General features: G+C 66.1%; 40 protein-coding genes, 1 tRNA gene and 2 pseudogenes (2 of these 43 only partly in view). 28 read left to right on the top strand and 15 right to left on the bottom strand.

The features are described 5' to 3' along the window. On the top strand, positions 1-480 hold the 3' portion of the coding sequence (pgsA, locus tag EL249_RS09870; RefSeq protein ID WP_005672728.1) for a CDP-diacylglycerol--glycerol-3-phosphate 3-phosphatidyltransferase. Its footprint begins 99 nt before the window's first position; 480 of the gene's 579 nt are visible here — the last part of the coding sequence; the start codon falls outside the window, past its left edge; the stop codon is at positions 478-480. A gap of 203 nt (positions 481-683) precedes the next feature. On the opposite strand, the gene EL249_RS09865 is transcribed toward pgsA, so the two are convergent. After that, positions 684-757: transfer RNA gene (locus EL249_RS09865), tRNA-Cys, on the bottom strand. 94 nt (positions 758-851) lie between these two features. Continuing rightward, the gene (locus EL249_RS09860; protein ID WP_005672730.1) at positions 852-2,096 is read right to left on the bottom strand and encodes a DNA polymerase Y family protein; all 1,245 of its coding nucleotides are present in this window, start codon (positions 2,094-2,096) and stop codon (positions 852-854) included. A 210-nt stretch (positions 2,097-2,306) separates the two neighbouring features. Between EL249_RS09860 and EL249_RS09855 the strand changes: the two genes are divergently transcribed. After that, positions 2,307-2,528 carry an HP1242/YdcH family protein gene (locus tag EL249_RS09855; RefSeq protein WP_005672732.1) on the top strand — a complete coding sequence of 74 codons (222 nt, stop codon included), beginning with the start codon at positions 2,307-2,309 and terminating at the stop codon, positions 2,526-2,528. A gap of 160 nt (positions 2,529-2,688) precedes the next feature. Here the strand turns inward: EL249_RS09855 and ppk2 are convergent, their stop codons facing one another. Beyond that, positions 2,689-3,972: a polyphosphate kinase 2 gene (ppk2, locus tag EL249_RS09850; RefSeq protein WP_005672734.1), complete on the bottom strand. Its 1,284-nt coding sequence runs from the start codon at positions 3,970-3,972 to the stop codon at positions 2,689-2,691. 116 nt (positions 3,973-4,088) lie between these two features. After that, positions 4,089-4,655, bottom strand: coding sequence for a c-type cytochrome (locus EL249_RS13865; RefSeq protein ID WP_419178806.1), 567 nt, complete (start codon positions 4,653-4,655; stop codon positions 4,089-4,091). A 602-nt stretch (positions 4,656-5,257) separates the two neighbouring features. On the opposite strand from EL249_RS13865, the gene EL249_RS09845 reads away from it, so the two are divergent. Further along, positions 5,258-7,510: a multicopper oxidase family protein gene (locus EL249_RS09845; RefSeq protein ID WP_005672736.1), complete on the top strand. Its 2,253-nt coding sequence runs from the start codon at positions 5,258-5,260 to the stop codon at positions 7,508-7,510. A gap of 260 nt (positions 7,511-7,770) precedes the next feature. Here EL249_RS09845 and EL249_RS09840 read toward each other — a convergent pair whose 3' ends face one another. Next, on the bottom strand, positions 7,771-8,724 hold the full coding sequence (locus EL249_RS09840) for an L-lactate dehydrogenase (RefSeq protein ID WP_040529681.1): 954 nt from the start codon (positions 8,722-8,724) through the stop codon (positions 7,771-7,773). Between the two features lie 268 nt (positions 8,725-8,992). Here EL249_RS09840 and EL249_RS09835 point away from each other — a divergent pair, with 268 nt between their 5' ends. From EL249_RS09835 to EL249_RS09815, 5 genes are all read left to right on the top strand, one after another. Beyond that, complete coding sequence (locus EL249_RS09835) at positions 8,993-11,011, top strand: DNA topoisomerase IV subunit B (protein ID WP_040530749.1); 2,019 nt, start codon at positions 8,993-8,995, stop codon at positions 11,009-11,011. A 46-nt stretch (positions 11,012-11,057) separates the two neighbouring features. Then, entirely contained in the window at positions 11,058-13,400 is a 2,343-nt protein-coding gene (gene parC, locus EL249_RS09830; protein WP_005672739.1) for a DNA topoisomerase IV subunit A, read from the top strand. Positions 13,401-13,512: 112 nt separating this feature from the next. Continuing rightward, a complete protein-coding gene (htpG, locus tag EL249_RS09825; RefSeq protein ID WP_005672741.1) occupies positions 13,513-15,567 on the top strand; it encodes a molecular chaperone HtpG in 2,055 nt (684 codons plus the stop codon). A gap of 112 nt (positions 15,568-15,679) precedes the next feature. Continuing rightward, entirely contained in the window at positions 15,680-16,030 is a 351-nt protein-coding gene (locus EL249_RS09820) for a VOC family protein (RefSeq protein WP_005672743.1), read from the top strand. 39 nt (positions 16,031-16,069) lie between these two features. Then, entirely contained in the window at positions 16,070-16,885 is an 816-nt protein-coding gene (locus EL249_RS09815; protein WP_005672746.1) for a class I SAM-dependent methyltransferase, read from the top strand. Between the two features lie 48 nt (positions 16,886-16,933). Here EL249_RS09815 and tehA read toward each other — a convergent pair whose 3' ends face one another. Both tehA and EL249_RS09805 read right to left on the bottom strand, forming a co-directional pair. Further along, a complete protein-coding gene (gene tehA, locus EL249_RS09810; protein ID WP_005672748.1) occupies positions 16,934-17,893 on the bottom strand; it encodes a dicarboxylate transporter/tellurite-resistance protein TehA in 960 nt (319 codons plus the stop codon). A 77-nt stretch (positions 17,894-17,970) separates the two neighbouring features. Then, complete coding sequence (locus EL249_RS09805; RefSeq protein ID WP_005672750.1) at positions 17,971-18,735, bottom strand: sulfite exporter TauE/SafE family protein; 765 nt, start codon at positions 18,733-18,735, stop codon at positions 17,971-17,973. 305 nt (positions 18,736-19,040) lie between these two features. On the opposite strand from EL249_RS09805, the gene EL249_RS09800 reads away from it, so the two are divergent. From EL249_RS09800 to EL249_RS09785, 4 genes are all read left to right on the top strand, one after another. Beyond that, positions 19,041-20,000 (top strand): ABC transporter substrate-binding protein, encoded by a 960-nt coding sequence (locus EL249_RS09800; RefSeq protein ID WP_005672753.1) that lies wholly within the window; start codon positions 19,041-19,043, stop codon positions 19,998-20,000. Between the two features lie 2 nt (positions 20,001-20,002). Further along, positions 20,003-20,902: an ABC transporter permease gene (locus EL249_RS09795; RefSeq protein ID WP_005672754.1), complete on the top strand. Its 900-nt coding sequence runs from the start codon at positions 20,003-20,005 to the stop codon at positions 20,900-20,902. A gap of 7 nt (positions 20,903-20,909) precedes the next feature. Next, entirely contained in the window at positions 20,910-21,704 is a 795-nt protein-coding gene (locus tag EL249_RS09790; RefSeq protein ID WP_005672756.1) for an ABC transporter ATP-binding protein, read from the top strand. 145 nt (positions 21,705-21,849) lie between these two features. After that, a complete protein-coding gene (locus EL249_RS09785) occupies positions 21,850-22,899 on the top strand; it encodes an ABC transporter substrate-binding protein (protein WP_005672758.1) in 1,050 nt (349 codons plus the stop codon). Between the two features lie 135 nt (positions 22,900-23,034). On the opposite strand, the gene EL249_RS09780 is transcribed toward EL249_RS09785, so the two are convergent. Together EL249_RS09780 and EL249_RS09775 are read right to left on the bottom strand one after the other, a co-directional pair. Continuing rightward, a complete protein-coding gene (locus EL249_RS09780) occupies positions 23,035-23,457 on the bottom strand; it encodes an HU family DNA-binding protein (RefSeq protein ID WP_040529684.1) in 423 nt (140 codons plus the stop codon). 451 nt (positions 23,458-23,908) lie between these two features. Continuing rightward, positions 23,909-25,411: a hypothetical protein gene (locus EL249_RS09775; protein WP_005672761.1), complete on the bottom strand. Its 1,503-nt coding sequence runs from the start codon at positions 25,409-25,411 to the stop codon at positions 23,909-23,911. Positions 25,412-25,484: 73 nt separating this feature from the next. Between EL249_RS09775 and serA the strand changes: the two genes are divergently transcribed. The 9 genes from serA (at position 25,485) to EL249_RS09725 (ending at position 44,138) form a co-directional block, all read left to right on the top strand. Continuing rightward, positions 25,485-26,768, top strand: a complete 1,284-nt coding sequence (serA, locus tag EL249_RS09770) for a phosphoglycerate dehydrogenase (RefSeq protein ID WP_005672765.1) — start codon at positions 25,485-25,487, stop codon at positions 26,766-26,768. A 259-nt stretch (positions 26,769-27,027) separates the two neighbouring features. Continuing rightward, positions 27,028-27,537 (top strand): CreA family protein, encoded by a 510-nt coding sequence (locus EL249_RS09765; protein ID WP_005672766.1) that lies wholly within the window; start codon positions 27,028-27,030, stop codon positions 27,535-27,537. A gap of 529 nt (positions 27,538-28,066) precedes the next feature. Next, positions 28,067-30,685 (top strand): DEAD/DEAH box helicase, encoded by a 2,619-nt coding sequence (locus tag EL249_RS13375; RefSeq protein ID WP_005672767.1) that lies wholly within the window; start codon positions 28,067-28,069, stop codon positions 30,683-30,685. Positions 30,686-31,026: 341 nt separating this feature from the next. Continuing rightward, entirely contained in the window at positions 31,027-31,758 is a 732-nt protein-coding gene (locus EL249_RS09750) for an alpha/beta fold hydrolase (protein ID WP_005672768.1), read from the top strand. 133 nt (positions 31,759-31,891) lie between these two features. After that, a complete protein-coding gene (recC, locus tag EL249_RS09745; protein ID WP_005672769.1) occupies positions 31,892-35,764 on the top strand; it encodes an exodeoxyribonuclease V subunit gamma in 3,873 nt (1,290 codons plus the stop codon). 37 nt (positions 35,765-35,801) lie between these two features. Beyond that, positions 35,802-40,226, top strand: a complete 4,425-nt coding sequence (locus EL249_RS13370) for a UvrD-helicase domain-containing protein (protein WP_232002009.1) — start codon at positions 35,802-35,804, stop codon at positions 40,224-40,226. Next, positions 40,223-42,493, top strand: coding sequence for an exodeoxyribonuclease V subunit alpha (gene recD / locus EL249_RS09735; RefSeq protein WP_232002008.1), 2,271 nt, complete (start codon positions 40,223-40,225; stop codon positions 42,491-42,493). The genes EL249_RS13370 and recD overlap by 4 nt, the downstream gene beginning before the upstream one ends. Before the next feature lie 141 nt (positions 42,494-42,634). Continuing rightward, entirely contained in the window at positions 42,635-43,765 is a 1,131-nt protein-coding gene (locus EL249_RS09730) for a glycosyltransferase family 2 protein (RefSeq protein WP_005672774.1), read from the top strand. A gap of 31 nt (positions 43,766-43,796) precedes the next feature. Continuing rightward, on the top strand, positions 43,797-44,138 hold the full coding sequence (locus tag EL249_RS09725; RefSeq protein ID WP_005672776.1) for an EamA family transporter: 342 nt from the start codon (positions 43,797-43,799) through the stop codon (positions 44,136-44,138). Between the two features lie 6 nt (positions 44,139-44,144). On the opposite strand, the pseudogene EL249_RS13595 reads toward EL249_RS09725, so the two are convergent. Then, positions 44,145-44,468: pseudogene (locus EL249_RS13595) on the bottom strand (MnmC family methyltransferase); the annotation flags it as partial. Between the two features lie 210 nt (positions 44,469-44,678). Beyond that, positions 44,679-44,870, bottom strand: a pseudogene (locus EL249_RS13590) (FAD-dependent cmnm(5)s(2)U34 oxidoreductase); the annotation flags it as partial. A gap of 300 nt (positions 44,871-45,170) precedes the next feature. Here EL249_RS13590 and EL249_RS09715 point away from each other — a divergent pair. The 5 genes from EL249_RS09715 to sstT all read left to right on the top strand — a co-directional run bounded on the left by EL249_RS09715 (position 45,171) and on the right by sstT (position 51,234). After that, the gene (locus EL249_RS09715; protein ID WP_083799451.1) at positions 45,171-46,595 is read left to right on the top strand and encodes a paraquat-inducible protein A; all 1,425 of its coding nucleotides are present in this window, start codon (positions 45,171-45,173) and stop codon (positions 46,593-46,595) included. A 57-nt stretch (positions 46,596-46,652) separates the two neighbouring features. Next, on the top strand, positions 46,653-48,407 hold the full coding sequence (locus tag EL249_RS09710) for a PqiB family protein (protein WP_005672783.1): 1,755 nt from the start codon (positions 46,653-46,655) through the stop codon (positions 48,405-48,407). 25 nt (positions 48,408-48,432) lie between these two features. Continuing rightward, positions 48,433-49,158: a PqiC family protein gene (locus EL249_RS09705; protein ID WP_170169606.1), complete on the top strand. Its 726-nt coding sequence runs from the start codon at positions 48,433-48,435 to the stop codon at positions 49,156-49,158. Continuing rightward, complete coding sequence (gene tadA / locus EL249_RS09700; RefSeq protein WP_411431045.1) at positions 49,131-49,775, top strand: tRNA adenosine(34) deaminase TadA; 645 nt, start codon at positions 49,131-49,133, stop codon at positions 49,773-49,775. The genes EL249_RS09705 and tadA overlap by 28 nt, the downstream gene beginning before the upstream one ends. Positions 49,776-49,944: 169 nt before the next feature. Continuing rightward, positions 49,945-51,234 carry a serine/threonine transporter SstT gene (sstT, locus tag EL249_RS09695; RefSeq protein WP_040529694.1) on the top strand — a complete coding sequence of 430 codons (1,290 nt, stop codon included), beginning with the start codon at positions 49,945-49,947 and terminating at the stop codon, positions 51,232-51,234. Positions 51,235-51,454: 220 nt separating this feature from the next. Here sstT and EL249_RS09690 read toward each other — a convergent pair whose 3' ends face one another. From EL249_RS09690 to EL249_RS09680, 3 genes are all read right to left on the bottom strand, one after another. Continuing rightward, the gene (locus tag EL249_RS09690; protein WP_005672792.1) at positions 51,455-52,270 is read right to left on the bottom strand and encodes a peptidylprolyl isomerase; all 816 of its coding nucleotides are present in this window, start codon (positions 52,268-52,270) and stop codon (positions 51,455-51,457) included. A 133-nt stretch (positions 52,271-52,403) separates the two neighbouring features. Then, positions 52,404-52,670 (bottom strand): BolA family protein, encoded by a 267-nt coding sequence (locus tag EL249_RS09685; protein ID WP_005672793.1) that lies wholly within the window; start codon positions 52,668-52,670, stop codon positions 52,404-52,406. Then, complete coding sequence (locus tag EL249_RS09680) at positions 52,654-53,208, bottom strand: septation protein A (protein ID WP_005672794.1); 555 nt, start codon at positions 53,206-53,208, stop codon at positions 52,654-52,656. The genes EL249_RS09685 and EL249_RS09680 overlap by 17 nt, the downstream gene beginning before the upstream one ends. A gap of 188 nt (positions 53,209-53,396) precedes the next feature. On the opposite strand from EL249_RS09680, the gene EL249_RS09675 reads away from it, so the two are divergent. After that, positions 53,397-55,232 carry an acyl-CoA dehydrogenase gene (locus EL249_RS09675; RefSeq protein ID WP_005672795.1) on the top strand — a complete coding sequence of 612 codons (1,836 nt, stop codon included), beginning with the start codon at positions 53,397-53,399 and terminating at the stop codon, positions 55,230-55,232. A 7-nt stretch (positions 55,233-55,239) separates the two neighbouring features. Here EL249_RS09675 and ygfZ read toward each other — a convergent pair whose 3' ends face one another. Next, on the bottom strand, positions 55,240-56,544 hold the full coding sequence (gene ygfZ / locus EL249_RS09670; protein WP_005672796.1) for a CAF17-like 4Fe-4S cluster assembly/insertion protein YgfZ: 1,305 nt from the start codon (positions 56,542-56,544) through the stop codon (positions 55,240-55,242). A gap of 132 nt (positions 56,545-56,676) precedes the next feature. Here ygfZ and mltG point away from each other — a divergent pair, with 132 nt between their 5' ends. After that, positions 56,677-57,671, top strand: partial view of an endolytic transglycosylase MltG gene (mltG, locus tag EL249_RS09665; RefSeq protein ID WP_126348181.1) — the 5' portion only. It continues 118 nt past the right edge of the window; 995 of the gene's 1,113 nt are visible here — the first part of the coding sequence; it begins with the start codon at positions 56,677-56,679; the stop codon falls past the right edge of the window.

The following is a 57,671-nucleotide window of genomic DNA, read 5'->3' as shown; positions in this document are numbered from 1 at the left end:
CACAGTCGCAACCTCGTCGCCACCATCCTGTTCATTCTGGCCTCCATCACCGACTGGCTGGACGGCTGGCTGGCACGACGCCTGGGGCAGCAGACCGAGCTGGGAGCCTTCCTCGACCCGGTGGCCGACAAGCTGCTGGTCTGCGTGGCGCTGGTCATGCTGCTGGATCTGGGCCGCATCAACGCCGGCATTGCCATCATCATCATCGGCCGCGAGATCACCATCTCGGCCCTGCGTGAATGGATGGCCAGCATCGGCGCGCGCAAGAGTGTGGCCGTCAACTGGATGGGCAAGGTCAAGACGGCCGTCCAGATGCTGGCCATTCCCATGCTGCTCTACCACGATCCCATCGGCAGCTTCGACTGCCAGTACTGGGGCAGCTGGATGATCACGCTGGCCGCCATCCAGACCTTCATCTCGATGGCCTACTACCTGAAGCAGGCCTGGCCGCAGCTGCGGGGCGACACGGGCGCCCACTGACAGTGGTTCTGCCGTGGGCCGGTTGCCGGCCCCGGCGTCCGTGCCCGTCGCTCCCGGGGCCCCAAGCAGGTTCCGGAAGCGGGAAGGGCCCGGAAAGCCGGAAGAGCCTGCAGGCCGGACAAGTCCAAGCCCATCAGAGGCCAATCCGGGCCTGGAAAAGAAAAAAGCCATTCATCGAAAACGATGAATGGCTTTTTTGAATCTGGAGGCGGAGGTCGGAATCGAACCGGCGTCCACGGCTTTGCAGGCCGCTGCATAACCACTCTGCCACCCCGCCAGAGAAAAAAGATTTTGGTGGAATTCCCCTGACCTGTCAAGGGTCTGGTGATATTTCCTGCCGCCATGGCGGTGTCTTTCAGCAGGAGCTTCCCTCAGAAGGGCAGTTCCCCCTGCCGGGGCGGCTGCGTGTGTGCATCGGGGGCGGCTTCATGGGCGGCATCGGCACGTTCCAGCGACGACACGCGGATGCCCAGCAGCCGAAAGCGCCGTTGCAGGTCCACCCGCTTCAGACAGCGGCCGGCCAGCCGTCGTATGTCGCCGGCGTCCTGTGTGGGGGACTCTGTCGTCAGCTCGCGCGTCACGGTGCGGAAATCCGCGTAGCGCAGCTTGATGCCCACCGTGCGGCCCCGATAGCCCTTACGCTGCAGATCCTGCGCCGTCTGCTCGGCCAGCCGCGTGAAGATGGCAGCCAGCTCGGCACGGTCGTGCACGGCATGCAGGTCACGCTCGAAGGTGGTCTCGCGGCTGATCGTCACCGGCTCTGCCCGATTGGCCACCGGGCGGTCATCGCGCCCCCAGGCAGCATCGTGCAGCCATTGGCCGGTTCGCGTGCCGAAGTGTTCCACCAGCCAGGCAGTGTCGCAGGCGGCCAGCTGGGCAATGGTCAGCACGCCCAGTTTCTGCAGTCGTTCGTCGGTCTTGGGGCCGATGCCGTTGATGCGGCGGCAGGGCAGGGGCCAGATCCGCGTCTGCAGATCCTCGGGGCGGATGATCGTGATGCCGTGCGGCTTGTCCAGATCGCTGGCCATCTTGGCGATCAGCTTGTTGGGGGCCACCCCGATCGAGCAGCTCAGCCCGGTTTCGGCCTGGATGCGCGCCTGCAGCCGCGTGGCCAGCGCACGTCCGCCGTCCTCCTGAACGCCTGCCACCTTCGTCAGGTCGATGAACACCTCGTCGATGCCCCGATCCTCCATCACCGGCGCTTCGGACAGGATGATCGCCTTGAAGGCCTGCGAGAAGCGGCGGTACCGATCGAAATCGGGTGGCAGCAGGATGGCCTGCGGGCACAGGTGGGCGCCCCTGGCCAGCCCCATGCCCGAACCCAGCCCGAACTGCCGGGCAGCATAGGTGGCGGTGGTGGCCACGCCTCGGCCCCGGTAGTCGCCCAGCCGGGGGAAATGGTCAGGGTTGATGGCCTGCAGTGCGTCCGCTCGCCATGGGCTGCCCGGATGGCGCTCGTTGATGTGGGCCACCAGTTCCTCGGGTGTCATTCGCCGGCCGCCGATCACCACCGGCAGGGACTGCAGCTGCGGATACTGCAGCAGCGTCACCGAGGCGAAGAAAGCATCCATGTCCAGATGGGCGATGCGTCGTGAGAGGGCGGTGCTCATGGCCATTTTCCGAGGGACGAGCCGTGTGGAATGCGGCGGATATTCGGGTTTTCCCTGAGTGAATATCCCGAGGTTGCCGCCTGTTTCGCCGGGGCCGTTGTCCGTGGCTGTCGAGCAGGGAAACACGGACACCTTGTGCTAGTATCGAACCAGTTGCTGGCCGAATTTCTTCGGCTGTGTTTTCTCTCTCCGTTCCAACTTTCGAGGTTGACTGGCATGTTTCCGGAATTTCGTGGACTGATCACCAAGCTTAAGACCGAAGACTCGCATTTTGCACGTCTGTTCGACAAGCACAACGAACTCGACCACAAGATCAAGGCCATGGAAGCCGGTGTCGAGCGCACGGCATCCGTCGAGATCGAGAATCTCAAGAAAGAGAAGCTGCGCCTGAAGGACGAGATGTACGAAATCCTGCGCAAGGCAGACGGCAAGGCCTGATCCGATTTTCGGATCACCATGAAAAAAGCGCCCTGCGGGGCGCTTTTTTCATGGGTGGATCCTTGTGCGAGGGGCCTTCGGGTTATCGTGGATGAAGAGAGCCCGTCAGCAGCAGGCCCCCACGCGAGGAGCCTGCGCCTGCGTTGATGACTCTCAGTGTTTACAGCAGGGCATCAGGGCGCTCGCCGCGCTCATACACCACATGGGCCCGGCCCACGATCAGCGGATCCAGCTTGCCGATCCGTTCGATGGACTTGTTGCTGTAGGGCAGCTTGTGAAGGATGTAGCGCATGGCGTTGAGGCGGGCGCGCTTCTTGCAGTCGCTCTTGATGACCGTCCAGGGGCTGTCGGCCGTGTCGGTCTCGAAGAACATCGCCTCCTTGGCGCGGGTGTACTCATCCCACTTGTCCAGCGACGCCTTGTCGATGGGGCTCAGCTTCCATTGCTTGAGCGGGTGGGCCTCGCGTTCGCGGAAGCGGCGGCGCTGTTCCTTCTGGCTGACGCTGAACCAGAACTTCACCAGGTGGATGCCGCTGCGAACCAGGTGGCGCTCGAACTCGGGCGCCTGCTTCATGAACTCCTGGTATTCCTCCGTGGTGCAGAAGCCCATCACGCGCTCCACGCCCGCCCGGTTGTACCAGCTGCGGTCAAAGAGCACGATCTCGCCGTGCGTGGGCAGATGCTCGATGTAGCGCTGGAAATACCACTGACCGCGTTCGGTGTCGGTGGGTTTCTCGAGTGCCACCACCCGGGCGCCCCGCGGGTTCAGGTGCTCCATGAAACGCTTGATGGTGCCGCCCTTGCCGGCCGCATCGCGTCCCTCGAACAGGATGACGATGCGCTGGCCGGTTTCCTTGGCCCAGGCCTGCAGCTTCAGCAGCTCCACCTGCAGACGGAATTTCTCCTTCTCGTAGGTGGCACGGCGCATCAGGTTCTTGTACGGATAGGCGCCGTCACGCCAGTCATCGGCCAGCTCCTCGTCGGGGTTGGCCAGCGAGTGCATCAGCTTCTTGGGCATCTTGCCCTTGAGGGCCTTGCGGATGACCTCCCGGTCGTCGGCTGCGGCACCCTCCAGGATGGCGCGCAGAGCCTTGGCGCGCTCCTGCACGGTCTTCTTGTCGACGTTGTCGAGGATGGAACCGACGGCCTCGACCTGTTTTTCCTGAGAGGCCTCGATCTTCTGGCTGGTCACGAATTTTTCCAGGGCCTCTTTCTTCAGGCTGGGCGGCGTATCGCCCTTGGCCACGCGGCGGACTTCGGTGGGCAGCGGCCCTGCCGGAGCCGCTTTGCGCCGGCGCGGGGCGGCCGTGGCGGCGGCTTTGGGGGGGCTGCGGCGCGCACGTGTCTCGGATGCGCTTTCGGCAGGTGTTGCGACGGCCGGGCTGTCCGAGGCCTTGGGGCCATCCGCGGTGGCAGATTGGGGGGGACGGGTAGCGTTCTGCATGCAGGAGGTTCCTTGATGGTTCAGAAAGAATAGATATGAATGAATATGCGCCGGTCCGGAAAACGTATCTTGATTCGAGTCAATGGCCGTTGTTTCCCGGGATTCAGCGCAGTGCTCTAGTGCTGCTGAAGGATCCAGTCGACGATGATTTTCAGGTCGCGATCGTTCACATGCGGCTGCGGCGGCATCGGCACCGGCCCCCAGTTCCTGCTGCTTCCCCCGAGGATGCTTGCAGCCAGCTGCCTGCCTGCATCGGGTTGCCCGGCATGACGCCGTCCGATGTCACGGAAGGCAGGCCCCACCACCTTGCGTTCCGGCTGGTGGCAGGATGCACAGTGGTTGGATTTCAGAACGCGCAGGGCCGTTGCGTCGTCGATGGCCTGGGGGGCAGATGCCTGCGCTTGTGCCTGCGTGCGGGGTGGCCCGGTATCAGGGGCTGCTGATGACGAAACGGGCGTGTCGGACGCGGGAGGATCCGATGGCAGGACCAGGGTGCCTTCGTCCGGCTTCCCGCCTTCCTCTGCCTGGCCCGTGGAGACTGAGCGCGTCTCCGACGTGGCGGACTGTGCCGTGGCGATTCGGGTGTCTGGCCTGACCACCTGTCCGGATCCCGGAGGCTTGCCTGTCCCGGCGGGTGGTGTAGGGGGCTGAGAGTCGCATCCGCCCAGCAGCACAACCGCCATCAGCCAGGGAAACAGCAGGTGGCGGCAGGGCAGGGGCAGGGGCTGGCGGGACATGATGAACCGGGTGGGGGTCTACATTGCCAGTATATCGACCCCTTCAGCAGGGCGGTCCGATCACACCATCGACTGCTCAAGTTGTATGGAATTCCAACATCACGCAAGGAATTCGGCGCATCAAGGCCAAGTCTTCGCAAAAGAATGACGACGCAATGGGAAAATCGCTGAAAAAACGTAGAGGCTTTGTAGATATATCGCCTTATATGTAACTACAGTAAGTGCTGTGAGTCATGAGAGGCTTGATGTTCATCAAGCAAGACATGGTAATTCATTGATTTCAAAGGAAAACATGTCGTGTATCCCTGTTTTTCAAATGGGCCGCCTGCCTGGCGCTCCGGGCGCGTGTAAGTAGGGTTTACGTTCATTGTGTTTCGTTAAGTTTGGAGAACAGGATTTTTTGGCCCCGCCCCTTAAGCTTCGCCTGTCTTTCAACACAAAGGCCTGAATGACGACGAATCTGGGCGAAATGTCGTATCAATCGACAGTATTTGCAGGTGTCGTGATGAGTCATTCAGTACCCCTCAATCAGGCGGAGAATAACCATCGTGTCTCATGCGACAACCCATCGGGCATCGTCCCGTCGAAAGGTCGTTTCGCGACCGGCCCTGCCGGCGCTGACGGCCCTGTCTGCTGCGCTGCTCGGGCTGACCTCGCTGTCGGCCCAGGCGCAGGACGCCACCCTCTTCAGCGTCGTGCGCAACCCACCCGTGTTTCAGGGTGAGGACAACGTGAACGCCGCGTCCGGCGGTCCTGGCATCCAGGCGCAGGGCAATGTGAGCGAGGCCACGCTGCCACCGGCTCGTCAGCGCAACGTGCGGCTGGATGTCGGTTATGTGGATTCCTACATCTGGGACCCGAACAACGACAAGTACGACCGTGTACGCCTGCGTAGCTACCACGGTGATTCCAGCCGCCCGCTGGTGGCGCCCACCATCGAGATCCAGCCCGGTACGCGGCTGAACGTGAAGCTGACCAACAACCTGGAGCCGGATCCTGATAAGACCTGCAAGGACGCGAAAGAGAATGACCCGCGTTGCTTCAACGTCACCAACCTGCACACGCACGGCCTGTGGGTCAGCCCCCGGGGCAATGCGGACAACATCTTCCTGAAGGTCGAGCCGGGCCAGTCGCAGCTCTACGAGATTGACGTGCCGAGCGACCACCCGGCAGGCACGTTCTGGTATCACAGCCACTTCCACGGTTCCACCGCGCTGCAGGTGTCCAGCGGCATGGCCGGTGCGCTCATCATCCGTGGCAATCGCCTTCCCAGTGGCAACACCAACGGTGACCTGGACACGCTGCTCAAATCCACGGCAGGCACCCGTGTGCAGGAACGGCTGCTGATGCTGCAGCAGATTTCGTATGGCTGCGTGGGGACCGATGGCAAGCTCAAGCGCATGCCGGCCAATGGGGGCGACAATCAGGGGCCGAATGCCCGCCTGCCGCCCCTGCGCTGTGATGACGGTGACGTGGGTAGCGTGGACAACTACGATGCCTTGCTGGGGCCGAACAGCTGGCGCGACAGCGGCCGCTTCACCACGGTCAACGGTGTGACGCTGCCGCGCTTTGTCGGTGCAGTCGCGGGCCGGCTCGAGCGCTGGCGGATCATCCACGGTGGTGTGCGCGATTCCGTCAACCTGGAATTCCGAAAGGCCGTCCTGAACAACATGCCGGTCAGCGACGTGCGCAACCTCAGTGGCAAGCCGCTGCAGCGCTTCATCAACAACAACTGCACGGGCGCACCGCTCACGCACTACCGGGTAGCGTCCGATGGCATGACCATGGACAGCATGCAGCCGGCCACGCAGACCACCTTCCAGCCCGGCTATCGCTGGGATCTGGTGACGGTCTTCCCGCAGTCCGGTTTCTACTGCGTGCTGGACAAGTCGGTACCGGCAGCCGGCGCCGTCAACAACGAGCCGCCGGCCACCACGCTGGTCGGTATCGTGGAAGTGGGCAATGGCGTGAACATGAACGTCACCGACATCCCCAGCTACGTCAAGCAGCAGATGCTGAACCTGGCCAACACCAATGTGCCTGAGTCCGTTCGGGCCAACGTGGTGGCTGACCTGAACGACGGGCTGAAGCTGTCGCGCTACACGCCGCACAAGACGCTGACCGAAGCGGACGTGACGGAATCGACACCGCAGACGGTGACCTATGCGATCCTTCCGCCGGCTCAGGGCGGTACAGGCCCCCGCTTCACGGTCGATGGCAAGGAGTTCAGCGAGACTGATGCCCCGCGCGAACTGAAGCTGGGCGCCGTGCAGGACTGGATCGTCAAGTCGACCAACGGTGGTCACCCGCACCACGTCCACGTCAACCCGTTCCAGGTCGTGTCGATCCTGGACCCGCAGGGCCGCGACGTGAGCGGCATGGACACGCCGGACACGGCCGGATCCACCGGTGGGGTGGCCGACACCCAGTACCGCGGCATGAAGGGGACGTGGCGTGACACGCTGTTCATCAAGTCGCTTCCGGGACAGGGCACGGCGGGCCAGTACACGGTCACCGTACGGACCCAGTACAACCGGTATTGGGGCGACTTCGTGCTGCACTGCCACATCCTTGACCACGAAGACGAGGGCATGATGCAGAAGGTGCGGATCTATGACCCGGCCAACCCGATCGCCACCCGCTTCGGCCCGGTGCCCGTCTGCGGCCTGGACGATGGCAAGACCAAGCCTTTCGCGACCAAGTTCAAGAGCCCCTATGGTGTGAGCAACCCGCTCCTGCTGCCCAACAGCAGCAAGAGCAAGATCCAGGCCAGCATCATGGCGACCCCGGTCGTGCAGTGATATCCCGCAGGCTTCCTGATCGCCCAGGCGACAGGAGCCCGTGACGGGAACCTCTGAAAAGCCCCGGAGGCAGGGAAACCTGTCCCGGGGCTTTTCCTGTCTTGAAGGCCAGGAGGCATTTCCGGGGATCGCCCGGATCGGTGGTGAACAGACGTGTCGGTGTGCGACCTGAGGGCATGAAAAAAGCCCCGGGAAACCGGGGCTTGCTGCTGGGGCCAATGCCGCCCCCGGAGGGGGGCAGCATCACGGCATGCCTCTTTTCAGAGCTCCTTCTCGACCAGCTTGAAGCTGTTCAGGATGGCGTCGGCCGAGGCGCGCAGCTTGGCCTTTTCATCCTCGCTCAGCGGGGTGTCGAGCACCTGCTCCACGCCGCTTGCACCCAGCACGCTGGGCAGCGACAGCGCCACGCCGTCAATGCCGTACTGGCCGTGCAGGATGCTGGAGACCGGCTGCACCGAATGCTCGTCACGCAGGATGGCTTCGCAGATCCGCGAGGCCGACAGGCCGATGGCGAAGTTGGTGGCTCCCTTGCCGGCGATCACCTTGTAGGCACTGGTCATCACCTGGTGGGCCAGGTCGTCCAGCACGTCCGGCGGGAACACCTGGTGGCCGTTCACGCGGTAGTCGGCGATGGGCACTGCGCCGATCCGGGCCACCGACCACATCGGGAACTCGCTGTCACCGTGCTCGCCGATGATCGAGGCGTGCACGCTGGCCGTGGAGATGCGGGCGCGGTCGGCGATCAGGCGGCGCAGCCGCGACGAATCGAGCACCGTGCCGCTGGAGATCACCCGGCTGGTGGGCAGGCCCGAGATGCGCTGTGCCACCATCGTGAGCACGTCGCACGGGTTGGTCACCAGGATGAAGATCGCGTCGGGCGAGGCTTCCACCAGTTTGGGGATCATCGCCTTCAGGATGCGGGCATTGTCCCTGACCAGCTCCAGGCGGCTCTGGCCCGGGTTCTGCTTGGCGCCGGCAGTGATCACCACGATGTCGCTGCCGCTGGTCACCGCGATGTCGCTGCTGCCGCTCACATGGGGCCAGCCCGTGAAGTGCGAACCATGCGCCAGGTCGGCGGCCTCGGCCTCGACCTTGGGCGTGTTGATGTCATACAGGGCGATCTCGTTGGCGACCTGACGGATCAGGGCTGCATAGGCCACGGCCGTGCCGACGGCACCGGCACCGACCACCGAAATCTTTCTTCCTTTTGCCATGTGACTCTCCTGGGGTTTCACAAGGGCCCGGGCCGCCCGGCAGGAGTGCCGTTGGCTTTCCGCGACCATACCCACCCCCGATCCGTCCATCGGACAGGCCTGCGGGGGCAGGGCTGTCCCCTATTGTAATTCCCGTTTAACCATGATTGACGATGCCGCATCCGCCATCCGGGTTTTCGGCGACGTCACGGGCCGAACTGTGGCAGTGTCAGCGACGCAAGGCGGCACCGTGGCCGCGTCGCCGGAGATCATCGGCGATAATCCCCGGATGGCAACTCGTTCATCCTCATCCAAAAACGGCGCCGACTACTCCGAAGCCTCCATCCGGGTGCTGAAGGGTCTGGAGCCGGTCCGGCAGCGGCCGGGCATGTACACCCGTACCGAGAACCCGCTGCACATCATCCAGGAAGTCATCGACAACGCGGCCGACGAGGCCCTGGGCGGTTACGCGCGCCACATCGATGTCCGCCTCTTCAAGGATGGCCGCGTCGAGGTCACCGACGATGGCCGGGGCATTCCCGTGGGTCTGCACCCCGACGAAGGCGTGCCGGTCATCGAGATCGTCTTCACCCGGCTGCATGCCGGCGGCAAGTTCGACAAGACTGCGGGCGGCGCCTACAGCTTCTCGGGCGGCCTGCACGGCGTGGGCGTCTCGGTCACCAACGCCCTGTCCCGCCGGCTGGAGGTCACCGTCTGGCGCAAGGGCGACAAGGACGCTGCGGGCAACCGGCTGGCCCACACCATCGCCTTTGCCGACGGCGAGCTGGCCGAGTCCCTGGTGGCCCGGCCGGCCACGCGCGATGAACCCTCATCCGGTACCCGCGTCACTGTCACGCCCGACCCCAAGTACTTCGACAGTGCCACCATTCCGGTGGCGGAGCTGGAGCGGCTTCTGCGCAGCAAGGCCGTGCTGCTGCCGGGCGTGCGTGTGACGCTCACCCTGGAAAAGACGGGCGAGACCCGGCAGTGGCAGTATGACGAGGGGCTGCGCGGCTATCTGCAGGAAGAGCTGGCGCAGGAGCCAGGCGTGGAGCCGCTGGTGCTTTTCGAGGACCAGCAGTACGCCGGACGGGGTGATGACAGCTTTGCCGAAGGCGAGGGTGCCCACTGGGTGGTGGCCTTCACCGAGAACGGACCGCTGGCGCGCGAATCCTACGTGAACCTCATTCCCACGCCGGCGGGCGGCACGCACGAATCCGGTCTGCGCGAGGGGCTCTTCACCGCCATTCGTGGCTTCATCGAGCTGCACAACCTGCAGCCCAAAGGCGTGCGGCTGATGGCCGAGGATGCCTTCGCGCGTGCCAGCTTCGTGCTGTCGGCCCGGGTGCTGGACCCGCAGTTCCAGGGCCAGACCAAGGAGCGGCTCAGCTCGCGCGATGCCGTGCGGCTGGTCTCCGGCGCCGTGCGCACCCAGTTCGAGTTCTGGCTCAACCAGCACGTCGATCAGGCCCGGAAGCTGGCCGAACTGGTCATCCGCCAGGCGCAGGCGCGCCAGCGCTCGGCCCAGAAGGTCGAGAAGCGCAAGGGCTCGGGTGTGGCCGTGCTGCCGGGCAAGCTCACCGACTGCGAGAGCACCGACACCGCGCACAACGAGCTGTTTCTGGTGGAGGGCGATTCCGCCGGCGGCTCGGCCAAGATGGGCCGTGACAAGGAAAACCAGGCCGTGCTGCCGCTGCGCGGCAAGCTGCTCAACACCTGGGAGACTGAGCCCGACCGGCTCTTTGCCAACAACGAGATCCACGACATCGCCGTGGCCATCGGGGTCGACCCGCACCCGCGCGGCGCCAGCCCCGACCTGTCCGGCCTGCGCTACGGCAAGATCTGCATCCTGTCGGACGCCGACGTGGACGGCTCGCACATCCAGGTGCTGCTGCTCACGCTGTTCTTCCGGCACTTCCCGGCGCTCATCGACGCGGGGCACATCTACGTGGCGCGCCCGCCGCTGTACCGGGTGGACGTGCCTGCGCGCGGCAAGCAGCCGCTGCGGAAGATCTACTGCCTGGATGCCCGCGAACTGCAGCACACCGAAGAGAAGCTGCGCAAGGACGGCATGCGCGAGGGGAGCTGGACCGTGTCGCGCTTCAAGGGCCTGGGCGAGATGACAGCCGAGCAGCTGTGGGAGACCACGCTGAACCCGGCCACCCGCAGCCTGTCGCAGGTGCGCTATGGCGCCGTGCCCGTGCCCGACACCGAGGCACAGTTCACGCTCCTGATGGGCAAGGGCGAGGCCGCCGGCCGGCGCAGCTGGCTGGAAGAGCACGGCGATCAGGCCCGTGCCGACGTCTGACTGAATTCAACGGGCCGGCTGCGGCTGGCCGACGGATCGAGACCGAATGGATACCGAGATCATCCTCGACGAGGAAGAGAGCACCGACGGGCTGACACTGGCCCGCTACGCCGAGCGGGCCTATCTGGACTACGCCATCTCCACCATCCGCAGCCGTGCGCTGCCTGACGTGAGCGATGGCCAGAAGCCCGTGCAGCGGCGCATCCTGTTTGCCATGCACGAGATGGGGCTGGGGCCTGCCGCCAAGCCCGTCAAGTCGGCCCGGGTGGTGGGTGATGTGCTGGGCAAATATCACCCGCACGGGGATTCCGCCGCCTACGATGCGATGGTGCGCATGGCGCAGGACTTCAGCCTGCGCTACCCGCTGGTTGATGGCCAGGGCAACTTCGGTTCGCGTGATGGCGACGGCGCGGCCGCCATGCGTTACACCGAGGCACGGCTCACGCAGTACGCCCGCCTGCTGCTCGACGAGATCGACCAGGGTACGGTGGAATTCGTGCCAAACTACGACGGCTCGGCCACCGAGCCGGAACTGCTGCCGGCGCGGCTGCCGATGATCCTGCTCAACGGCGCCTCGGGCATTGCCGTGGCCATGGCCACCGAGATTCCCTCGCACAACCTGGTGGAGGTGGCCCAGGCCGCCATTGCCCTCATCCGCGATCCGAAGCTGTCGCACGAGGCGCTGATGCAGATCATGCCCGGCCCCGACTTCCCGGGCGGCGGCCAGATCATCAGCAGCAGTGCGGACCTGGCCGAGGCCTACCGCAGCGGCCGGGGCTCCATCCGCGTGCGTGCCCGCTATCACATCGAGGAACTGGCCCGGGGCCAGTGGCAGCTGGTTGTCGATGAGCTGCCGCATGGTGTCTCGTCCCAGAAGGTGCTGGAAGAGGTCGAGGAGCTGAGCAACCCGAAGGTGCGCAGCGGCAAGAAGGCGCTCACGCCCGAGCAGCTGCAGGCCAAGTCGCAGATCCTGAACGTGATGGACGCCGTGCGCGACGAAAGCGGCCGCGAGGCCGCCGTGCGCCTGGTGTTCGAGCCCAAGACCTCCCGCATCGAGCAGGCGCTGCTGGTCAACACGCTGCTGGCCTGCACCAGTCTGGAAACTTCGGTGTCCATCAACCTGGTGATGCTGGGGCAGGACAAGCGGCCCCGCCAGAAGACGCTCACCGAGATCCTGCAGGAATGGATCGACTTCCGGTTGCACACCGTGCGCCGGCGCAGCGCCCACCGTCTGGGCAAGGTCGAGGACCGCATCCACATCCTTGAAGGGCGGCAGCTGGTACTGCTCAACATCGACGAGGTCATCCGCATCATCCGTGAATCGGATGAGCCCAAGCCCGCGCTGATGCAGGCCTTCGGGCTGACCGAGCGCCAGGCCGAGGACATCCTGGAGATTCGCCTGCGCCAGCTGGCACGCCTGGAGGCCATCCGCATCGAGCAGGAGCTGAAGGAGCTGTTCGATGAGCGCAAGAAGCTGCAGGGCCTGCTGGGCAGCGAGGCCACGCTGAAGAAGGCCGTCATCAAGGAAATCGAGGCCGACATCAAGACTTACGGCGACGACCGCCGCACGCTCATCGAGGCTGCCGAGAAGGCGGCTGTCGAGGCCCGTCAGGTGGAAGAGCCTGTCACCGTCATCATCTCGGCCAAGGGCTGGGTGCGGTCCCGTCAGGGGCATGGCCACGATGCCCGCCAGTTCAACTTCAAGACCGGTGACGAGCTGGCCGGTGCATACGAGGTCAAGACCACTGACCAGCTCCATGCCCTGGCCAGCAACGGCCGGGTCTATTCCATTCCAGTGGCAGGACTGCCCTCGGCGCGGGGTGATGGGGTGCCCGTCACCAGCTTCGTCGAGCTGGAAGCCGGTTCCCAGATCCTGCATGCCTTTGCGGCTCCGGCCGATGCGGGCGTGCTGCTGGCCACCGAGAAGGGCTTTGGCCTGACCTGCGTGGCCGGTGACTGGCAGAGCCGGATGAAGGCCGGCAAGCACTTCCTCACCCTGGAAGAAGGTGACGTGCCGCTGCCCCCCGTGCTGTTCGATGCCAGCCGCACGGATGCCACCGTCGTCTGCCTGAGCGACGGTCAGGGCGGCGGCGACAAGGGCAGGGTGCTGGCCTACCCCGTGTCCGAGGTGAAGACCCTGCACAAGGGGGGCCGGGGCGTGACCCTGATGGGCCTGGAGAAGAAGGAGAAACTGCGCCAGGTCATCGTTGCGGCCGACACCGGCCTTGTCGTTACCGGCACCGGCCGCATGGCCAAGCCGCAGAGCCGCACGATGAGCACCCGCGAGATCGCCGCCAACACCGGCACCCGCGGCCGCAAGGGCAAGCAGCTTGACCCGCGCTGGAAGGACGTGCGGCTATGGCTGCCCGGCACCGAGCCGGCGGCCTGACCCCGCCTGCCATCGGAGGGCGCGTCCGGGATTTTCTTTCCCGCCAGGACCTTGAAAAAGAAGGTGTCGCGCCTATCTGCTTTCCCACGATATCTGCAAACCACCAAGCACCATGAGCGACACCCACAAGGAAACCCTGGGATTCCAGACCGAGATCAAGCAGCTGCTTGATCTGATGATCCACTCCCTCTACAGCAACCGCGACATCTTCCTGCGCGAGCTGATCTCCAACGCCTCCGATGCCTGCGACAAGCTGCGCTTCGAGGCCCTGGACAACGACAAGCTCTATGGTGGCGACAGCGATCTGGGCATCTGGATCGAGACCGACCGCAAGGCGCGCACCATCAGCGTGCGTGACAACGGCATCGGCATGAACCGTGACGAGGCCGTGAAGAACCTGGGCACCATCGCCCGCTCCGGCACGCGCGAGTTCTTCAGCCAGCTGACCGGCGACCGTGCCCGTGATTCCAACCTCATCGGCCAGTTCGGCGTGGGCTTCTATTCCTCGTTCATCGTGGCCAAGAAGGTCACGGTGGAAAGCCGCCGTGCCGGCGCTGCCGAGGATCAGGCCATCCGTTGGGTGTCCACCGGCGACGGCGAGTTCACCATCGAGACCATCACCCGCGCCGAGCGCGGCACCACCGTCACGCTGCACCTGCGTGACAACGATGCCGACCCCGAAGAGGGTCATGAATACGACTCGCTGCTGGAGCCGTACAAGCTGCGCCAGCTGGTGCGCAGCTATTCCGACCACATCGCGCTGCCGGTGCGCATGAAGGCCGAGAAGTGGGATGCCGAGAAGCAGGAAATGGTCGACACCGGCGAGTGGGAGGTCGTCAACCAGGCCAAGGCTCTGTGGCAGCGCCCGCGCAACGAGATCACCGAGAAGGAATACGACGAGTTCTATCGTCACATCACCCACGACTTCGAGGGGCCGCTGGCCTACACCCACAACCGGGTGGAAGGTCGTGCCGAGTACACGCAGCTGCTCTACATCCCCAGGCACGCTCCCTTCGACCTGTGGGATCGCCAGCAGCGCCATGGCGTGCGCCTGTACGTGCGGCGTGTCTTCATCATGGACGATGCCGAGCAGCTGATCCCTGCCTACCTGCGCTTCGTGCGCGGCGTGGTCGATTCCAGCGACCTGCCGCTCAACGTCTCGCGCGAGATCCTGCAGGAAAGCCGTGACATCCGCCTGATCCGCGAGGGCAACGTCCGGCGCGTGCTGACGCTCCTGGAGGATCTGGCCGAGAACCGTCAGGCCGACTACGTCCGCTTCTGGCGCGCCTTCGGGCAGGTGCTGAAGGAGGGCGTGGGCGAGGACACGAAGAACCGCGAGAAGATCGCCGCGCTGCTGCGCTTCCGCACCACCGGTGAGCCGATCGCCATCACGGTGCCGGCTGCCGAGGCCAAGGCGTCTGAACCTGCCGGCACCGAGGTCGAGGACGCCGTCATCAAGGGCGAGGGCAACGCCGAACAGGGCGCCGATGCGCTGGATGACGACATCCGCAACGCGGACGGCATGGTCTCGCTGGCCCAGTACAAGGCACGGATGAAGGAAGGCCAGAAGGCCATCTACTACATCACCTCCGACACCGAGGCCGGTGCACGCCAGAGCCCGCATCTGGAGATCTTCCGCAAGAAGGGCATCGAGGTGCTGCTGCTGTCGGACCGGGTGGACGAGTGGATGCTCAGCCATCTGCAGGAATTCGACGGCACGCCGCTGCAGTCGGTGGCGCGTGGCGGGCTGGATCTGGGCGATCTGGAGGACGAGGCCGAGCGCAAGGCCAGCGAGGAAACGGCTGCCGACTTCAAGGACCTGATCGAGCGCCTGAAAGGCACGCTGGGCGAGCGCGTCAAGGACGTGCAGGTCAGCCATCGCCTGACCGATTCGGCCGCCTGCCTGGTGTCCGACAAGGGCGACATGAGCGCCACGCTGGAGCGGATGCTGAAGCAGGCCGGTCAGGACGTGCCCAGCCGCCGCCCCATCCTGGAGATCAACCCCGAGCATCCGCTGGTCAAGCGCCTGAAGCAGGAAGATGGTCGCTTCGACGACTGGTCCAGCCTGCTGTTCGACCAGGCCACGCTGGCCGACGGCGGCAAGCTGGAAGATCCGGTTGGCTTCGTGCGCCGCATGAACGACCTGCTGCTGGCTTCCAGCCACTGATCGCGGCTGTCGGCTCCGAGATCGGGGCCGGTGCACGTAAGTCGTAGTAACCTTGCGCCTTCCTGGAGCCATGCTTCGGGGGGCGCATTGTGCATTTTGAAGGAGAGTCCTCGTGGCCGTGAAACGCATCATTACCAACATCAAGGCAGATCGGCTGGAAGACGCCCGGCGTTTCTATGCCGATATCCTCGACATGGACGTGGTGATGGATCACGGCTGGATCGTCACGTATGCCTCGGACGGCCAGATGGCTCCGCAGATCAGCATTGCCTGCGAGGGAGGGGCGGGGACACCGGTTCCAGACCTCTCCATCGAAGTCGACAATCTTGACGAGGTCCATCGTCGTGCATTGGCGTCAGGCCTGGCGATCGAGCATGGCCCCATCACCGAGGCCTGGGGCGTCCGCCGCTTCTTCCTGCGAGATCCTTTCGGACGTCTGGTCAATGTGCTTTGCCACGAATGACAGGTCAGGTTCTCCTTGCAACCCCGAACACCCACCCTCATGAGCATGGCCAGACAGAAGACCGACGGTACCCGGACCAGCACCCGCAGTCCGCGTAAGCGCAGCCAGGCGAAGCGGGTTTCCGAGCCCGTCATCAGCTTCTCCGAGCTGGACGGCATCCGCTACCTGCACTTCGGCTCGCCCTGGGTGCAGGGCGCCATGGACATCGAGCATCCTGATGAGCTGGTGCTGTCCTACATCCAGGACATGATGGCCTGGCTGCTGTTCCTGGAGCCGCCGGCCCAGGTGCTGCAGCTGGGGCTGGGGGCAGCCGCGCTCACCAAGTTCACCCATCGCCATTGCCCGGACACGGCCACCACGGTGGTGGAGATCAGCCAGCAGCTGCCGTGGGTGGCGCGCCAGTGGTTCGGCCTGCCCCCGGAAGACGACCGGCTGATGCTGGTGCAGGGCGATGCGGCCGACTTTGTCGGTGATCCGGCCAACCGGGAGGGCTTCGGCGTCATCCAGGTGGACCTGTACGACGAGGAGGCGGCCGGCCCCGTGCATGACGGCAGCCGCTTCTATCGAAGCTGCTACCGAAGCCTGGCCGAGCCGGGCATCATGGTGGTCAACCTGTTTGGCCGCCATGCCTCCTTCGCACGCAGTGAGGAGCGCATCCGTGCCATCTTCCCGCAGGTGCTGCTGCTGGATCCGCAGGACGAGGGCAACCTGGTGCTGCTGGCCCTGAAGGGGCCGCCCCTGCAGGTCAGCCGCCGGCAGCTGCTGGCGCGCGCCCGCGTGCTGGAAGAGGACTACGGCCTGCCGGCACGCAAGTGGGCCCGGGCCGTGGCCGACCAGCTGGGGCTCGGTCGATAGCAGCGCCGGGAGAAGGGCACGGCGGCACCCTTTCCCCGTGTTGTTCGTTCATCCCCGCACGAAGAACCGGCCCCGCACGATGCTCAGCAGCGTGTACAGCCACAGCAGTCCCACCAGGGCGGTGCCGATGCCCCAGAGCGCGTGACCCAGCAGTGCCAGTCGCGGATTCAGCACCACCAGGTGCATGCCGCAGCCTGCCATGGCGGCCAGGCCGAACGAGAAGCCCCACAGGCTCATGGTGAAGCCGCCTTCCAGCACCCAGGGCAGCAGCCGCAGCAGGAAGAGCAGCTGAAGCGTGCCGTAGCCGATCAGCATCAGCGCCACCATGTCCACCTGTCCGCCGTTGATGCCGAAATAGGCGCTGCAGCCCACGAAGGCGGGCGCCAGCTGGATGCCGATGATGCCCCGCACCTTCGGGTCGATGGCTGTTTCCGTGCGCAGTCGTCCCAGGATGGCCGCCTCCAGGCTCATCCATGACAGCACGCCGGCGCCGAAGAACAGGGTGGCGATCTCCGGCTGCTGCATCGCGCTCATGGCCATGGCGCTGACGAAGCTGGTGGCCACCGTCGGCAGGTAGATGATGGGCGTGGTGGCCTTGGAAGTATGCAGCCCGCGCCACAGGCCGGCCGCGCGGTACATGGCAAAGACCAGCTGGCCGACGATGCCCAGATAGATCAGCACTTCGGCCGGAGCTGCGGCATAAGGGCGCAGCGACAGGCCACTCATGATGGTGGTGATGGGGATCAGGCTGATGAAGCAGCACTGCACCAGATCCTGGAAGTCGGCCCGGAAGGCCGGCCGGAAGGCCAGGAACTTGGCGAACCAGGCCAGCATCAGCAGCAGCCAGACCACACCGGCCAGGGCCAGCAGGCTCTCGCCGGGCCAGGCGGGCGCCTGACCGACCGTGGCAGCGTAGCGCCATGACATGCCCAGTCCCGCCGTGCCCAGGGCAATGCCGAAGTAGCTCAATGGAATGGGGAAGGGTTTGGCAGCGGGTGCGTCGGCCATGGTGTCGATTGGAAAGAGGAAAAGGGGGCATTTTCCGTCTTCCGGGCAGGCAGGTCCATGACCACAGCGACTTGTGGTCAATAGAGCGTCTTCAGCGCATCCCAGCCCGTCTTCAATATCAGCGCTCCTACCACCAGGATGAAGGCATGGCGCACGAAGCCTGCGCCGTAGCGCAGCGCCAGCCGGGAGCCGATGAGTGCGCCGGCCACATTGGCCACCGCCATGGCGGCGCCAACCTGCCACCAGACATGACCGGTGCTGGCAAAGAGCCCCAGTGCCGACAGGTTGGTGGCCATGTTCAGCACCTTGGCGTTGGCCGAGGCCTGCAGGAAATCATGGCCCAGCACCCGCACGAAGAGAAAGACGAAGAAGCTGCCGGTGCCGGGGCCGAAGAATCCGTCATAGAAGCCGATCACCAGCGCGATGATCCCCATCAGCAGCGTCTCGACGCGCTCCGTGTGCAGATTCCGCGCCTCGGTGCCCAGATCCTTGCGGCGCAGCGTGTTGACCAGCACGGCCAGCAGCACCAGCGGCAGCAGCCGGCGCAGGAAGCTGGGGTCGACCTGCGTGACGGCCCAGGCACCCAGCAGGCTGCCCAGCATCGCGCAGCCAAAGGCTGGCAGCAGCACCGACCAGCGCCGCCGTACCCGCTGTCCGTACTGCCAGGCGGACATGCCCGTGCCCCAGACCGCGGCGCTCTTGTTGGTGCCGAAGAGCGTGGCCGGCGAGGTGTCCGGGAAGGTGGTGAACAGGGCGGGGATCAGGATCAGGCCGCCACCGCCGACGATGGCATCCACCAGACCGGCGGCAAAGGAGGCGAGCGTGACGATCAGCCATTCCATGATGCAGGGTCCTGGGAGAGTGGCGGGCAGAAAACGAGTCGGAGAGACTAGCACACACTGTGTCACATTTTGCTTGACGCCCGGAACATCGGGGTCGGCATCGGCGCATGTGTTGTGCACAACCCTCAGGGCACGCGTCCGGAACCTTTGCAGGCATTCCGGCAGAAAGTCGATCATTGCTGTCAAGGCGCGTGCCGGGGGTGTGGTGTACCCGTATAATCCCCGCCTTCAGTCCAAGAGTCAGTCAGTCGGAGAGCCCCCCGATGCGTGAAGCGCGTTTCGCAGTACGTCGTCCGTTTCTCAGAATGGCAGCCGCAACGGCCGTGGCCACCAGTGGCCTGCTGGCCGCATCGCTGGCCTTTGCCGATGAGCCGCCTGCCGTCAACGTCGTCACCATCGTCGACCACCAGGCACTGGACGCCTTCCGCGATGGCGCGGCCGAAGCCCTGAAGGAGGCCGGCTACGAATCCGGCAAGACACTGGACTGGACCTTCCAGAGTGCCCAGGGCAATACCGGCACGGTGGCCCAGATTGCCCGCAAGTTCGTGGGCAGCCAGCCCGCGGCCATCCTGGCCATCAGCACCCCGGCCGCACAGGCCGTGGTGGCGGCCACCAAGCAGATTCCGGTGGTCTACGGCGCCGTCACCGACCCGGTCGCGGCCCAGCTCGTCAAGACCATGGGCCCGTCGGGCACCAACGTCACTGGCGTCTCCGATCGCCTGGAGCCCGGCCGGCAGGTCGAGCTCATCCGCAAGATCGTTCCCTCCGTCAAGACGGTCGGCATGATCTACAACCCGGCCGAGGCCAATTCCAAGGTCGCCGTGAACGAGATGAAGGCGGCGCTGTCCAAGGCCGGCATCGAGCTGGTCGAGGCTGCGGCCCCCCGTTCAGTCGATGTGGGGCAGGCGGCGCGTCGGCTGGTGGGCAAGGTCGATCTCATCTACACCGGTACCGACAACAATGTGGTCGCCGCCTATGAAGCGGTGGCCAAGGTGGGCAATGACGCCAGGATCCCGCTGGTGGCGGCCGATACCGGCAGCATCCGGCGTGGCGCCCTGGCGGTGCTCAGCGTCGACTACCGTGATCTGGGCAAGCAGGCAGGCAAGCAGATCGTGCGCATCCTGAAGGGCGAGAAGCCTGGTGACATGGCCAGCGAGACCAGCGAGAACCTGGTGCTCATCCTCAATCTCGAGGCCGCCCGCAAGCAGGGCGTCGAGCTGTCCGCGCAGCTGCAGTCCGAGGCCTCCGAGATCCTGGGGCGCTGACCGTGTCCTTCTATACCCTGTGGGGGTCGCTGGAGATCGGCCTGGTCTTCAGCCTGGTGGCCCTGGGTGTGTTCATCACCTTTCGGGTCCTGAACTTCCCGGACCTGACTGTCGACGGCTCGTTTCCGCTGGGTGCGGCCACGGCCGCCATCCTCATCTCCACCGGTCACAATCCCTTCCTGGCCACGGGTGCCGGCATGCTGGCAGGGGCTGCGGCCGGTCTGGTCACGGGCTGGCTCAACGTCCGGCTCCGCATCATGGACCTGCTGGCCGGCATCCTGGTGATGATCGCGCTCTACTCCATCAACCTGCGGGTGATGGGGGGGCCCAACGTGCCGCTCATTTCCGAGCCCACGGTCTTTTCCTTCCTGCCCGGCTGGCTGCCTGACTATGTCGAGCGCCCGCTGGCCATGCTGCTGCTGGTGGCCGTACTCAAGCTGCTGCTGGATCGCTTCTTTGCCTCCCAGCTGGGGCTGGCACTGCGCGCTACCGGCGCCAATGGCCGCATGGCGCGTGCCCAGGGGGTCAACACGGGCAATGCCGTGCTGCTGGGCATGGCCATCTCCAACGCGCTGGTGGGCCTGGCGGGGGCGCTGTTCGCGCAGAGCCAGGGCGGCGCCGACATCTCCATGGGAATCGGCACCATCGTCATCGGCCTGGCGGCCGTCATCGTCGGCGAAGGCATCCTGCCGGCGCGGCGCATCATCTGGACCACGCTGGCTGTCGTGCTGGGGGCCGTGCTGTACCGGCTGGTCATCGCCATCGCCCTCAACAGCGATTTCATCGGCCTGGAAGCCCAGGACCTGAACCTGATCACGGCCATCCTGGTGGGTGCCGCGCTGGTGCTGCCGCGCGCCTTCTCCCGCCGCAAGCCGGGCCGTCGCACGACCAAGGCAGGCTGACATCACCATGCTAGACGCCCAGGACCTGCACATCACCTTCAATCCCGGCACCCCCATCGAGAACCCGGTGCTGCGGGGCATGACCCTGTCCATTCCCGAAGGGGAGTTCGTCTCGGTGATCGGCTCCAACGGGGCCGGGAAATCCACCTTCCTCAATGCCATCGCCGGCGATTTGCGTGTCGACAGCGGCACCATCCGGATCAACCACGAGGATGTCACGCGGCTGCCCACCTGGGACAGGTCCGAGCGCGTGGCCCGGGTCTTCCAGGACCCGATGGCGGGCACCTGCGAGGCGCTCACCATCGAGGAGAACATGGCGCTGGCCCTGGCGCGCGGAAAATCTCGCCGCCTGCGTCGTGCCATCGATCGCCAGACCCGTGAGCTGTTCCGCGAGCGACTGTCCGTGCTGCGCCTGGGACTGGAGAACCGCCTGGGCGACCGCATCGGTTTGCTGTCGGGCGGTCAGCGCCAGGCCGTCAGTCTGCTGATGGCCTCGCTGCGCCCGTCCAGCATCCTGCTGCTGGACGAACACACGGCCGCCCTCGATCCGAAGACGGCCGCCTTTGTGCTCGAACTCACCGACCGGGTGGTCAAGGAAGGCCGTCTCACCACGCTGATGGTCACGCACAGCATGCGTCAGGCACTGGACTACGGTACCCGTACCGTGATGCTGCACCAGGGCCAGGTGGTGCTTGACGTGTCCGGCGAGGAGCGCGCCCGGCTTGAGGTTGCTGACCTGCTGGCCATGTTCGAGCGCACCCGTGGCGAGGAGCTCAGCGACGATTCGCTGCTGCTGGGTTGAGGCATCCGGGCGGCCGTTGTGCCGTCCCGTCGTCGTGCCATCGCCTGGCTGCACAGACCGTCCCGTCGGCGCCCAGCGCTGCCCGGACACCGGTGCAGGTTGTGTTCCAGCGGGTTTTCATCGTTTCCCAGGGAGAAACCGATCCATGACGACATTTCATCACGCTCTGCGCCGCCACTTCGTTTTCCGCTCCCTGGCAGCCTGGCTGGCAGCCGGCTCGATGGCGACGGCCGCCGTGCCCGCCGCCATGGCGCAGGACGGCAGTGCCGCCGCATCCCGAACGCCCACGGGCAAGGTACCTGCGGCCGTCTCGGTCCTGTCCATCGTCGAGCACCCGTCGCTGGATGCGCTGCGTGACGGCCTGCACGACGAGCTGAAGGACGCGGGCTACCAGGATGGCAAGAGCCTGCACTGGGCCTATCAGAGCGCTCAGGGCAACCAGGGCACGGCCGTGCAGATTGCCCGCAAGTTCGTCGGAGACCGTCCCGACGTGATCGTGCCCATCGCCACGCCGGCGGCGCAGGCGGTGGTTTCGGCCACGCACCAGATTCCGGTCGTCTACAACGCCATCACCGATCCGATCGCTGCACAGATCGTCAAGTCCATGGCACCCTCGGGCACCAACGTCACCGGCGTGTCCGACAAGCTGGTGGCCGACCGCCAGGTCGCGTTCATCAAGCGGGTGGTTCCGGACGTGAAGCGCGTGGGCATCATCTACAGTCCGGCCGAGGCCAACTCGGTCAGTGCCACGCGCGAGATGAAGGTGGCGCTGGAAAAGCAGGGCATCTCGCTGGTGGAAGTGGCAGCGCCGCGCTCGATCGATGTCGGTCAGGCCGCACAGCGTCTGGTGGGCAAGGTGGATGTCATCTACACCAGCAATGACAACAACGTCATCTCCGCCTATGAATCGGTGATCAAGGTGGCCAACGCCGCGAAGATCCCGCTGATCTGCGCCGATCGTTCCAGCGTGCAGCGGGGCGCCACCGGCGCCATGGCCATCGATTACTACCGGATGGGTCGCCAGACGGGCCGGATGGTGCTGCGCATCCTGAACGGTGAAAAGCCCGGCGACATCGCCAGCGAGACCAGCGACAGGCTCGACATCACGCTGAACTTGGACGCTGCCCGTCGCCAGGGGGCCACGCTCTCTCCGGAGCTGAAGGCCGAGGCCAGCGAGATCTTCGGCAAGCCCTGACAGAAAGGCCCCGACCCGGAAAACCCGGATCGGGGCCTTTGTTCGATGGCGCCCCGAAAGGGGCGCCTCATGGCCGGGCCATCCTGTCAGGCGGGTGAACCACGCCAGAGGACGGCTGCCATCAGGTCCGAATGATCAGAGAGCGGCGTCCTTGATCTTCTTCAGGGCGCGCACCTTGATGCGGACCGTGGCCGGCTTGGCGGCGAATTCACGCTCCTGGCCGGTGAACGGGTCGATGCCGCGGCGTTTCTTCTTGGCCGGCACATCGATCACACCGATCTTCAGCAGGCCGGGCAGCGTGAACTCACGGGCACCCTTCTTGTGCACCGAGGCCAGGATGGTCAGTTCCAGCGCGGCCATCACGGCCTTGACGGCCTTGGTCTCGACGCCGGTCTGCTCGGCCAGGTGCTGGGCCAGCCCGGCCTTGGTGAAGGTTTCCTTCACGGGTTTCAGTGCCGGGGCGGCGGCAGCTTTCGTCGATTTGGCAGCAGGCTTGGCTGCAGCCGTTTTCTTCGCGGGGGTTGCTGCCGCACGGGCGGGCTTCTTAGCGGTTGCCATGATGTTTCAGAGCAGGGTTCTCGTAGCGTTCAAAAGGGGTTCGTGCCCTGGGGTTCACCTGCTGGAAAACACGGCGCGAGGCTGCATTTTTCACGGCGTTCGTCGTCAGGGCCGACGGTTCAATCTTAGCAATCGGCAGATCGTTCTGGCCACTTGCACAACCGTTTCGTTGGCTGTTGACCGCATTTTCTACGGATTGTTACGACCTGATCCTCAAAAAAACACTGGAAATCATGGCCAATCCTGTGAAACGCCCTGGTTGGCGTTGCGCAGACCCCATCAAATCCAGTGTTTTTGATGTTGCTGTTGCAGGAAACCCCTTCAGGGAAGGGTTTTCCTGTCGTGAACCGGGTACACAAGGTGCGACGCCTGCCGTGCCCGATGCACGCCGTGACCTTCGACCCTCAGCCCCTTCGGTACGCTGTCCGGGGTAGGGGCTTCGTCATGGGCGTCACTTGTCCTTCTTGCCCAGCCCGAAGGAGCCCCCCAGGGCCGCGCGCAACTTGTCGGCCATGGCGGAGTTGCTGGGGAAACCGCCCCCGCTGCGTCCGTTGCGCTCGCCCTGGCCGCCACGGCGCCCCTCGTGGTTGCGTCGCCCCTCCTGTTCCGTGCGGGGGCGACGCGGCCCCTGAGAAGGCCGGTTTCCGGCGTTGGCCGTGTTTTCTCCCTGCTTGCCGTCTGCCGGGTTGCGCGACGGGCGGTTGCCGCCTTCGGCGCGACGGGGCTGGCCATGCCGGCCCTTGCCATGGGGGCGGCCCTGCCGGTTGGCGGGGGCGTTTGCGTCCTGGGCGGCCGCCTCCGGGGTGTTGCCTGCTGGCCCCTGAGCGGCCGCAGCCTTGCCTTGGCGGCCTTCGCCCGGCTTGCCGCCGGGGCGGCCAGAACCATGGCGACGGTTGCCCTGCGGCTTGCCGCCCGGTGCGCCATGACGCTGGCCGGGCTGACCCGGCTTGCGGGCCGGCTGGGCCGGGGCCTGCTTCTGGCGGAATTCTTCCGGAATCTGCTCGGCGCCGGTCTCGCCGAAGTGCACCTCGATCGTGCGGCCGTCCTCGAAGCTGAGCGTGCTGTGAACCGCAGAGTGCCACTGGATGCCCTTGAGCGAACCCAGCACCTGACGGTGCAGGGCGTGAACGCGGGCCGCCATCGCCATGATGTCCGGCTCGGCCTCGGCAAAGGCAGGCGCCAGCTCGATCTGCAGGTGCAGCGGGGCGGCCGGTGCCAGCGACATCATGCTCTTGCGCAGCGTCTGGCGGATCTGGTTGCTCTTTTCGCGGGGCAGTGCGGGGGCTACCGGGGCGGGCGCCGGTGTTGCAGCATCCGGAGCGGCGGAGGCTGCAGAAGCCTGGGTGTTGGCGTCGGGCTGGGCGCTGCCTGCTTCTTCAACCGCAGCAGAGGCCGTGTCGGCAGCAGGTGTCTTGACGGCGCTGTCGGGCGTGTTTGCCGCGGGGGTTTCTGCGGTACTCGCAGGGCTGTCAGCCTGGGCGGGCGCGCTTTCGGGGGCGGTGGCCTGGGCGCTCCCGTCGGGTTTCGGCGAGGCGGCCTGCGTCGTGGCAGCCGTGCCCTGAGGTTGGTACAGCAGGCTGCCGGCCATGCGCTCGGCCTTCTGCAGCAGTGCCTGCAGGCCGAACTTCAGTTCGGCCGGGCCATGCTCCTGGCGCTGGAAGGCGGCCTTGAGCTTCTGGCGTTCCGTCACCAGTCGGGACTCGTCGCGCTGCAGGAAGGCAAAGCGGATGTTGCCGGCCAGCTTCGAGAGGCGGCGGATGCCATGATTGACCATCACCAGCGCAGCGGCGACCCGGGCGTCCAGCTCTTCGGCCTCCGGGGGCAGCGGCAGCGGGGGCGGCACGTCGGCCGTGGGCTTCTGTTCGGGCGCCGCCGGCGCGTCCGGCGTGGAGGCCTCGGCAGATGCGGGCGTGGTGTCAGGGACAGGGGACGGGGGCGTTGCTTCGGTGCTCACGACGGGGCTCTGGCTGGAAAGAAGGTGGGTTTGTTCGGGATTGTGCTACAGATATGCGTTTTACGGCGGATAGATGGGGCAGGCGCGCTACCATTGGGCCATTCGTCGTGTCGTATCCAAGGAAGAAAGCGTGCGTCTCTCTCTCGAAAGAAACAAACTGAAAGTGGTGCTGCTGGAAGGCATCCATCCGTCCGCCGTCGAAGCGTTCACTGCCGACGGGTACACCCAGATCGAAACCCACCCCAAGGCGCTGGAAGGGCAGGCACTGATCGATGCCATCGCCGATGCCCACTTCGTGGGGCTGCGCTCGCGCACCCAGCTCACGGCCGAGGTGCTGGAGCAGGCTCAGAAGCTGGTCGCGGTCGGCGCGTTCTGCATTGGCACCAACCAGATCGCCCTGGACGCCGCAGCCAAGCGTGGCGTGCCCGTGTTCAACGCACCATTCTCCAACACACGCAGCGTGGCCGAGCTGGTGCTGGCCGAGATCATCATGCTGATGCGCGGCATCCCGCAAAAGAATGCACTGCTGCACCGGGGCGGCTGGATGAAGAGCGCCGCCAACTCGTTCGAGGTGCGTGGCAAGACGCTGGGCATCATCGGCTATGGCCACATCGGCACCCAGCTGGGCCTGCTGGCCGAGACCCTGGGCATGCGCGTGGTGTTCTACGACATCGAGACCAAGCTGCCGCTGGGCAATGCACGCCAGCTCTCCACGCTGGACGAGCTGCTGGCCGAGGCCGACGTGGTGAGCCTGCACGTGCCCGAGACGCCGGACACGAAGAACATGATGGGTGCCGAGCAGATCGCCCGCATGAAGAAGGGCAGCTTCCTCATCAATGCCTCGCGCGGTACCGTGGTCGACATCGACGCGCTGGCAGCAGCCCTGGAGTCGAAGCACATCCTGGGTGCCGCCATCGACGTGTTCCCGGTCGAGCCCAAGGGTAACGAGGGTGACTTCCAGTCCCCGCTCATCCGCTTCGAGAACGTGCTGCTCACGCCGCACATCGGCGGTTCCACCGGCGAGGCCCAGGAGAGCATCGGCCGCGAGGTGGCCTCCAAGCTCATCCGCTACAGCAACAACGGCTCCACGCTGTCGGCCGTCAACTTCCCCGAGGTCTCGCTGCCGGCTCACCCGGGGCTGTGCCGGATCCTGCACATCCACCGCAACGTGCCGGGCATGCTGACCCGCATCAACGAGCGGCTCTCCAACGCCGGCATCAACATTGCCTCGCAGTACCTGCAGACCAATCAGCACGTGGGTTACGTGGTGGTTGATGTCGAGAACGAAGGCAGTGCCGAGGCGCTGCACGAGATCTCCGACCTGGAAGGCACGATTCGCGCACGCGTGCTGTACTGATGACGGCATGACGCGTGGGGCAGGCCGGGAACCTTGAGACAGGGCCCCGGCCCGTCAGCCGCAATGCCTGCCATCCGATGGTAGGATAGGCCTCTGTTGCCACGAGACAACGACCGGCCAGCCATCTGCTGCACCGGTCAGGGTCATCCCTTTTCATGCCACACGCCCGCGCATGCCGGACGGGCCGAGGCGCCGTTTACCTTCGCTGTCCGCATCTCGCGTTCCGCATCTCGTGTGGTTCAGCCCCATCCTTTAAAACATGAAGACTGCTTCCCTTTCCCGGGCTGTTGCCCTGTCCATCGCCCTCATTGCCGGGGCCAGCAGCCTGGTGCCGGCCACCGCCCAGGCGGCCGACGACCGCACCATCGGCATCGTCGACACCACCTTCAAGCTGCTCACGCGCGACGATGACATCATTGTCGAGGCCTACGACGATCCCCTGGTCCAGGGCGTCACCTGCTACGTGTCGCGTGCCCGCACCGGCGGCATCAAGGGCTCGCTGGGTCTGGCCGAAGACAAGGCCGAGGCCTCCATTTCCTGCCATCAGGTTGGTCCGGTCAAGATCGAAAAGCCGCTGAAGAAAAAGGAAGATGTCTTCAGCGAGCGCCTGTCCATCCTCTTCAAGCGTCTGCGCGTGGTGCGCATGGTCGACAGCACACGCAACGCGCTGGTCTACCTCACGTACTCGGACAAGCTGATCGACGGCTCGCCCAAGAACAGCGTCTCGGCTGTACCTATCGATCCCGCCACGCCCATTCCGGTGAAGTGAGCCTTCTCTGGCCGGCCGTGTCTTCAAGGCCGGCCTGACGCGCCAGACAATAAAGACGCCCGTCATCGTGACGGGCGTTTTTGCTTGGGCAAGTTTGCCCGGCTGTCGGGTCAGAAGTTGATCGAGGCGCTCAGGCTGAAGGTGCGCGGCTGTTCGTTCCATCGCAAGCTGGGCCGAATCACGGGGCACGCCATCGTCCTTCGTCGGTTTCTGGTAGGATGTCGGACTTCAGACATCGATTTCTGGCCCCCGGCGTATCCGGGACACGTCAACTTGCGTGTCCAGTGCGCCCATGAAAGGCACACCCCGTGCCTTCTCCGGTTGGCGTCGATGCAGGTACGCAATCCGTCAACCCCGTCGGGGCAAGAGGCCCCGCCCACGTCATTGCCAGATTCCCGGATCCCTCCGGAAGATTTTCATCCTGGTCCTGCCGCGACCCGGCGCCTGTCATGGCGTTCGCCCGGCATGCCCCGCGTCCGTCTGCTGCGTACACGGACAGCGCCCGCGATGACGTTGCCATTTCACTTTCATGACCATGACTCAGCACGAGAAGAACGACGAGCAGGACAAATCCGTCGAGAACGTGGCGGCCCAGACCGCCGAAGACATGGCGCTGGCCCAGGATGCCACGCCCGCGAAGAAGACCACGAAGCGCACAAAGGCCGCTTCCACCCCCAGCCACGAGGACGAGACCGACGATCGGGACGACGAGGTGCGCCTTGCCGATGAAGACGAAGCGGACGAGGGTGCCGACTTCGACGATGAAGACGACCTGGATGATGACGAGTCCGACGAGGATGACGAGGACTTCGACCAGGCGGATGATGATTCTGACGACGACGACGACGACGACGACGACGACGACGAAGACGAAGACGAAGCGGACGACACCGATTCGGACGACGACGAGGTGGGTGAGGACGATGAGCCGGCACCGCTGCATGCTGACCCCTTCGTTGAAGCCACCGATTCGAGCTTTGCCGAGCTGGGGCTGATCGAGCCGCTGGTCCAGGCCCTTCAACGCCTGGACATCATCCATCCGTCGCCCGTGCAGGCGCAGGCCATTCCGGTGCTGTTGGCCGGCAACGACCTGGTGGCCTCGGCGCCTACCGGCACCGGCAAGACGGCGGCCTTCCTGCTACCGGCCCTGCAGGGTGTGGCGCTGAATGCGCAGGAGCGTGCTGCCGAGCATCACGACGCAGGTGATGATGACGAGGACCACCGTGGCAAGCGGGGCAAGGGGCGCCGTCCGGCACGTCCGGCCTTCGGTCCTTCCGTGCTGGTGCTCACGCCCACCCGCGAGCTGGCCCAGCAGGTCACGCGCACCAGCCACGCGCTGTCGCGGCTGCTGCCGCGCACCAGCACCGTCTGCATCACCGGGGGCTCTTCCTACTTCCACCAGGCACGGGCACTGGCCATGCCGTATGAAGTGCTGGTGGCCACGCCCGGCCGTCTGATCGACCAGCTGGAAAACGGCAAGATTGATCTGTCGCGCCTGAAGATGCTGGTGCTGGACGAGGCCGACCGGATGCTGGACATGGGCTTCTCCGAAGATGTGTTCCGCATTGCCGAAATGCTGCCGACCGAGCGCCAGACCGTGTGCTTCACCGCCACCGTCTCGCACGACGTTCGCAACCTGGCCGACAAGCTGCTGAAGGATCCTCAGTGGCTGACCGTCGAGCGCAGCGAAGAGGCGCTCACGCCGATCGATGACCACGTGGTCTATGTCGACAACCCGGGACACCGCGGCCAGCTGCTGCGTGCCTGCCTCAACGACACCGGCCTTGGTCAGGCCATCGTCTTCACCGCCACCAAGCGGCAGGCCGAGGAGCTGTCCGAGGAACTTCAGGGCGAAGGCTTTGCCGTGGATGCACTGCATGGCGACATGAACCAGCGCGAGCGCACCCGGGCACTGAACCGCCTGCGTCAGGGGGAATGCCAGGTGCTGATCGCCACCGACGTGGCGGCCCGCGGCATTGATGTGTCCAGCCTTACCCATGTCATCAACTATGAGCTGCCGCGCGTGGCCGAGGACTACGTGCACCGTATCGGCCGTACCGGTCGTGCCGGCGCCAGTGGCCAGGCCATTTCCTTCGTGGGCCGCGAGGACGTGATTCCGCTGCGCAAGATCGAGCATTTCCTGGGTCGCCACATCCAGGTCAGCGAGTTCCCGGGACTGGAGGCCCAGTTCAAGCCGCAGCCCTTCAAGAAGAAGCACAAGAAGAAGGAAGCCCGTCGCGAAGGCTATGGCAAGCCGCGTTTCGGCGGCCGTGGCCGGGATGATCGACACGGTGGCGACCGCGAATACCGGGGCCGTGGCTTCCAGGGGCGGCATGACCGTGATGGCGGGCAGGGTTCGCGTGATCGGGACGAGCGCCGTGGTGAACGCAGCTTCGGGCGTCGTGACGACTTCCGGGGCGGCCAGGACGGCTATCGGGATCGCAAGCCCTGGCCGCGTCGCGACGGTGAAGGCTTCGGGCAGCGTCGCCACGACGGTGAGCGCTGGAGCGAGGATCGTCCGGGGCGCCGTTTTGGTGGTGACGAGGACCGTCGCGGTGGCTGGAGAGGTCGCGAGGACCGACCGCAGGACGGCGTGCGCGGCTTCCGCCCGGAAGGCCGTGATGGCGAAGGCCGGCGCGAGCGTCCGTGGAACAACGATCGGCGCGAAGGCCGCGGCTGGGATGCATCGCGCGGTGAACGCGGCGAGGGCGGACAGCGTGAGCGTCGTCCCTTCGACCGTGACCGTCGTGAGGGCGGCCGTGCCTGGGAAGACCGGGGTGATCGTGGTGGCTGGAACCGGGATCGGAACAACGAGTCCCGCGGATTCCGTGGTGATCGCGGTGACTGGAAACCGCGTCGCGACGGTGAGGGCCAGGAACGCCGCAGCTTTGGCGACCGTCCGGGCTGGAAGGAGCGCAAGCCCTGGGAGGGCGGTGATCGTCGGGATGGTGAGGGACGCGGCAACCGGGGCTTCGGCCGGCGTGACGATGCCGGCTGGCGTGGTCGTGACGACCGTCGGGGCGGCCCGGATCGCGGTGGCCGCTTCGGTGATCGTGATGCCCGCGGCGGTGCGCGCAAGCGTGGCCCGGCCACGCTGGATCCGGACCGTGCCTTCCGGCAGGCCCGTGACGAAGGCAAGGATGACTGATCCTGCCTGAAGTTCGCAGGCCGTGAGGCCGTGCAGGCGCATGCGTCTGCACGGTCCAGGCGGCTCCCCAATCGCTGAAATGCCCCTGTTCCGGAGTGCCCGGCAGGGGCGTTTTTCTTTTACGACTTCAGCAGAAAGGCCACGAATTATTCGTGGATTGCTACAGTTGGAGCGAAATGGATACCGTGCTTTCTCGTTCCTGCGGGAGAAACGGCCAATGACGGAACCCTGGGCTGAAACACGGAGGGCCGCAAGGGGCGGTGCTGTTTCGCGCCGGGGAATGGTCAGGGGTTCACGGTCGATATAATCGTCAATATCGAGACCTGTCCCACGGAGCGCCCATGCCAGCCCCCGTCGCCAGTACGCCTGTCATGTTCGGCAGGTTGCCCACCGTGCTCGTACCGGGGCTTCTGTGCACGCCCCAGCTCTTCATGGCGCAGCTGCCGCTGTTCTGGACGCAGGGCTCGGTGACCGTGGCCGACACCACGCGGCACGGTGAGATCGGGGCCATGGCGCGGGCCATTCTGGCCGATGCGCCGCCGGTCTTCCGGCTGGTAGGGCTGTCCATGGGGGGCTATCTGGCCTTCGAGATCCTGCGACAGGCACCGGAGCGGGTCGGTGAGCTGGTGCTGTTCGACACCTCGGCCCGGGCCGATACCGACGAGGTTCGCGAGAACCGCCTTCAGATGATCCGGATGGCCCAGAACGGTGGCTTCGGTCGGATCCCGTCGATGTTCCCGAGGCTGGTGGCGCCTGGACGGGTGGATGATCTGCAGCTGGCTGCCCTGGTCGAGGGCATGCGCCAGGCGGTGGGTGCCGAGGGGTTCGTGCGCCAGCAGATGGCCATCCTGGGTCGCCCGGATTCCCGGCCGCTCCTGGCCAAGATCGACTGCCGCACGCTGGTCGTGGTGGGTGAGGGCGATCAGCTCACCCCACCGGCCCTGGCGCAGGAAATCTCTTCCAGCGTGCCCGGCGCAAAGCTGGCCATCATTCCGGGGGCTGGCCACCTGGCGCCGATGGAGCGGCCCGAGGCCGTCAATGCCGTGCTGCAGCGCTGGCTGTCCCAGGCCTGAGCCCGGCCTGAGTTTCCGGCCCTGAACGGCAGCTTTCGCCGGATGTCTCATCCGGGCCACGGCTGCTGCGGTTGCTTGCCAGGGTGGGGGCATCCAAGGTAAACGGGAATACCCTTGCCCCGTTCCTGTCAGCATGCCCCAGCCCGACATTGCTCCCGGTTTCATCGTCATTCACGGCAACCAGTCCGAGACGCTGCGCGACCTCATCTGCGACTGGATGCGGGCCCATCCGCTGGCTCCTCTGGAAAATGAAGTCATCCTGGTGCAGAGCAACGGTATCGCGCAGTGGCTCACGCTGTCGCTGGCGGCCGATCCGATGCCAGTCGATGCGGGGCGTCCCGCGTTCGACGGGCGCGGACTGGGCATTGCGGCCGCCATCGACCTGCAGCTGCCGTCCCGTTTCATCTGGCAGGCCTACCGGGCCGTTCTGGGCGAGGATCAGGTGCCGGAACGGTCTCCCTTTGGCAAGGATCTGCTGACCTGGCGACTGATGCGGCTGCTGCCCGCGCTGGTGGCGAGGCCGCAGACACAGGCAGTCTTCGAGCCGCTGCGACGTTTCCTGGAAGAGGATCCGCAGCTGCGCCGTCTGCATCAGCTGGCAGCCCAGCTGGCTGACCTGTTCGACCAGTATCAGGTCTACCGGGCCGACTGGCTGGAGGATTGGGCCCACGGGCACGATCGACTGCGGGATTCGCATGGGCTCGGTCGAGGCAACATCAAGACACCGAACGCCACGGAAACGCAGGCCCGGCCTTTGCCGGATCAGGCCGGCAAGCCCCTGCCGGAAGACGCGCGCTGGCAGCCGCTGCTCTGGCGGGAGCTGCTGGCCGATGTGGGCCCGGGGGCGGCCGGGGACAATCGCGCCACGATCCACCAGCGCTTCATCGACGCCTGCACGTCTCCCGATGCCGAACGGCCTGCCGGGCTGCCGCGCCGCGTGGTGGTCTTCGGGATCTCGGCCATGCCCCGCCAGGCGCTGGAGGTGCTGTCGGCCCTGGGACGCTGGTGCCAGGTGCTGATGTGCGTGCAGAACCCGTGCCGCCATTACTGGGGCGACATCGTGCCCGAGCGGGAGTGGCTGGCGGGCCTGCGCCGCCGGCACGCCCACCGCCCGGGCGTCGATCCGGCACTGTCCCACCTGGCTGCGCATGGCCAGCCGCTGCTGGCCGCCTGGGGGCGGCAGGGGCGGGATTTCATCGGTCTGCTGACCCAGTACGATGAGGAGCAGGGGGCGGCCGAGACGCGTCTGCTGGCCATTGACCGGCGGGCGGACATCTTCATCGATCATGAGCCGGCCGATACATTGCTTCTGCAGCTGCAGCAGGACATCCTCGATCTGGCGCCGCTGGCCGAGACGCGCAGCCGCTGGCCGGCGGTCGATCCCCGGCGTGACCGATCCATCCGCTTCCAGATCTGCCACAGTGCGCAGCGCGAGGTGGAGGTGCTCCATGACCAGCTGCTGGCCGCCTTCGCGGCAGATCCCACGCTGCAGCCGCGGGACGTCATCGTGATGGTGCCCGACATTGCCACCTATGCGCCGCACATCCAGGCGGTGTTCGGGCTGTATCCGCCGCAGGACCCACGCTTCATTCCGTTCTCGATGGCCGACCAGCAAAGCCGCAGCCACGAGCCGCTGCTGGCCGCCGTGGAGTTCCTGCTGGATCTGCCGCAAGCGCGCCTGTCGGTGTCCGAGGTGCTGGATCTGCTGGAGGTGTCGTCATTGCAGCAGCGTTTCGGCATCGAAGCCGAACAGTTGCCGCAGCTGCGCGGCTGGATCGAGAAGAGCGGCATCCGCTGGGGACTGAACCCTGCGCAGCGGCAGTCGCTGGAGCTGGATGAAGCCGTGGCGCAGAACAGCTGGTGGTTTGGACTGCAGCGCATGCTGCTGGGCTATGTGGCGGGCCATACCGGCACGTGGTCGGACATCGAGCCGCTGGACGAGATCAGTGGCCTGGACGGCGAGCTGCTGGGCAGGCTGCTGGCCCTGGTGCGGGCGCTGCAGGACACCTGGCAGGATGTACGTAATCCCGCCACGCCCCAGGAGTGGGGCGTGCGGCTACAGGCCATGCTGGACCGCTTCTTCGTGGCCGATGAGGGGCGCGAGGGCATCCTGCTGATGCGGCTTTCCGAGGCCTTGCAGCAATGGCTGGATGATTGTGCCGAGGCGCAGATGGACCTGCCGCTGCCCCTGTCGGTGGTGCGGGAGCACTGGCTGGCCAGCTTCGACGACGAGGGACTGGGACGGCGATTCTTTGCCGGCGCCGTCACCTTTGCCACGCTGATGCCGATGCGGGCGATTCCGTTCCGCCACGTGTGCCTGCTGGGCATGAACGACGGCGACTTTCCGCGTTCGCGCCAGCCGGCGGACTTTGACCTGATGGGCAACGATTATCGACCGGGTGACCGTTCACGCCGCGAGGATGATCGCTATCTGTTCCTGGAAGCACTGCTGTCGGCTCGTGAGCAGCTCTCCATCAGCTGGGTGGGGCGCAGTGTTCATGACGACTCACCGCGTCCGCCCTCGGTGCTGGTGGCGCAGTTGCGTGACCATATCGCCGCCGGGTGGCGGCTGAACGGGCGTGACGAGGAGACGGGTGCCGCACTGCTGGAGGCGCTGACGACACAGCACCGCCTGCAGCCCTTCAGTCGGGCGTATTTCGTGCGGGAGGGGGCTGCGGGTGCCATGCGGGCGGGGGACGACGATCTGTTCAGCTATTCGAACGAATGGCGAATGGCGCTGCAGCAGGCCGAGATGGGGCATGACGACCCTGCTTCAGAAGGGGCCAAGGTTGTAAGCGATATCGCGGAAAATGCGGTGAACGCCGCATCGGAATCCGGCTCTTCACGATGGCCGATGCTGCCGCCTGCCGAGTGGCCCGAGGAACTGACGCTGGAGGAGCTGACGCGCTTCCTGAAAAGACCGGTCGCGTACTTCTTTCGCAAGCGTCTGGACATCCACTGGCAGGACGAGGATGCGGTTGTGCCCGATCATGAGCCGTTCAGCCTGGATGGCTTGCAGCAATGGCAGCTGCAGGCCGATCTCATCGCGGCGCAGCAGCATCGGGTCGCGGTGACTCTGTCATCCCCGGGGGCTGAAACCCGTGAACCCGGTTCTACATCCGGTGTGCCGGAGGATCTTGCCGGAGTGCTGGCCGAGGAGCGTGCGGAGGCGCTGACGCGGTTTGCCCGTGCCGGCCAGCTGCCGGTGGGCGCCTTCGGCGAATTGATGCGCGAGAAGCTGGATGCGCCGATGGCAGAGATGTTCGAGACCTATCTGAAAGAGATCGGTCGCTGTCCGACCGTACTGCCGGATGAGGCGTTTCTGTGGTCGGAACAACCGTCCGTTTCGCCCCTGGTCGTTGGTACGCTGGATCAGCTGCGTGCCGGGTCGGAGGGCGAGCGCGTGCGGCTGCTGATCAGTGCCAGCAATCTGGTCAACAAGGGAAGCGGGAAGAAAGCGTCTTCCGACAAGGGGCAGAAGTCCTCATCCGGAGGGGGCAAGGAGAGCAGCTATCGCCACGACAAGCTGCTGGATTACTGGGTCCACCACGTTGCGGGTAATCTGTCAGGAAAGCCGCTTCGGACACGAATCATCGGCAAGGAAGGCAGCACGGTCGAACTGATGCCGCTGGATCGGGAGGCGGCGCTGACGTACTGGCAGGACCTGCTGCAGGCCTGGAACCTGGCCTGCCGTCGGCCGCTGCCACTGGCGGCCAAGACGGGGTTCGCGTGGATATTCGGTGGGTCGTCCGAGGATCCCGCCAAGCGCCAACAGGCGGCACAGGCAGCTTATGAGGGCAGCGAGAGCGGATTTGGAGGCGCGGGTGAATGCCAGCGGGATGAGTATCTGATGCGTGCCTATCCGGACTTTCAGGCCTTGGAGGAGGACGGCGAGTTTGCCCAGTGGACCGAGCGGCTGTTGCAGCCGCTGGCGGATGCCGTTGTCAGGAAGGGCGCAGCATCGGGCCATGAGGAATCCGCTGAAGGAGTTACCCATGGTGAATGAAGAGGGGCAGGGGATGACGGATACCGGAACAGCTGGAATGTCCGGTAGCGGACAGGGTGAGGGGCCTGAGGGCATGCAGACGGAGCAGCCCCGGCGAGTCGAGCCGCTGCATTTTCCGTTGTGGGGCAGCCGACTGATCGAGGCCAGTGCCGGCACCGGCAAGACCTACACGATCGCAGCCCTGTACCTGCGGCTGGTGCTGGGACATGGCGAGCGCGGCACCGTGGACCTTGACGCGGCGTATCCGCCCGACGTGGACATGGGGTTTCTCGAGGGTGCGAAACCGCCCCAGGAAACCACGGCGTTCCGTGAAGCGCTGACCCCGCCGAAGATCCTGGTGGTGACCTTCACCGAAGCGGCCACGCTGGAACTGCGGGACCGCATCCGGGCGCGGCTGGCCGAGGCTGCGGCATTCTTCCGGGCCAGCGCCGAAGCTGTCGAGGCGGAAACTTGTCTGGATGCCATGGAACCGGGGAGCGTTCCTGATCAGGATGTCGTTGGCGGGCAGCCCGCGCCGGATGCCGCCTCGGCCGGGGATGACCTTGCCGTACTGCCGAAGGCCGATCCTTTCCTGCAGGGTCTGCGTGATGCCTATCCGGCCTCCCAATGGTCCGAGCGGGCACATACCCTGCAGCTGGCAGCAGAGTGGATGGATGAATCGGCCATTTCCACCATCCATGGCTGGTGCAATCGCATGTTGCGTGAGCATGCCTTCGACAGCCGCGGGCTGTTCAACCAGACACTGAGCACCGACACGTCGGAGCTGCTGGCCGAGGCCTGTCGTGATTACTGGCGCAATTTCTGTCAGGGTCTGCCGCTGGAGGCTGCCCGAGTGCTTCAGGGCTGGTGGGCTGATCCGGATGCGCTGCAGAAGGAAGTGCAGAGCCTGCTGTCCGATCTGGACGCGTTGTCCGGTGAGGGACGCTCGCCGGCCGAGGCCATCGGCGAGGCACAGCAGCAGCGCAGAGAGCAGCTGCAGGCGCTGAAGGCCCCGTGGCGGGAGGGCTGGATCGACGAGCTGGGGGGCATGCTGGATGCCGGGCGGGAAAAGCCTGCCACCTCACGCAAGGGCAAGGGAGGGGCCGAGCCGGTGTCGGAAGCACGGCATGAGCGGGCATTTCCGATTGGCTGGCTCAATGGCAGCAAGGTGAAAACCACCATCCAGGCCCAGTGGTTGCAGCTGCTGCGTGACTGGGTGGACGATGCCGACATGGCAAAGCCCGGACTGTCCGAGACGGCCATGAATCGCCTGACGCCGGATGGCCTGCGCGACGCCTTCGGCAGGGGTGTCGATGCCCAGGATCCTGCGCTCGTGGCCATGCTGGAGCATCCGGCGCTGGCGGCGATGGCAGCCCTGCCAGGAAAGCTGGCGGCGCTGCCGGATGGGCGTCAGGCGACGCTGCTGCATGCCGCACGCTGGATCGAGGCGCGCTATCGCAGGGCACGTGATCAGAGAAGCGAGATGAGCTTCGATGACCTGCTGCGACAGCTGGCGCAGGCACTGGCATCAGAGGGTGGAGAGCGGCTGGCCGAACGGATCCGGACACAGTTTCCGGTGGCGATGATCGATGAATTCCAGGATACCGATCCGGTGCAGTACAGCATCTTCGACCGTGTCTATCGGGTGGAGAAGAACTGCCCGGAGCAGGCGCTGATCCTGATCGGCGACCCGAAGCAGGCCATCTATGCTTTCCGGGGGGCCGACATTCATACCTATCTGCGGGCGCGCGAGGCTACCCGAGGACGGCACTACACGCTGGACACCAATTTCCGCTCGTCGAAAGCCATGGTGGGTGCCGTCAACCATGTCTTTGAGGTGGCCGAGCAGCGCCCCGGGGGTGCATTCCGGTTCGGTGCCGTATCGGATGACGAGGACGGTGCAGGAGCAGCGGCGTCGCTGCCTTTCCTGGCGGTGAAGGCGCAAGGGCGCAAGGAAATCTGGCAGGACACGAAGTATCCGGGCGGGGCTGCACCGGCACTGGTTGCCTGGACGATGCCGGAAGATGCCGGAAACAGGTTGAATGCCAAGTCCGGCCACGTATCCAAGGGGGCCTATACCGCGCATTATGCCGAGGTCACGGCACGGGAGATCGCGCGCCTGCTGCAGGCGGGGGCTGATGGCCAGGCCGGTTTTGCCAGTCCGGTGCGTCTGGCTGAACAGCCCGGTCATGCGGGAGAGGGGGATTCGCGCCGTGTTTCTGGCGTGCGGCCGGCCGACATCGCCGTGCTGGTCAACAGCGGCCGGGAGGCCGATGCCGTCAGAAAGGCCCTGCGTGCCCAGGGCATCCGCAGTGTCTATCTGTCCGAGGATGAGTCGGTCTATGCCAGTCCGGTGGTGCCGCCACTGCTGCGCTGGCTGCAGGCGGCAGCCGAGCCTGCCAGTGGACGGCTGCTGCGTGCGGCATTGGGTACCGCCCTGTGCGGGCTGGATGCCCTGCAGCTGGAGCGGCTGGTGCATGACGAGCTGCACTGGGAGGCGCGGGTGGCGCAGTTCCAGCGCTACCGGGAGATCTGGCGCAGCCAGGGCGTGCTGCCGATGGTCCGTCACATGCTGCAGGATTTTGGCGTGGTGCCCCGCTTGCTGGCGCAGGGGGGGGAGCGGCAGCTGACCGATCTGCTGCATCTGAGCGAGCTGCTGCAGCAGGCATCCACCCGGCTGGAAGGCGAGCACGCCCTGGTGCGTTATCTGCAGGAGCAGCGGGATGCCCCCGAAGGCGAGCGTGAGGCGCGCCGTCAGCGGCTGGAAAGCGACGATGCCCGGGTGCGCGTGGTGACGGTGCACAAGTCCAAGGGACTGGAGTATCCGCTGGTGTTCTTGCCGTTCTTCTGCGCTGTGCGCCCGGTGGAGGCGAAGGATGCGCTGCTGCGCTGGCATGATGCCGATGGTCAGCTCCGACTGGTGCCGGGCAGGAGCGCGGATGACGAGACCGTGGCCGCAGCCGATGCGGAACGGCTGGGAGAGGACCTGCGAAAACTGTATGTGGCGCTGACGCGGGCACGTCATGCCACCTGGGTGGGCCTGGGGGCTCTGGAGAATCTGCACCGCAGTGCGGCAGGTCATCTGCTGGGGCTGAGTGGCGAAAGTGGCGATGGCCATCGGCTGTTTGCTGCCCTGCAGGAGCAGGTTGAGCAGTGGCGTGAGGGCATCGCACCGGGTGTGCTGGCGGTGGAGGAAGCGTCGTTGCCGGCAGATGGGCACGGTGATGGGGACATGGCACAGGCAGCCTTGTGGAGCCCCTCTGAGCGGACATCCGGGCGGGGGGCGGTCGCGTGGAAGACGCCGCCGATGCTGCCTGGCCAGTCATGGCCGCGATGGTGGATCGCCAGCTATTCGGCGCTGGAGGTGGAAGATGTTGCAACGACGCTTTCCGAATCCGACTCACCATCCGACCGGCGCGTGCATGAGACGGTTGCCGTGCATGGGGACGCGGAGCGTGCGAAGCCGGTGACCGGTGATGGATGGGAGCCGGGACGGAACGTGGATGAAAGCGATGCGCCTTATGGCGATTCGGCGCTGACCGATACCTGGGCCGAGCAGCGCGCAGCCGATGCCGTGTGGCAGCGGCACCTGGTGCAGGCGGCTGAAGCTTCTGCGCTGGCGGTGGTTGATTCTGAACAGGGCAAGGGGGGGCTCGGCAGCAGCGTGCATGATTTTGCGCGGGGGCCCCAGGCCGGTACCTTCCTGCATGGTTTGCTGGAATGGGCCGGACGCCAGGGCTTTGCCGCGCTGGCAAAGGATCCGGCACGCCTGGCCGAGCAGGTGCGCTGGCGCTTGCAGCGCATGCCGGACTGGCAACCCTGGCAGTCGCTGTTGACCGACTGGCTGGTGCGTCTGCTGACGCAGCCCCTGCCGCTGGATGCGGGGGGCAGGGATCGGATCCAGGGCAACGTGGAAGAGGCGTTGGTGGGTGCCGGGCCCGTGCCGTTAGGCGGCACCTCCTCGTTCACGCTGGCCGGCCTGCGGCAGTATCAGGTGGAGATGAGCTTCATGCTGGCGGTGCAGGACATCGACCTGCCGGCGCTGGATGCCTGGGTGCGCCAGCACACGTTCAGTGGCGCGGCGCGCCCCCCGTTACTGCCGGGGCAGCTCAACGGCATGCTGAAGGGCTTCATCGACCTGGTGTTCGAGCATGAGGGGCGTTTCCATGTGCTGGACTACAAGTCGAACTGGCTGGGGGCTTCGGATGAGGCTTATCGCGGCGAGACCATGCAGGCCGCGGTGCTGGCCCACCGCTACGAGCTGCAGTATCTGTTCTACCTGCTGGCACTGCATCGGCTGCTGAAGGTGCGACTGCCGGACTACGATTACGACCGCCATGTGGGAGGGGCGCTCTATCTGTTCCTGCGTGGCAGCGGTGCGCTGTCACGGGGCGTGTTCGCGGCCCGGCCGAACCGGGCGGTGATCGAGGCGCTGGATGCAGCCTTTGCGGGGCAGCGGCCGCTGGGAGCAGACAAGCCATGACGAGAGGCGCAATGACACGGCGAGGCCGAAAACCGGTGAAGGACGAGCTGACGGGGGACCTGTTTGCTTCGTTGCCGGAGACAGGGGGGGAGCCGGAAGTCGTGCTGCCCACGGACGTGGCCGGCATGCTGGCGCTTCTGGCACGCTGGCATGAGGAGGGCTGGCTGCGGCGTATCGATCTGGAGCTGGCGCATTTTCTGGCAGAGGGAGCGGAACCGTCCCCGGCGTTGCCGCCGGTGCTGCTGGCGGCGGCGCTGTGCAGCTGGCAGCTGGGACGAGGCCATGTCTGTCTGGATCTGCGGGCGGTGCTGGAGCAGCCGATGCCGGTGCTGTCGATTCCGATAGGCCCCTGGCTGCAGACGTTGACGCTGGCGGACTGGCAGGCAGCCTGTGTGGCGTGCCCATCACTGGTGGCGCAGCCGTCGGCCATGGGGCCAGCGGATGAGATGTCCGCAGATGGGGCCCGGACGACGCCACTGGTGCTGGTCCAGCAGCGCCTGTACCTGCGGCGTTTCTGGCAGTACGAGCAGGACGTCCAGCAAGGCATCCGGCAGCGGCTGATGCTGCCGGGTCTGTCCGAGGAAGAAGAGCCTCGCCTGCAGGAGGCGCTGGTGGTGCTGTTTGGCGGACCAGGCAGTGCCGGGGCAGAGCATGCGGTAAACGTAGCCAGTTCGGCGCACGCGGCCGGGACGCAGGCTGCGGGAGCGGTCGGGGATGCGGCGGCAGAGCCCGGGCGCAGGCCGGACTGGCAGCGGATTGCCTGTGCGCTGGCGGCACGGCGGCGCTTCGGGCTGATCACCGGGGGGCCGGGCACAGGCAAGACGACGACGGTGATCCGGCTGCTGGCCCTGTTGCAATGGCTGGCGCTGGCCGGGCAGGGACAGTTCCTGCGTATCGGGCTGGCGGCGCCCACCGGCAAGGCGGCGGCACGACTGGGCAGCTCGATCAGCAGCGCCATTGACCGGCTGCCGCTGCAGGACGTGCCCCAGGGCGAGGCGATCCGGGCGGCCATTCCGCGGTCCGTCTCGACACTGCACCGGCTGCTGGGCAGCCGGCCGGGCACGCGGCATTTCCGGCATGACGCGCGCAATCCGCTGCCGCTGGACGTGCTGGTGATCGACGAGGCCTCGATGATCGACCTGGAAATGATGGCGCAGGTGATGCATGCGCTGCCACCCAGGGCACGGCTCATCCTGCTGGGGGACAAGGACCAGCTGGCGTCGGTGGAGGCAGGCGCCATTCTGGGTGAGCTGTGTGCCCATGCCCGCGAGGGACGCTACTGGCCGGAGACGGCCGACTGGGTGGCCCGGGTGGTGCAGGAGCCCATCGACTGCGGGCTGCAGGCTGACGGGGCAGAAGATGGCACGTTGCTGGACCAGAGCGTCGGCATGCTGCGTCACAGCCATCGCTTCGGGGCGGACAGCGGCATCGGCCGTCTGGCAGCCCTGGTCAACGATGGCGAGGTGGCCCGGGTGCAGCGCCTGTGGGACGAGGTTCGGACAGGGTGTGCGTCGGGCCAGGTGCCCGATATCGCCCGGATCGAGGTGGACGCCGAGCGTTGGGATGCGTTGCGGCAATTGGTGGTTCATGGCCGGCTGGATGGGGTGCCTGCCGACGCGGGGCCGGTGGGGTACGCGCATTACCTGCGGTGGATGCACCGGAACCGTCCGGCGGACGAGGCCGGGCAGGACAGCTTCGATGAATGGGCGGCCGGGGTGCTGCAGGCCCATGGGCGCTTCCAGCTGCTGTGTGCGCTGCGCCAGGGAAGCTGGGGGGTGGAGCGGCTGAACCGGCAGATTGCGCTCTGGCTGCAGTCGGCGGGCTTGCTGGCGGCCAGCGAGGGGTGGTACGCGGGGCGGCCGGTGATCGTCACCCGCAATGACTACGAGCTGGGGCTGATGAATGGTGACGTGGGCATTGCGCTGGCGGCTCAGGGCGGCCGGTTGCGGGTGGCGTTCCCGGCCGAGGGAGGCAGCCGTGGCATTCGCTGGGTGCTGCCCAGCCGGTTGCAGGCGGCCGAGACGGTGTTTGCCATGACGGTGCACAAGGCGCAGGGCTCGGAGTTCGACCACGCCGCGCTGGCGATGCCGGCCGAGCTGTCGCCGGTGCTGACCCGTGAACTGGTCTATACGGCCATCACGCGGGCACGGCGCTTCTTCACGCTGGTGGGGCCCGACGGGCTGGACCGCATTCTGGGGCAGGCCATCCGGAGCCGGGTGCTGCGGGCCAGTGGCCTGATGGCGGGGGCGCTGCAGGCGAAGGACTGAGGCTGCACGGCCCGGTGCCGGTACAAGCGCCCGGGTGTGGTGTCCCGACGGTCCGGGCGAGGGGCGTGATGGTGGATCCGCCCGGCCCTGTAGAATAGCCAGCTGTCCTTCTCCGGCTTCGTCCAGGCGACACGAGCATTCATGGCAAGCATCGCGGTCATCATTCCCTGTTACAAGGTCAAGGCCCATATCCTGGAAGTCCTGCAGCGCATCGGCCCCGAGGTCAGGCGGGTCTATGTGGTGGATGACTGCTGTCCGGAGGGGTCCGGCGACCTGGTGGAGCAGGAATGCACCGACAGCCGGGTCCGGGTGGTCCGCCATCAGATCAACCAGGGCGTGGGGGGCGCGGTGATGACCGGCTACCGGGTGGCGCTGGATGACGGCATGGACATCATGGTCAAGATCGACGGTGACGGCCAGATGGCGCCCGAGCTGTTGCCGGACTTCGTGGCGCCGATCCTGGCCGGTGAAGCCGACTACACCAAGGGCAACCGCTTCTTTGATCTGGAGCAGGTCAGCCAGATGCCCACCGTCCGCCTGCTGGGCAATGCGGTGCTGTCGTTCTTCAACAAGATCTCGTCGGGCTACTGGAACCTGTTCGATCCCACCAACGGCTACACGGCCATCCACCGCGATGTGGCGGCCTGCCTGCCGTTCGGACGCATCAGCCGACGCTATTTCTTCGAGTCGGACATGCTGTTCCGGCTCAACACGCTGCGGGCGGTGGTGGTGGACATCCCGATGCACGCCTCCTACGGGGACGAGGTGAGCAACCTGCGGATCTCCAAGGTGGTGGGCGAGTTCTTCTTCAAGCACGTGCGCAACACCTTCAAGCGCATCTTCTACAACTACTATCTGCGGGACCTGTCGCTGGCCTCGCTGCAGCTGCCCATGGGCATGTTGCTGCTGATCTTCGGGGTACTGTTCGGCCTGTACAAGTGGAACGAGGCCAGCAGCCTGGGCGTGACGGCAACGCCGGGTACCGTCATGCTGTCGGCCCTGCCGGTGCTGGTGGGCATCGAGCTGATCCTGGCCTTCATCGGCCAGGACGTGCAGTCGGTGCCGCAGCGGCCGTTCCTGCGCACGTCGCGCACGCTGGAGCGATTCAAGAACCCGTCGGCCTCGGTGACGCGGGTGATCGAGGCACGCCGGATGGGAACGCACACGCAGATCATGCGGGGCGAGACGGTGACCAGCTCGCCTGCCGGCACCGAGTCGGCCGCGCAGGCCGCCGGGAACGAATCGGACGAATCACGGGCGCAGCGTTCATGACACGCGCCAGGGCATCAAGGGAGAACAACCGGTGTTGACCTATTTCTGGGCGCTGATGTGCGTCTTCGGCATGGCTGCAGGCCAGATCCTCTTCAAGCTGGCCGCCAATTCGCTGGCCGAGACCGGATCCTTCCTGGTACCGCGCACGGCCACGTTGCTGTTCACCGCGCTGGCGCTGTACGGGCTCATCACCATTGCCTGGATCTGGGTGCTGCAGAAGGCGGAGCTGGGCAAGGTCTATCCGATGATGGCGCTGGCCTTCGTGCTGGTGCCGCTGGCCAGTCACTGGCTGTTCGGCGAGCGCTTCACGCCCCAGTACTTCATCGGCATCGTGCTGATCATGGGCGGCATCGTGGTGGCCGTGCGCTCCTGATATCGGCTACGGTGTGTCGGGCCATTCCCCGGCCAGGCAGTGGCGCTTGGGGGGCAGGCCGGGGCGCCTGTGCAGCCGGAAGCCGGCCTGGGTGAGTGCATCGCGCACGCTGCGGGCCACGCACCAGGTGGCGATGCGGGTGCCCGGGCGGCAGTGGCGGGCCACGGCCTGCATGGTGCGGACATCCCACATGGCAGGGTTCTTCTTCGGGTCGAATCCGTCCAGGAACACGCTGTCGGCGCCAAGACTGCCATGCCGGGCGTGCCAGCCCTCCAGCCGGGTGGCAGCGTCTCCCAGCAGCAGCTGCAGTTCGACCGTTCCCTGGGGATCGTCAAAGCGCAGGGTCAGGCAGGTCGGCTCTTTCCAGCCATGCGTGGTGGAGGGATCCGGCAAACCGGATGTCTGCGGTCGGGGCGTCCTTTCCGGGGTCGCGCGGCCCTCAGCGGATGTCTCCGATTCGGCATCGGTGTGACAGGGAGGCGCGTCGTCGGCGTTTCCCGAGTACCATGCGGCCAGTGTTGTGGCATCCGGCCAGGCGTCAGCCAGGCGCTTGGCCAGCGGCTGCAGGCATGGATCTCCGGCGCCGGCACGGCGGATGTCGTGGGCGCTGACCGGGTGCGCCTCGGTGCTGACGAAGCGCAGCGTGGCCGGGCGTGCCGGACTGGCCTGCCAGCAGGCCCAGGCCGACAGGAAGTTCAGCCCCAGGCCGAAGCCGGTTTCCAGGATGCTCCAGCAGGCGGGGCCGGAAGGTGCCGTGGTGGTGTCGGCATTCCTGTCATTGTCCAGGCACGGGGTGCCTCCCGACGTGCCACACTCCAGGTCGTTTCCGGCCGTCTCCGGGGAACGGCACGACCACGCGTCGGGCAGCCCGCAGCCACCCAGGAAGACGTGTTCGGCCTGGGCGCGGGCGCCACTTTGCGTGTGGTAGCGATCCCCGTAGCGGGGACTGAAGGGCTGGCCGTCCTGCCAGGCGACCGGGGTGCTGCTGGTGGCATCAGGTATCGTTTCCGGGGTCATGAGGTTATTCTAGTGATGCGCGAAGTCCATGGTCTGACGGCCTGTCCGATGTGCGACACCCTGCACAGGCGTGTGCACCTCAAGGACGGGCAGCGTGCGCGGTGCCGGGTGTGTGGTTCGGAGCTGGCCAGGTCATCACGCCTCAATCGGGCGCGGATGATTCCGCTGGTGCTTACCTGCCTGCTGCTCTTCGTGATGGCCAACGTCTTTCCCATCGTGGCCATCGAGCTGCAGGGCACGGTCCACCAGCTGACGCTCGTGGGTGCGGTGATGACGCTGCTGCAGTCCGGGATGTTCGCGGTGGCGCTGATGGTGTTCGTGCCCACGCTCTTCCTGCCGGGGCTGTATCTGCTGACGCTCCTGTTCGTGCTGTGGCTGACCGGGCGCGACGATGTGCCGGCCGGCGTGCAGAACCGGCTGGTGCGGATGATGCAGCAGGTGTATCCGTGGAGCATGGTGGAGGTGTTCCTGCTGGGGGTGCTGGTGGCCATCATCAAGCTGTCGTCGATGGCCAGCATCATCGCCGGTCCGGCACTGTGGGCCTGGATGGGCACGACCATCACGCTCACGGTGGTTCTCACGTTCCGGCTGCGGCGGCTCATCCGGCGCACCCACATGCCGGTGGGCGAGGTGCGGCTGCAGGATGACCAGGTGGTGTATGCCGGCCAGCCGCCGGTGCTGGAAGAGGCTGACGGGGAGTGGAAGACGGCGGTGGGCAGGCATCGCGACGCACATGACGGTGCGTTGCTGACGGCAGCGGAGTCGGCCCGGTTCTGCGGGCGTAGGCTGGGGATGATCTCCTGCCGGCATTGCGACACGGTCTGGGCCGAAGCCCGGGAAGGCGAGCGTTGCCGGCACTGTGACGCGCGGCTGCACCGGCGCAAGCCGGGGGGGCTGGGCGTGACCTGGGCGCTGCTGATCACGGCGATGATCCTGTATGTGCCGGCCAACCTGCTGCCGGTGATGACCACCAGCACGCTGTTCGGTACCGATGATTCGACGATCCTGTCCGGGGTGATCTACTTCTGGCAGGATGGGGAATGGGCGCTGGCGGCCATCATCTTCATTGCCAGCTTCCTGATCCCGCTCTTCAAGCTGGTGGCCCTGATCCTGCTGACGCTGCTGGTGCAGTTCCGCAGCCTGTGGCGGCTGCAGGAGCGCACCCATCTCTATGACATCGTGGAATGGGTGGGGCGCTGGTCGATGCTGGACGTGTTCGTGGTGGCGGTGACCAGCTCACTGGTGCAGATGCCGGGCGTGGCAGTGGTCAAGGCTGGTCCGGGCATTGCCGCCTTCGGGGCGGTGGTGGTGCTGACGATGCTGGCCACGATGAGTTTCGATGCGCGACGGGCCTGGGACGCGCGTTTCCGGCCCGGGCTGCTGCACGGCCGCAGGCGCAGGCGTGCGAATCCGGGCGTGGTTTCGGGGCGTGCGGGATAGATGGAGCAATCGGTGCCGGCCTTGGGCTGGCGCCATGGTGTGGACAAGGGTTGACGGATGAGCAACGAGGAACGATCTGACGCGCAGGGGCGCCCTGTGACGGCGGCCGGGAACGGCCAGGGGCAGGCACAGGGGGCTGCCGGCGGCTATCACGACGATGTGCTGGTGCCCGAGGCGGCGGTGGAGGATCGGCGCTATCGCTGGCTGCCGTCGCTGATCTGGCTGCTGCCGCTGCTGGCAGCGCTGGTGGGAGCGATCCTCACCTATCGCCAGATGACGCAGCACGGCCCCACGATCACGGTCAGTTTCAAGACGGCCGAGGGTCTGGAGGCCGGCAAGACGAAGCTGCGCTACAAGGACGTGGAGGTGGGCCAGGTCAAGTCCATCGAACTGGCCGATGACCGCTCGCACGTGGAAGTGGATATCGAGCTGAATCGCAAGGCCGGATCCTTCCGGGCCAAGGACTCGCGCTACTGGGTCGTGCGGCCGCGTGCTGACATATCCGGGGTGTCGGGCCTGGGCACGCTGCTGTCGGGGGCCTACATCGGCGTGGATGCCGGCAAGTCGGCCGAGATGGTCTCGACCTTCGAGGGGCTGGAGAGCCCGCCGCCGCTGAAGTATGACGAGGCGGGCAGCCAGTTCCGCCTGCGGGCCAAGGATCTGGGGTCGCTGGACATCGGTTCGCCGGTGCTCTACAGGCGGGTGACGGTGGGGCGCGTGACCGGTTATTCGCTGGACGAGTCGGGCGACCGGGTGACGATCGACGTCTTCGTGAACAGCCCCTATGACCGCTTCGTGGGCACGAACTCGCGCTTCTGGGAAGCCAGCGGCGTGGAGGCGAAGCTGGATTCCAGTGGCGTGTCGGTCCGCACGCAGTCGCTGCTGACGGTGGCGCTGGGCGGCATTGCCTTTGCCTCGCCCATCGAGGGCAAGGGCGAGGCGGCCAACGAGCATACGGCCTTCATGCTGGCCGCCAGCGAGGCGGATGCCATGAAGAAGCCTGACGGGCCGTCGCGCTTCCTGGTGCTGAACTTCGACCAGTCGCTGCGGGGGCTGCAGGTGGGGGCCATCGTGGATTTCCGGGGCGTGGAGCTGGGCCAGGTCCGGGCCATCGACGCCGTGGTGGACGAGAACACCAACGAGATTCACATGCCGGTGCTGATCGAGGTGTTTTCCGACCGCATGAAGCGGGGGCGCGGGCTGCAGGCCCAGGGGCCCCTGGGTGCCGGCATGACGCAGAAGGAGCTGGAGGAAGAGGGCAATCGCTGGCTGCAGAACATGGTCCAGCGCGGGCTGCGGGCGCAGTTGCGGACCGGCAACCTGCTGACGGGCCAGCTGTATGTCTCGCTGGACTTCTTCCCGCAGGCCAAGCCGGCCGAGATGCGCAGCGTGCAGGGTGACCTGATGGAGCTGCCGACGGTGGGCAATTCGCTGGACGAGTTCCAGCAGCAGATTGCCGAGATCCTGGCCAAGATCAACAAGGTGCCGTTCGATCAGATCGGGCGTGACCTGCAGCAGACGCTGGCAGGCATGCGGCGCACGGTCAATGCGGCCGAGAAGACCGTCAAGGGGCTCAACGACAATCTGGCACCGCAGCTGATGGGCACCATCCAGAGCCTGAAGAAGACGCTGGATTCGGCAGACCGCACGCTGGTGTCGGCCAACCGGACGCTGGCCAGTGATTCGCCGACGCAGGAAGAGCTGCAGCAGACGTTGCGTTCGGTCTCGAAGGCAGCCGATTCGCTGCGACGCCTGACCGATTACCTGGAGCGTCACCCCGAGAGCCTGCTGCGTGGCAAGACGGGCAACTGACTTCTTTCAAGAGGAACGGATGATCATGCGTGCTGTCTTCAAGTCGGTGGTACCGGCGCTGGCCCTGGCTCTGGCGGCCTGCGCCAGTTCGCCGCCGGTGCATTTCCATACGCTGTCGGCCATGGATGCGCCGGGCAATGGCAACCGCGCGCAGCCTGACCTGCGCTACCGGATCGGGACGGTCGATGTGCCGGAGCGCTTGAACCGCGTGGACATCGTGGTCTCGGGCCGGGAGGCGGATGTGCCCGCAGGCAAGGCAGGCACCGGGCAAGCGGGGGGTAGCCCGTCGGGTACCCCGGCATGGGCCACGTCGGTGATGCTGCTGGAGAACAACCGCTGGGACGCACCCTTTGCCGATGCGCTGCGTGACGCGCTGGGGGCCCGGCTGGCGGTGGCTGCAGCGTCCTCGGCTGCGGCAGGCAGTCAGCCTGCGCAGCTGCGGCTGTCGCTGCAGGTCTACCGCTTCGATGCCAGTCGCTCCGGAGACGTGGATGCGCTGGTGGACTGGCGGCTGCGCCGGACGGACGCGTCGGACGACACGGATGTGGCCGAGGATGATGCGTCGGCCGGATCGCGGGTGCTGAGCTGCCGCTACCAGGGCTACGAGCACGTGCAGGCTGGTGATGTGGATGCACTGGTGGCGGGCATGCAGCGGCAGGTGGCTCGGCTGGCCGACGACATCGTGGCCAGCACCCGGCCCTGGCTGCACGATGACAAGGCAGGCTGCGTGCAGGCAGCTGGCGGGGCGTGATGGACGAGACGGACGAGGGATCGCTGCCCGCGCCGGAGGCGTCGTTCAGCGAGCTTGATCATGCAATGATGCGCCTGGCGATGGACCAGGCGCTGAATGCGCAGCTGCATGGTGAGGTGCCCGTGGGCGCCGTGCTGGTGAAGGCGGGGCAGGTGATTGCCACCGGCTACAACCATCCTATCGGCAGTCATGATCCGACGGCGCATGCCGAGATCCGCACCTTGCGGATGGCGGCCGAGCAGCTGGGCAACTATCGGGTGGGCGAATCCACGCTTTATGTGACGCTGGAGCCGTGCATGATGTGCCTGGGCGCGATGCTGCACGCCCGCATCAGCCGGGTGGTGTTCGGCGCCCCGGACCCCAAGACCGGCGTGTGTGGCGGCGTGCTGGACCTGCCGGCCGAGGGACGGCTCAACCATCAGACGGTGGTGCAGGGGGGGCTGCTGGCCGATGAGTGCGGAAAGCTGCTGCAGCGTTTCTTTGCCGAGCGCCGTGCGCAGCGTCGGGCCGACCGGGCCGCCCTGCGGGCGCAGCAGGACGAGCTGGCGCGCTGGGCGGCCAGTCTGCCAGCCGAGGAGGAAACCGGCACGCTGCATCTGGACGAGGCAGGGGACTGAAAGGTTGATCGTGTGCTTCCTGCGTGAAAGGTGCAAGAATAGCCCCCTTTCCAACGCCGGCAGAAGGCCCGTGGCTGACGGCGCCGCATGACGACCCCATGGCATGGATGCCTGCAGGGGGCGGCTGTGGCGGCCTGCAGGGACCGGATGTCGATTGACAGGGGTTTTCATGGCAAGAGAGGGAGTTCTTGGAGCGTGGTCACGGCTGAATCTGGTGACCCGCATCGTCATCGGCCTGGTGCTGGCCGTGGTGGTGGCGCTGGTGACCCGGCATTTTGGCGGGGGTGCCGAAGGTTGGGACGCCGTGATCGAACGGACCGGAGCCCTGCCGGCTGGCTGGCCTTCGGACGTGATGGCTGGGGCCCAGCTGCTGGGTGACCTGTTTGTCGGTGCGCTGAAGGCGGTGGCACCGGTCCTGGTTCTGGTGCTGGTGATGGCGGCCATTGCGCAGCATGAGCACGGGACCGAGACGAACATCCGCCCGATCCTGGTGCTGTATCTGGTGGGCACCTTTGCGGCGGCACTGGTGGCGGTGGCCGCCAGCTTCATGTTCCCGTCGAACCTGTCGCTGGAGGGGGTCAAGCACGCTACTGAGGTGGCGCCCGGCGGTATCGGCATGGTGCTGAAGGATGTGCTGATGAAGCTGGTGAGCAACCCGATCAAGGCGCTGCTCGAGGCCAACTACATCGGCATCCTGGGCTGGGGCGTGCTGCTGGGGCTGTCGTTCCGTCATGCCAGCGAGCACACGCGGACGATGCTCAACGACGCAGCCGAGGCCGTGTCCAAGGTGGTGCGTTTCGTGATCGGCTTTGCGCCGCTGGGCATCCTGGGCCTGCTGCTGAGCACGCTGCTGTCGCCGGATGGCTTTGCGAAGCTGCAGCAGTACCTGCACCTGCTGCTGGTGCTGGTGGGTGCGATGGTGTTCGTGGCGCTGGTGGTCAATCCGCTGATCGTCTTCAGCCAGACGCGTCGCAATCCCTATCCGCTGGTGTTCACCTGCCTGCTGGAAAGCGGCATTCCGGCCTTCTTCACCCGCAGCTCGGCGGCCAACATTCCGGTGAACATGGCGCTGGCCAAGAAGCTGAACCTGCACGAGGACACTTACTCGATCTCGATCCCGCTGGGTGCGACGATCAACATGGCAGGGGCCGCCATCACCATCACGGTGCTGACGCTGGCGGCGGTGAACACGATGGGCATCCAGGTGGACTTTGCCACGGCGCTGCTGCTGAGCGTGGTGGCCACGCTGGGCGCCTGCGGTGCTTCGGGGGTGGCCGGTGGTTCGCTGCTGCTGATCCCGATGGCCTGCGCGCTCTTCAGCATCGATAACGACGTGGCGATGCAGGTGGCCGGCGTGGGCTTCATCATCAGCGTGATCCAGGATTCTTCCGAGACGGCGCTGAACTCGTCGACTGACGTGCTGTTCACGGCTGCTGTGGACCAGGCACACAAGGCCTAGGCCCAGACAGGGGAAATGGCCCCGGGGAGGTTTTCCGGGGCCAGCGGCGTATACCTGTCTGCACCCTGTGGCAGGCTTCGGCGGACACGCAAAAAGAAGGGGCGATGCCTTCCGGCATCGCCCCTTCTTCGTTGGACGCAAGGCCAGGGCCCTGTGTCCGGAACCTGGATGAAGGCGGGGCCGGTCGTGCCTGCCGCCGCCTTTGCCAGGGTTCCTGGCCTTACTGAATCTTGGCCGAAGCGCGCAGTTTCTCCTGCAGGGCCTGGATCTTCTGACGCTCCAGCTGCTGTTTCAGCTGGGGCTTGACCTGGTCGAACGGAGGCGGCTCGGCGGCACGCACGTCGTCGAGCTGGATGATGTGGTAGCCGAACTGGGTCTTGACCGGGATGACGGTGTATTCACCCTTCTTCAGCTTGGTCATCGCCTCGGAGAATTCCTTCACGAAGGTGTCGGGCGTGTTCCAGCCCAGGTCACCGCCGTTGGCACCCGATCCGGGATCCTTGGACAGCTTGGCCAGCGACTCGAAGCCCTCGCCCTTCTTCAGACGCTCGACGATCTGCTTGGCCTCGTCCTCGGATTCAACCAGGATGTGGCGGGCCTTGTATTCCTGGGCGCCGCTCTGGGCCGAGTCCTTGACGAGCTTCTCGTATTCGGCCTTGACTTCGGCGTCGGTGACGGGCGACTGCTTCAGCTCGTTGGCGATGAGGGCGCGGATCAGCACGTCCTGGCGGATCTGTTCCAGCTGCTGCTTGACCTCGGGGGTCTTCTCCAGGCCGCGCTTGTCGGCTTCCTGCACGAACAGCTCGCGGGTGATCAGCTCGTCGCGGATCATCTTGCGGGTTTCGGGGGTGTCAGGCCGGCCTTGCTGGGCCAGGATCTTGACGAACTCGTCGACGCGCGAGGAGGGGATGGCCTTGCCGTTGACGACGGCGGCATTCTGCGCCATGGTGGGGCTGCCCAGCAGCAGGCCGGCCGACAGCAGGGCGGCTGCACCGAGGGTGCGCTTGGAGAAAAGACCGGAAGAGGATTGGGTCATATTCGGTTCCAGAAAGAAATCGGGTTGGAAGAACGAACCGTGGTCGGTCCTTTCCTAACGGGTGCGGGGCCGACACGTTGACAGGGCCATGCGCCGGATGCAGGAAATCGCAGCCGGCAAGGCAGCTTCGCCCTCAGTTGCCGGGCACCTCGGCACGGATGCTGAGCGCATGGATGCGGTGGGGCATCCAGTCGGCGACGGCATCATACACCAGCCGGTGTCGGCGAACGGTGGGCAGTCCGGCAAACACCGGCGAGACCAGCGTGACGGCAAAATGCCCGGCCCCGCCAGCGGCACCGGCGTGGCCTCTATGATGATGGCTGTCGTCCTGAACGGTAATGTGGGCGTCGGGAAAATGTTGTTTCAGACGTTGCAGGAGTGCTTCAGGCGTTGGTTTCATCGGACGGGCCTTCCTGGATGTGTCGGCTGAGATAGAACCCCTGGGCGAGGATGAACACCAGTGTGGCGCCGGTGGTGCCGAAGAGCTTGAAGTTGACCCAGGTTTCGGTGCTGAACTGGTAGGCCACGTACAGGTTGACGATGCCCATCAGCGCAAAGAATGCGCACCACGCCAGGTCCAGCCGTTTCCAGACCGGGTCGGGCAGGCGCATCTGCTTGCCCATGAGCTGCCGCAGCGGTGCCTTGCCCAGCAGCGAGGCAACGCCCAGGGCGGCCGTGAAGCACCAGTACAGGATGGTGGGCTTCCACTTGATGAAGGACTCGTCGTGCAGCAGCAGCGTCATGCCGCCGAAGACGACGATGATGACCAGCCCCACCCATTGCATGGTGTCGATCGGGCGCCGCCGGATCAGCAGCCAGCCGATCTGGGCAGCACTGGTGGCGATGGCCACGGCGGTGGCGACGTAGATGTCGGCAAGCCTGAAGGCAACGAAGAACAGGATGACCGGCAGCAGGTCGAACAGCCATTTGTTTTTCATGGGGTTTTCATGAGCAGGGCAGCAGCGGGAACAGGAGGGGATGATAAAGGAGCGGGCCCACCTGTCCGACAGGTGGAGGCTCACCCCGGGCAGGGCAATGTTGAATCAATGCAATAAAGTAAAAGTATTTGTTCAGTTGCAACAGATATTTCTTATTGTGGCGTTAGACTGCCTTCATGAAAAGAAGCATGCTCTCCAGACGGGATCTGGACTTCCTGCTCCATGAATGGCTGGATGTCCAGTCGCTGTGCGACCGCGCGCGTTTTGCCTCGCTGCGTCGCGACCATTTTGATGCGGTGCTCGCGCAGGCATCGCAGCTGGCCCGTGGGTGCCTGGCGCCCGCCAATCGGCAGCTGGACGAACAGGAGCCGCGGCTGACGGCCGAGGATGTCTGGACGCCGCCGGTCCTGTCCGAGGTCATGGCGGCGGTTCGCGATGCAGGATTGCTGGCCGTGTCGCAGGACCGGGCGCTGGGAGGCATGCAGCTGCCTGTGCTCATCGAGAAGGCGGTCACGGCCTGGCTGTTTGCCGGCAGTGCTGCCGCCACGGCCTATCTGTATCCGTCGCAGGCGGGCAGCCGGTTGCTGCAGCGCCATGCCGGCCGGGCACTGGCGTCGGCCTGGCTGCCGCTGCTGCTGAAGGGGCGGGCCACCTGCACGTTCTGCATTTCCGAGCCGCAGGCCGGATCATCGCTGTCGGACATCCGTACACGAGCGGTGCGCCAGCCGGATGGCAGCTTCCGGCTCTATGGCAACAAGATGTGGATTGTCGGGGGCGATCATGCCGTGACCGACAACATCGTCCACCTGGTGCTGGCCCGGATCGAGGACGACTCGGGCGACATCATGCCCGGGGTGGAGTCTCTGTCGCTGTTTCTGGCGCCCAAGTACCTGCCGGCCGATACGAACCCCGCCGAGGGGGCTGCCGGGCGGGGCGAGCGAAACGACATCGTGGCGGCGGGAATCTATCCGCAGATGGGGCAGCGTGGCGCCACCAGCTGCCTGCTCAGCTTCGGTGAGGGCAATCATCTGCCCCAGGGGCAGGCCGGTGCGGTGGCCTGGCTGGTGGGCGAGGAAAACGCCGGCATGGCGCTGGTGAACGAGGCCGCGCCCGAGATCCAGATCGACATCGGGCTGTCGGCGGCGGCACTGGGCTATGCGGGGTACTCCCATGCTCTGGACTACGCGCGCGAGCGTCATCAGGGGCGTTTCCCGGGCATGAACAGCCAGGTAGGGGGACAGATCCCGATCATCGAGCATGCCGACATCAAGCGCATGCTGCTGATCCAGAAAAGTTACGTGGAAGGGGGCCTGGCGCTGGGGCTGTGGTGCGCGCGCCTGATGGACGAGGTGGACACGGCCGAGACGTCGACGGAGCGGGCCCGGGCGCGTGACCTGCTGCTGCTGCTTTCGCCGGTGGCCAAGAGCTGGTCAGCCCACAACGGCCTGATTGCCAATTCGCTGGCCATTCAGGTGCTGGGCTGCTATGGCTACACGCGCGACTACCCGGTGGAGCAGCTCTACCGCGACAACCGGCTCAATACCATCCTGGAAGGCACGCACGGCATTCTGGCGCTGGAGCTGATGCGTGATCGTCTGCTGGCTGATGATTTCATGGGCTTTCAGCGCTTCGCCCACGAGGTGGAGCAGACCCTGGGCCGGGCAGCAGCCCGCTGTGGCGACGTGCGCCACATGGCGGTGCAGCTGCAGAAGTACGCAGAGCGCTTTGGCTGGGTGATCAACCGCATGCGCCAGGAACCCGAGGCGGGGCGGCGCCTGGCCAATGCCAGCCTCTTCATGGAGGCTTTCGGCCACTATGTGATTGCCTGGATCTGGCTGGAGCAGGCGCTGGTGGCCGAGGTCGCCTACCTGTCGGCCTATGGGTCAGAGCGCAACTTCTATGCGGGCAAGTGCCAGGCTGCCCGCTTCTTCTACCAGCACGAGCTGCCGCGCATCGAGCCCCAGCTGACGCAGCTGGAGCAGATGGAGATGTGTGCGCTGGAGATGCAGTCTGCCTGGTTCTGAGGCCTGATCAGCACTCGGGAATGTCGTAGGGCAGCTTCAGCAGGCCGATGGCGGCGTTTCCGATGCGCAGGCTGGTGGCGATCATGCCGGCAGACCGGGGCTGGGCGCCGATGACCTCGATGCGGGCCTCGAAGAGCAGCAGGAAGCGCCGACCCACCAGAACGATGGGCAGCTCTTCCTGATCGGGCTCCATCACCAGGTCGTTGCCGGCGATGACTTCGTCGTCGGTGTCGGCCGAGAGACTGGCCACATGGATGACCTGACCGATGGGGGTGCCGTCCCACGCCAGCACGTCGGTACCGGGTTCGGGCAGCGGACCGCTGCACATGCCGGCGAACATCCGGCGCTTGACCTTGCCCCGGTATTCGCTGCGGGCCACCACTTCCTGGCCGGGGTAGCAGCCTTTCTTGAAGTTGACGCCGCCCACCAGTTCCAGGTTCACCATCTGCGGCACGAAGGTCTCGGACGATGCTGCGCAAATCCAGGGGATGCCGCTGGCCACGTCCAGCTGAAGCCAGTCGCTCTCGCTCATCCGGAAGCGGGGAGCGGGCTGCGATGCGTCGGCTGCCGCGCTGTTGTCATCCCGGGGGGCCTCGGCGGAGGCGGCGGGTGCGGCGCCGGTCGCCTGTGCGGTGGCGGCCTGGTCGTCGCGGGGGGCTTCGGTGGCCCCCGAGGCCTGGGGCGCCTCACTGGCTGGCGTGCCGGTGCCGGCCGGCGCGTCCGTCGTGTCGACCGCTGGCGCCACCAGGGCACGGGGCACCACCAGCAGGCTGCGGACCAGCAGGCGGTCGTTGCCCAGCCGATGACGCACCGAGGTGGTCAGCATGTCGGCGGTGGTCTCGGTGAGCGTCACGTCGGGCAGGGCGGCCGTCACCACCACGTCCTCGTGCCCGGCCAGGGCCTGGGTGGCGCGGCGGGCCGGCCCCACGAAGCCCAGGACGGCGTGGTCGTTGCTGGCGTCCACGATCTTGCACTTGGCGCGCAGCACGTACATGGACAGGCGCTTGGCCATGGCCGCAGCCAGATCGCGCGAGCAGACCAGCCAGAAGGTGGGCACCGCGGGCTGTTCCGGGGCAGGCGGCATGTCGTGGCGGATGACCCAGAAGGTGGCCAGAAGCCGGCCGTTGGGGGTCAGATAGCCGGCCAGACGGGCGTGACCGGGCATCAGGGTGAGGATGTCGTTGCTGAACTGGCCGTGCAGGAACGAGGGGGCATCAGGCCCCTGGGCCCGCAGAACACCCAGGTTCTGCAGCAGGGCATAGGGCAGGACGGCGTCGCCGGAGGCGGGGGAGGAAGACTGGATGTCGTTCATGGGAAGGGCGGATTCTGGGCCGGTGCGCGAGGCCGTTCGCCCACAGGTGGGGGGCCAGCCGGCATAGTCTGTATATCATAGCGTGTACCGTCGCTTTCTTTTGGCGCACAAGACCGCCGGATGAGTCGAATCATGCGCATGTTGGGTCGTATCTTTCTTCTGCTGCTGGTGCTCTGCCTGGGGGCGGCGAGCTGGCAATGGTGGGGCTATTCCCATCGTCAGCTGGTGGCGCCGAATGCCGAGGTGGTGTTCGATGTGCCGCGCGGCCACGCTGGCGCACGCCTGGCCGAGGTGCTGCAGCAGGCCGGTGTCGACGTCCCGTCGTGGAAGATGGCCCTGGCGCTGCGGCTGCGGGGGGATGCGGCACGGATCAAGGCAGGCAACTACCTGATCACCGGGCCGGCCACGCTGCAGGGGCTTCTGGACGAGCTGGTGAGCGGCCAGCAGGAAAAGGGCAAGCTCATCACGCTGGTGGAAGGCTGGAACATGCGTGACCTGCGGGCAGCCCTGAAGAAGGCCCCGGATCTGAACGACACGCTCTCGGGCCTGTCCGATGCCGCGCTGATGGAGAAGCTGGGCATGCCCGGGGTCAACCCCGAGGGGCGCTTTGCGCCGGACACCTATGCCTACCGGCCGGGCAGCGACGATGTGGAGCTGCTGCGCCGGGCGCTGGTGCTCCAGCAGCGCCGCCTGGATGCCGCCTGGGAAAACCGGGCGACGGATTCCCCGCTGAAGACGCCGGCCGAGCTGCTGACGCTGGCTTCGGTCGTGGAAAAGGAAACCGGGCACGCGCTGGACCGCGAGATGGTGGCCTCGGTGTTCACCAACCGGCTGCGCAAGGGCATGCCGCTGCAGAGCGATCCCACCACCATCTATGGTCTGGGCGAGCGCTTTGACGGCAATCTGCGCAAGAAGGATCTGCGTGACCCTTCTCCCTACAACACCTATGTCCACCGGGGGCTGCCGCCTTCGCCCATCTCGTTGCCGGGGCTTCATGCGCTGCAGGCCACGGCGCGTCCGGCACAATCGGACAAGCTGTATTTCGTGGCCCGGGGCGACGGTCGTTCCGAGTTCTCGGCCGACCTGGCCAGCCACAACCGGGCCGTCGACCGCTTCCAGCGTCGTGC

Origin of the sequence: Lautropia mirabilis, assembly GCF_900637555.1 — a bacterium.
Classification (GTDB): domain Bacteria; phylum Pseudomonadota; class Gammaproteobacteria; order Burkholderiales; family Burkholderiaceae_E; genus Lautropia; species Lautropia mirabilis.
The sequence above is the reverse complement of the archived record's forward strand: the minus strand, read 5'-3'. Positions and strand labels throughout refer to the sequence as shown.

Excerpts from the sequence above, each read along its gene's own strand:
- EL249_RS09750 (WP_005672768.1), top strand. The coding sequence starts at position 31,027 with ATGCCAGCCCCCGTCGCCAGTACGCCTGTCATGTTCGGCAGGTTGCCC.
- EL249_RS09680 (WP_005672794.1), bottom strand. The coding sequence starts at position 53,208 with ATGAAAAACAAATGGCTGTTCGACCTGCTGCCGGTCATCCTGTTCTTC.
- EL249_RS09805 (WP_005672750.1), bottom strand. The coding sequence starts at position 18,735 with ATGGAATGGCTGATCGTCACGCTCGCCTCCTTTGCCGCCGGTCTGGTG.
- tehA (WP_005672748.1), bottom strand. The coding sequence starts at position 17,893 with ATGGCCGACGCACCCGCTGCCAAACCCTTCCCCATTCCATTGAGCTAC.
- EL249_RS09840 (WP_040529681.1), bottom strand. The coding sequence starts at position 8,724 with ATGGCAAAAGGAAGAAAGATTTCGGTGGTCGGTGCCGGTGCCGTCGGC.
- htpG (WP_005672741.1), top strand. The coding sequence starts at position 13,513 with ATGAGCGACACCCACAAGGAAACCCTGGGATTCCAGACCGAGATCAAG.
- EL249_RS13375 (WP_005672767.1), top strand. The coding sequence starts at position 28,067 with ATGACCATGACTCAGCACGAGAAGAACGACGAGCAGGACAAATCCGTC.
- serA (WP_005672765.1), top strand. The coding sequence starts at position 25,485 with ATGGGGCAGGCGCGCTACCATTGGGCCATTCGTCGTGTCGTATCCAAG.
- recC (WP_005672769.1), top strand. The coding sequence starts at position 31,892 with ATGCCCCAGCCCGACATTGCTCCCGGTTTCATCGTCATTCACGGCAAC.
- EL249_RS09715 (WP_083799451.1), top strand. The coding sequence starts at position 45,171 with ATGCGCGAAGTCCATGGTCTGACGGCCTGTCCGATGTGCGACACCCTG.
- EL249_RS09765 (WP_005672766.1), top strand. The coding sequence starts at position 27,028 with ATGAAGACTGCTTCCCTTTCCCGGGCTGTTGCCCTGTCCATCGCCCTC.
- EL249_RS09780 (WP_040529684.1), bottom strand. The coding sequence starts at position 23,457 with ATGGCAACCGCTAAGAAGCCCGCCCGTGCGGCAGCAACCCCCGCGAAG.
- sstT (WP_040529694.1), top strand. The coding sequence starts at position 49,945 with ATGGCAAGAGAGGGAGTTCTTGGAGCGTGGTCACGGCTGAATCTGGTG.
- EL249_RS09790 (WP_005672756.1), top strand. The coding sequence starts at position 20,910 with ATGCTAGACGCCCAGGACCTGCACATCACCTTCAATCCCGGCACCCCC.
- EL249_RS09855 (WP_005672732.1), top strand. The coding sequence starts at position 2,307 with ATGTTTCCGGAATTTCGTGGACTGATCACCAAGCTTAAGACCGAAGAC.
- ygfZ (WP_005672796.1), bottom strand. The coding sequence starts at position 56,544 with ATGAACGACATCCAGTCTTCCTCCCCCGCCTCCGGCGACGCCGTCCTG.
- EL249_RS13370 (WP_232002009.1), top strand. The coding sequence starts at position 35,802 with ATGTCCGGTAGCGGACAGGGTGAGGGGCCTGAGGGCATGCAGACGGAG.
- EL249_RS09815 (WP_005672746.1), top strand. The coding sequence starts at position 16,070 with ATGAGCATGGCCAGACAGAAGACCGACGGTACCCGGACCAGCACCCGC.
- EL249_RS09685 (WP_005672793.1), bottom strand. The coding sequence starts at position 52,670 with ATGAAACCAACGCCTGAAGCACTCCTGCAACGTCTGAAACAACATTTT.
- EL249_RS09785 (WP_005672758.1), top strand. The coding sequence starts at position 21,850 with ATGACGACATTTCATCACGCTCTGCGCCGCCACTTCGTTTTCCGCTCC.
- ppk2 (WP_005672734.1), bottom strand. The coding sequence starts at position 3,972 with ATGCAGAACGCTACCCGTCCCCCCCAATCTGCCACCGCGGATGGCCCC.
- EL249_RS09730 (WP_005672774.1), top strand. The coding sequence starts at position 42,635 with ATGGCAAGCATCGCGGTCATCATTCCCTGTTACAAGGTCAAGGCCCAT.
- EL249_RS09705 (WP_170169606.1), top strand. The coding sequence starts at position 48,433 with ATGCGTGCTGTCTTCAAGTCGGTGGTACCGGCGCTGGCCCTGGCTCTG.
- EL249_RS09800 (WP_005672753.1), top strand. The coding sequence starts at position 19,041 with ATGGCAGCCGCAACGGCCGTGGCCACCAGTGGCCTGCTGGCCGCATCG.
- EL249_RS13865 (WP_419178806.1), bottom strand. The coding sequence starts at position 4,655 with ATGGCGGTTGTGCTGCTGGGCGGATGCGACTCTCAGCCCCCTACACCA.
- EL249_RS09710 (WP_005672783.1), top strand. The coding sequence starts at position 46,653 with ATGAGCAACGAGGAACGATCTGACGCGCAGGGGCGCCCTGTGACGGCG.
- EL249_RS09860 (WP_005672730.1), bottom strand. The coding sequence starts at position 2,096 with ATGGCCATGAGCACCGCCCTCTCACGACGCATCGCCCATCTGGACATG.
- EL249_RS09835 (WP_040530749.1), top strand. The coding sequence starts at position 8,993 with ATGGCAACTCGTTCATCCTCATCCAAAAACGGCGCCGACTACTCCGAA.
- EL249_RS09690 (WP_005672792.1), bottom strand. The coding sequence starts at position 52,270 with ATGACCCAATCCTCTTCCGGTCTTTTCTCCAAGCGCACCCTCGGTGCA.
- parC (WP_005672739.1), top strand. The coding sequence starts at position 11,058 with ATGGATACCGAGATCATCCTCGACGAGGAAGAGAGCACCGACGGGCTG.
- recD (WP_232002008.1), top strand. The coding sequence starts at position 40,223 with ATGACGAGAGGCGCAATGACACGGCGAGGCCGAAAACCGGTGAAGGAC.
- EL249_RS09675 (WP_005672795.1), top strand. The coding sequence starts at position 53,397 with ATGCTCTCCAGACGGGATCTGGACTTCCTGCTCCATGAATGGCTGGAT.